Annotated in this window: 40 protein-coding genes and 1 CRISPR repeat array (1 of these 41 running past the window's edge); of the genes, 11 read left to right on the forward strand and 29 right to left on the reverse strand. The window is 69.6% G+C overall.

All coding sequences use genetic code 11. From position 1 onward, the window contains the following. On the reverse strand, window positions 1–393 hold a 393-nt coding region (locus KMW22_RS14860; RefSeq protein ID WP_235693009.1), incomplete at its 3' end, for a type I-E CRISPR-associated protein Cse1/CasA. Between the two features lie 167 nt (window positions 394–560). On the opposite strand from KMW22_RS14860, the gene KMW22_RS14865 reads away from it, so the two are divergent. Genes KMW22_RS14865 through cas3 form a run of 3 tightly spaced genes read left to right on the forward strand, consistent with a single transcriptional unit; the run spans window position 561 to window position 4,072 of the window. Then, window positions 561–812, forward strand: a complete 252-nt coding sequence (locus tag KMW22_RS14865) for a type II toxin-antitoxin system Phd/YefM family antitoxin (protein WP_221090838.1) — start codon at window positions 561–563, stop codon at window positions 810–812. An 11-nt stretch (window positions 813–823) separates the two neighbouring features. After that, a complete protein-coding gene (locus tag KMW22_RS14870; RefSeq protein WP_235693015.1) occupies window positions 824–1,231 on the forward strand; it encodes a PIN domain-containing protein in 408 nt (135 codons plus the stop codon). A 24-nt stretch (window positions 1,232–1,255) separates the two neighbouring features. Continuing rightward, window positions 1,256–4,072 (forward strand): CRISPR-associated helicase Cas3', encoded by a 2,817-nt coding sequence (gene cas3, locus KMW22_RS14875; RefSeq protein WP_221090840.1) that lies wholly within the window; start codon window positions 1,256–1,258, stop codon window positions 4,070–4,072. On the opposite strand, the gene KMW22_RS14880 is transcribed toward cas3, so the two are convergent. The 15 genes from KMW22_RS14880 to KMW22_RS14950 all read right to left on the reverse strand — a co-directional run bounded on the left by KMW22_RS14880 (window position 4,045) and on the right by KMW22_RS14950 (window position 26,111). Beyond that, window positions 4,045–5,064 (reverse strand): helix-turn-helix transcriptional regulator, encoded by a 1,020-nt coding sequence (locus KMW22_RS14880; RefSeq protein ID WP_221090841.1) that lies wholly within the window; start codon window positions 5,062–5,064, stop codon window positions 4,045–4,047. The two genes, cas3 and KMW22_RS14880, sit on opposite strands and share 28 nt — an antisense overlap. Window positions 5,065–5,117: 53 nt before the next feature. After that, window positions 5,118–6,815 carry a tetratricopeptide repeat protein gene (locus KMW22_RS14885; protein WP_235693010.1) on the reverse strand — a complete coding sequence of 566 codons (1,698 nt, stop codon included), beginning with the start codon at window positions 6,813–6,815 and terminating at the stop codon, window positions 5,118–5,120. A 79-nt stretch (window positions 6,816–6,894) separates the two neighbouring features. Further along, the gene (locus tag KMW22_RS14890; RefSeq protein WP_221090842.1) at window positions 6,895–7,041 is read right to left on the reverse strand and encodes a hypothetical protein; all 147 of its coding nucleotides are present in this window, start codon (window positions 7,039–7,041) and stop codon (window positions 6,895–6,897) included. Between the two features lie 364 nt (window positions 7,042–7,405). Continuing rightward, a CRISPR array of direct repeats spans window positions 7,406–10,850; the repeat unit is 29 nt; unit sequence GTTTTCCCCGTGTAGGCGGGGATGTTCCG. 232 nt (window positions 10,851–11,082) lie between these two features. Continuing rightward, the gene (locus KMW22_RS14895; protein ID WP_221090843.1) at window positions 11,083–12,159 is read right to left on the reverse strand and encodes a twin-arginine translocation signal domain-containing protein; all 1,077 of its coding nucleotides are present in this window, start codon (window positions 12,157–12,159) and stop codon (window positions 11,083–11,085) included. Between the two features lie 104 nt (window positions 12,160–12,263). Beyond that, window positions 12,264–12,779, reverse strand: coding sequence for a phage tail protein (locus tag KMW22_RS14900; protein ID WP_221090844.1), 516 nt, complete (start codon window positions 12,777–12,779; stop codon window positions 12,264–12,266). Between the two features lie 105 nt (window positions 12,780–12,884). Next, window positions 12,885–13,409 carry a phage tail protein gene (locus KMW22_RS14905; protein WP_221090845.1) on the reverse strand — a complete coding sequence of 175 codons (525 nt, stop codon included), beginning with the start codon at window positions 13,407–13,409 and terminating at the stop codon, window positions 12,885–12,887. A 148-nt stretch (window positions 13,410–13,557) separates the two neighbouring features. Further along, window positions 13,558–14,067 carry a phage tail protein gene (locus KMW22_RS14910; protein ID WP_221090846.1) on the reverse strand — a complete coding sequence of 170 codons (510 nt, stop codon included), beginning with the start codon at window positions 14,065–14,067 and terminating at the stop codon, window positions 13,558–13,560. 16 nt (window positions 14,068–14,083) lie between these two features. Further along, a complete protein-coding gene (locus tag KMW22_RS14915) occupies window positions 14,084–16,891 on the reverse strand; it encodes an autotransporter outer membrane beta-barrel domain-containing protein (protein ID WP_221090847.1) in 2,808 nt (935 codons plus the stop codon). An 11-nt stretch (window positions 16,892–16,902) separates the two neighbouring features. Continuing rightward, entirely contained in the window at window positions 16,903–17,916 is a 1,014-nt protein-coding gene (locus KMW22_RS14920; RefSeq protein ID WP_221090848.1) for a hypothetical protein, read from the reverse strand. Continuing rightward, a complete protein-coding gene (locus KMW22_RS14925; RefSeq protein ID WP_221090849.1) occupies window positions 17,906–18,085 on the reverse strand; it encodes a hypothetical protein in 180 nt (59 codons plus the stop codon). The genes KMW22_RS14920 and KMW22_RS14925 overlap by 11 nt, the downstream gene beginning before the upstream one ends. Window positions 18,086–18,228: 143 nt before the next feature. Then, entirely contained in the window at window positions 18,229–21,636 is a 3,408-nt protein-coding gene (locus KMW22_RS14930; protein WP_221090850.1) for an efflux RND transporter permease subunit, read from the reverse strand. Next, window positions 21,633–22,862: an efflux RND transporter periplasmic adaptor subunit gene (locus tag KMW22_RS14935; RefSeq protein WP_221090851.1), complete on the reverse strand. Its 1,230-nt coding sequence runs from the start codon at window positions 22,860–22,862 to the stop codon at window positions 21,633–21,635. The genes KMW22_RS14930 and KMW22_RS14935 overlap by 4 nt, the downstream gene beginning before the upstream one ends. Window position 22,863: 1 nt before the next feature. Continuing rightward, window positions 22,864–23,928, reverse strand: coding sequence for a TolC family protein (locus tag KMW22_RS14940; protein WP_221090852.1), 1,065 nt, complete (start codon window positions 23,926–23,928; stop codon window positions 22,864–22,866). After that, on the reverse strand, window positions 23,925–25,394 hold the full coding sequence (locus KMW22_RS14945) for a TolC family protein (protein WP_235693011.1): 1,470 nt from the start codon (window positions 25,392–25,394) through the stop codon (window positions 23,925–23,927). Before KMW22_RS14945 ends, KMW22_RS14940 begins: the two co-directional genes overlap by 4 nt. Before the next feature lie 123 nt (window positions 25,395–25,517). Beyond that, window positions 25,518–26,111: a TetR/AcrR family transcriptional regulator gene (locus KMW22_RS14950; RefSeq protein WP_221090853.1), complete on the reverse strand. Its 594-nt coding sequence runs from the start codon at window positions 26,109–26,111 to the stop codon at window positions 25,518–25,520. A 232-nt stretch (window positions 26,112–26,343) separates the two neighbouring features. Here KMW22_RS14950 and KMW22_RS14955 point away from each other — a divergent pair, with 232 nt between their 5' ends. Both KMW22_RS14955 and KMW22_RS14960 read left to right on the forward strand, forming a co-directional pair. Then, on the forward strand, window positions 26,344–27,606 hold the full coding sequence (locus tag KMW22_RS14955; protein ID WP_221090854.1) for a polysaccharide lyase domain-containing protein: 1,263 nt from the start codon (window positions 26,344–26,346) through the stop codon (window positions 27,604–27,606). Between the two features lie 4 nt (window positions 27,607–27,610). Beyond that, entirely contained in the window at window positions 27,611–28,501 is an 891-nt protein-coding gene (locus KMW22_RS14960; protein WP_407928452.1) for an alpha/beta fold hydrolase, read from the forward strand. 96 nt (window positions 28,502–28,597) lie between these two features. Here the strand turns inward: KMW22_RS14960 and KMW22_RS14965 are convergent, their stop codons facing one another. Next, window positions 28,598–29,107, reverse strand: a complete 510-nt coding sequence (locus KMW22_RS14965) for a DUF4142 domain-containing protein (protein ID WP_235693012.1) — start codon at window positions 29,105–29,107, stop codon at window positions 28,598–28,600. Between the two features lie 254 nt (window positions 29,108–29,361). On the opposite strand from KMW22_RS14965, the gene KMW22_RS14970 reads away from it, so the two are divergent. Beyond that, on the forward strand, window positions 29,362–29,649 hold the full coding sequence (locus KMW22_RS14970) for a PAAR domain-containing protein (RefSeq protein ID WP_107137390.1): 288 nt from the start codon (window positions 29,362–29,364) through the stop codon (window positions 29,647–29,649). A gap of 85 nt (window positions 29,650–29,734) precedes the next feature. On the opposite strand, the gene KMW22_RS14975 is transcribed toward KMW22_RS14970, so the two are convergent. Both KMW22_RS14975 and KMW22_RS14980 read right to left on the reverse strand, forming a co-directional pair. Then, window positions 29,735–30,595 carry an SDR family NAD(P)-dependent oxidoreductase gene (locus KMW22_RS14975; protein WP_221090857.1) on the reverse strand — a complete coding sequence of 287 codons (861 nt, stop codon included), beginning with the start codon at window positions 30,593–30,595 and terminating at the stop codon, window positions 29,735–29,737. Between the two features lie 126 nt (window positions 30,596–30,721). Further along, a complete protein-coding gene (locus tag KMW22_RS14980) occupies window positions 30,722–33,190 on the reverse strand; it encodes a putative bifunctional diguanylate cyclase/phosphodiesterase (RefSeq protein WP_221090858.1) in 2,469 nt (822 codons plus the stop codon). Between the two features lie 194 nt (window positions 33,191–33,384). Between KMW22_RS14980 and KMW22_RS14985 the strand changes: the two genes are divergently transcribed. After that, window positions 33,385–33,819: a universal stress protein gene (locus KMW22_RS14985; protein WP_221090859.1), complete on the forward strand. Its 435-nt coding sequence runs from the start codon at window positions 33,385–33,387 to the stop codon at window positions 33,817–33,819. Window positions 33,820–33,977: 158 nt separating this feature from the next. Here KMW22_RS14985 and KMW22_RS14990 read toward each other — a convergent pair whose 3' ends face one another. Beyond that, the gene (locus tag KMW22_RS14990; protein ID WP_221090860.1) at window positions 33,978–34,568 is read right to left on the reverse strand and encodes a TetR/AcrR family transcriptional regulator; all 591 of its coding nucleotides are present in this window, start codon (window positions 34,566–34,568) and stop codon (window positions 33,978–33,980) included. A 109-nt stretch (window positions 34,569–34,677) separates the two neighbouring features. Between KMW22_RS14990 and KMW22_RS14995 the strand changes: the two genes are divergently transcribed. Next, window positions 34,678–37,473, forward strand: coding sequence for a YhgE/Pip domain-containing protein (locus KMW22_RS14995; protein ID WP_221090861.1), 2,796 nt, complete (start codon window positions 34,678–34,680; stop codon window positions 37,471–37,473). Between the two features lie 662 nt (window positions 37,474–38,135). Here the strand turns inward: KMW22_RS14995 and KMW22_RS15000 are convergent. Together KMW22_RS15000 and KMW22_RS15005 are read right to left on the reverse strand one after the other, a co-directional pair. Continuing rightward, a complete protein-coding gene (locus tag KMW22_RS15000; protein ID WP_221090862.1) occupies window positions 38,136–39,152 on the reverse strand; it encodes a GGDEF domain-containing protein in 1,017 nt (338 codons plus the stop codon). Between the two features lie 269 nt (window positions 39,153–39,421). Further along, window positions 39,422–40,195, reverse strand: a complete 774-nt coding sequence (locus tag KMW22_RS15005) for a hypothetical protein (protein WP_221090863.1) — start codon at window positions 40,193–40,195, stop codon at window positions 39,422–39,424. 376 nt (window positions 40,196–40,571) lie between these two features. Between KMW22_RS15005 and KMW22_RS15010 the strand changes: the two genes are divergently transcribed. Further along, complete coding sequence (locus KMW22_RS15010; RefSeq protein WP_221090864.1) at window positions 40,572–43,553, forward strand: PAS domain-containing protein; 2,982 nt, start codon at window positions 40,572–40,574, stop codon at window positions 43,551–43,553. A 157-nt stretch (window positions 43,554–43,710) separates the two neighbouring features. Further along, window positions 43,711–44,349, forward strand: a complete 639-nt coding sequence (locus tag KMW22_RS15015; RefSeq protein ID WP_221090865.1) for a DUF2268 domain-containing putative Zn-dependent protease — start codon at window positions 43,711–43,713, stop codon at window positions 44,347–44,349. Window positions 44,350–44,431: 82 nt separating this feature from the next. Here the strand turns inward: KMW22_RS15015 and KMW22_RS15020 are convergent, their stop codons facing one another. Together KMW22_RS15020 and KMW22_RS15025 are read right to left on the reverse strand one after the other, a co-directional pair. Continuing rightward, complete coding sequence (locus KMW22_RS15020) at window positions 44,432–45,628, reverse strand: sensor histidine kinase (RefSeq protein ID WP_221090866.1); 1,197 nt, start codon at window positions 45,626–45,628, stop codon at window positions 44,432–44,434. Between the two features lie 637 nt (window positions 45,629–46,265). Continuing rightward, on the reverse strand, window positions 46,266–47,129 hold the full coding sequence (locus KMW22_RS15025; RefSeq protein WP_221090867.1) for a DNA repair protein: 864 nt from the start codon (window positions 47,127–47,129) through the stop codon (window positions 46,266–46,268). A 450-nt stretch (window positions 47,130–47,579) separates the two neighbouring features. Between KMW22_RS15025 and nagA the strand changes: the two genes are divergently transcribed. Further along, window positions 47,580–48,722 carry an N-acetylglucosamine-6-phosphate deacetylase gene (gene nagA / locus KMW22_RS15030; protein ID WP_221090868.1) on the forward strand — a complete coding sequence of 381 codons (1,143 nt, stop codon included), beginning with the start codon at window positions 47,580–47,582 and terminating at the stop codon, window positions 48,720–48,722. 67 nt (window positions 48,723–48,789) lie between these two features. Here the strand turns inward: nagA and KMW22_RS15035 are convergent, their stop codons facing one another. From KMW22_RS15035 to KMW22_RS15055, 5 genes are all read right to left on the reverse strand, one after another. Next, window positions 48,790–52,395 carry a PAS domain S-box protein gene (locus KMW22_RS15035; RefSeq protein WP_221090869.1) on the reverse strand — a complete coding sequence of 1,202 codons (3,606 nt, stop codon included), beginning with the start codon at window positions 52,393–52,395 and terminating at the stop codon, window positions 48,790–48,792. Window positions 52,396–52,564: 169 nt separating this feature from the next. Beyond that, entirely contained in the window at window positions 52,565–54,307 is a 1,743-nt protein-coding gene (locus tag KMW22_RS15040; protein ID WP_221090870.1) for an NAD-dependent malic enzyme, read from the reverse strand. Next, window positions 54,304–55,065, reverse strand: a complete 762-nt coding sequence (gene allE, locus KMW22_RS15045) for a (S)-ureidoglycine aminohydrolase (protein WP_221090871.1) — start codon at window positions 55,063–55,065, stop codon at window positions 54,304–54,306. The genes KMW22_RS15040 and allE overlap by 4 nt, the downstream gene beginning before the upstream one ends. Next, window positions 55,062–56,453 carry an allantoinase gene (locus tag KMW22_RS15050; protein ID WP_221090872.1) on the reverse strand — a complete coding sequence of 464 codons (1,392 nt, stop codon included), beginning with the start codon at window positions 56,451–56,453 and terminating at the stop codon, window positions 55,062–55,064. Before KMW22_RS15050 ends, allE begins: the two co-directional genes overlap by 4 nt. Beyond that, window positions 56,450–57,671 carry the 3' portion of an allantoate amidohydrolase gene (locus tag KMW22_RS15055; RefSeq protein ID WP_235693013.1) on the reverse strand. The gene runs 59 nt beyond the window's last position, so only the last 1,222 of its 1,281 coding nucleotides appear in the window; the start codon falls outside the window, past its right edge; its stop codon occupies window positions 56,450–56,452. Before KMW22_RS15055 ends, KMW22_RS15050 begins: the two co-directional genes overlap by 4 nt.

Consider the following 57,671-nt stretch of genomic DNA (forward strand, 5'->3'; position numbering starts at 1 on the left):
GTTTTGGTGGCTGCACACCTTCAAAACACCGCCTTTTCGCGTTCCCGTCGAGTCCCTTGACATGCTGGAGGGAGATGTGTTGTCTGGGACGGCAATTATGCGAAGTTGTCGGCTACTGAGGTTGTCCAGATAGTCGTGAATGGCCTGTGCCGGAAAGCCCCCGCTGTACCACTCCGCCGCCTGCGCTGCGTCTTTCGGACCCTGTAAAGCCCGGTGCAGCACGGCGAGGCACAGGCGATACAGGGCGACGGTAATCAGCGGCGAGGGATCGTCTATGCGCTCGAAGGTCTGCGCTTGCGTCAGCACCTCGCGCAACCCCACCTCGCGCACAGGCCCAACGGTCAGCGGACGAACGGGAATCCATCCTTCCTCCAGAAGCGAAAAGCCAGCCAAAATTGCACCTCCTTTAGGAAGTGTGAAGGAGAGGTGTCGCCAGGTTGTCGCATAAGGAGGGGCGTTTCCGAAGGGTGAAGAAAATTGAGTCCAGTGGCTTCAACTCCTGACCAAACAAATTGTGCTTCGGCTCAGCTCTGAGCTAACATTCTAGCTAAGGAGCAACCATGACCGTCTTCAACATGCACGATGCCAAAACGCAGCTCAGTAAGCTGGTGGACGCCGCCGAGCGTGGTGAAACGGTGGTCATCGCCCGGAATGGCAAGCCTGCCGTCCAGCTCACCGCCGTGGGCGCAGCTGGGCAACGGTGGTCCCCCGAAGCGCTGGCCTTTTTCGCGTCTGCCCCTTCCCCCGAACTGGCCGACTTCGAGATTCCAGAAGATGACTTGCTGCCCCTGCCCGAGCGGGACCTCTTCTGATTCGCTTCCTGCTGGACACTGACACCATCAGCCTCGCTGTGCGGGGAGAGGGAGCGGTTCGGAGCCACCTTGCTGCCACGCCCCTGGCCGAACTGGCGATCAGCAGCGTCACCCTCATGGAACTGGAGTTTGGCCTGAGCCTCAAACCTGCCCGCCGGGCCGCCGTGGAGGCCGCCCTGAACCTGTGGCTGCCGCAGGTGGCGGTGCTGGACTACGGGCCGCAAGATGCCCGCATCACAGCGCACATCCGCACCGCCCTCCGTCAACAGGGCACACCCATCGGTCCCTATGACTTGCTGAACGCGGGGCTGGCGCTGGCGCGCGGCCTCACGCTGGTCACGCACAACACGCGCGAGTACGAGCGGGTGGACGGCTTGCGCCTTGCAGACTGGATGGGTGGCAGCCCCGACACGATTTGACGCGCTGGCCTCTTACGCTGAGGCATGGACAGAGCGACGCAGCAAGCGTGGTACCTGTGGGCCAAGAGTGACCGCAACGAAAAGAAAACGCTGGAGGATGGCCGTTACCTGCCCGTCCTGACGCACCTGCTGGATGTGGCCGCGTGTACCTGGGAGATTCTGGAACTGGAGCCGCCGCACACGCTGGCCCTGCTTGCCGAGGATTATGGCCTGGACGTGGACACGGCCCGCCGCTGGGTCTGCGCCCTAGCTGGGCTGCATGACCTGGGCAAAGCCAGCCCCACCTTTCAGGCGCTGTGGGACATGGCAAAAAAGAGGCCGCTGGCTGGGGTAGAGCGGCTGGTGGCAGGCGCGGGAACGAACAAGGTTCCACACGGGGAAGTCTCGCAATTGTTACTCCCCTGTCTGTTGACCCTAGTGGGTTGGGAGGAACAGGCTGCTAATCGGGTAGCGGACGCGGTGGGTTGTCACCACGGACGCCGGATTGACAAGCACGTGGTGGAGAAAATTCAGGATGCGGAAGCGGGAAAGGGGGATTGGGGAGAAGCTCGCTTCATTTTGTTTGAGAAGGTGCTGGAAGCAGTTGGCCTTGACCCAGAGAGCCCACCCGTTCCCCCCCTCCCCGATCTCTCCGCCCCCGCCTATATGCGCCTCGCCGGGCTGACCAGCTTCGCCGACTGGGTGGGCAGCAGCTTCGAGGTACCTTCCGAGGTGGACCCGGTGCCCATCCAGGACCCGGCAGCCTACTTTGAGAAGGCGCGCGGCAAGGCGAGGACCAAGCTGGAGAGCATCGGCTGGACCCGGCGCGAGCCCTTGCAGCAAGAAGTTCAATCGCCCGCCGAGATGTTTGCATATATCCCCGGCTTTGCCCCCCGCGCCCTGCAAGAGCAACTGGCGGCCCTCCTGCCCAGTCTGAACGCGGAACCCACCCTGATCCTGGTGGAAGCGCCCATGGGCGAGGGCAAGACGGAGGCCGGGCTGCACGCGGCGACGTGGCTGCAAACCAAACTGGGGCACCGAGGGCTGTACGTCGCGCTGCCCACCCAGGCGACGGGGAACGCGATGTACACACGCTTTCGCCGCTTTCTGCACGAGGCGTCGCAGCGGGACATCGAGCCGGACCTGCAACTGATGCACGGGGGCGCGCTGCTCAACAAGGCCTATCAGGAGAACATCACGCGGACCCTCAACCCGGCCCGTGATCCTTCTACTGCCGACGAGGAGCGGCTCAACGTGCGCGCCGAGAGCTGGTTCAGCGCCCGCAAACGCGCGGGCCTGAGCGAATACGGCGTGGGCACGGTGGACCAGGCGCTGCTGGGGGTGCTGGGGGTGCCCCACCAGTTCGTGCGGCTGTGGGGCCTGGGCAACCGGGTGGTGCTGCTGGACGAGATTCACGCCTACGACACCTACACGGGCCACCTGATCCACGCCCTGCTGCGCTGGCTCAGGGCCCTGGGCAGCTCGGTCATCCTGATGAGCGCCACCCTGCCCGCAGCCAGCCGCCGCGAGTTGCTAGATGCCTGGGGCACGCGGGAGGAGGGCGAGGCGGCACCGTATCCCCGCCTGACCGTCGCCCAGAGTGGGGAAGCCAAGTCCCACCACATCGCCGGCAGCCGAACACAGACGCCCATCACCGTGCGGAGCCTGGGCGCTTCGGTGGAGGAGGTGGCACAAAAGGCGCTGGACCTCGCGGTGGGTGGGGGCTGCGTGGCCGTCATCGTCAACACCGTGCAGCGGGCGCAGGACGTGTTCAGCGTGATCCGTGAGCGCCATGTCGGAAACCTGAGGACCGTTCTGAACAAGGGCGCAAAAGACGACCTCTGCGCCATCCTCTTTCACGCCCGCTACCCGGCGGACGACCGTGACAAACGGGAAACGGCGGTGTTGAAGTTCCTTGGCCCACAGCCTTACGAGAACAAGGAACTGGGTGTGAAGGAGGCTGATTACCGTCCCCGCCGCCTGATTCTGATCGCCACGCAGGTGGCCGAGCAGAGCCTGGACTTCGACGCGGACGTGATGATCTCGGACTTGGCCCCCATAGACCTGCTGCTTCAGCGGGCGGGAAGGCTACATAGACACGCCAAGAACGGGGGGCGCAGGCACGGGCACACCACACCGAATCTGTGGGTAGCGGGGCTGGATACCTGGCCTGCCACCGCGATGGACACGCACAAGTGGCAATGGGTGTACGCACCCCACCTGCTTTACCGCACCTGGCTGAAGCTGAAGGACGGGTCGCAGATTGAACTTCCTGCCGATCTGGATGTACTTGTGCAGGACGTGTACGGGGAGAGCGAGTGGTTCACGCTGGAACAGGAGCAGCGGGCGCAACTGGACGCCGCAACGGCGAAGTTCCGGAACGAGACGGGCAACGACGCGCGCTTTGGAGACCTTGCCCATATCGGCAATCCGGAGGACTTCTTCAACAATGTTCCCACAGTGCGGCCCGAGCCGGACGGCGAGCCTACTCATGATGACGAATGGCCGCAGACCCGGCTGGGTGAGCAGAACATACGCCTGGTGCCCGTGCATCGGGTGCGTAGCGAGTATTTTCTGGACCCAGAGGGTAAAAAACCCGCACACACTGGCACATGGGTAGGCAAGCTGGACCGGGATCAGGCCACCACCATCTTCAAGCGCAGCCTGCGGGTATCGCGGCGGGAATTGGTGCATCTGGCCCCGCAACTCGCCCCAGGCCACACGAGTTGGTCAGACGATACCCTGCTGAGCGACTGCGTACCCCTGCCGCTGGTGAACGGCAAAGTAAGGGTAGGCAATTTGGACGTTGAGCTGGACCCAGAATTGGGACTGATCTACCGTTCTCTTTCTCCCGAGTCGTAGCGTCGGAGCGTTTCGCGCAGTTCCTGGAGCCAGTGGGCGCGTACGTGCGGGGGAGACAGCACTTCGGCGCGTGGGCCCCAGCTCAGCAAAAAAGGCATCAGTTCCAGGGGAAAACCTTTGGCGTCGGTGCCGGCGGTGAATTCCATGTCCACGAATCGGTCGCGGCCTACCTCCCGGGCATGGGGAAAACCGCCTTCCAGCACGCGGTAAGCGGCTTCGGGGGCAAAGCGGACGAGCACTTTAATGCTCTCGCCCCCGCCAATCACGCCCCAGGCGTCGCTCAGAAAGGCCGTGGGCTCAAAGTGCGGGTCAAAATCGTAAGTGTCGTGGGCGTGCAACTCCAGATTCTGCATGCGCGACAGTTTGAAGGTACGGATCTTGTCCCGGTGACGGCGCTCTAAACCAATGACGTACGGCGCCAGATTTGTTCGGCTGATCTCGATGAAATACACGCACAGCTCGTTGCCGCGTTCCAGCAGGCCGTTGGGCCGCTGATAGTCGAAGGTCAGCACCCGCCGGTCCACCCAGGCCTCGGCCACCCGCTCCATCTGCCGCTCGGCAAACTGCGCCGCGCCCGTGTCGCGCACGCTGGCATTCAGGGTGTTCCGAATGTGGTCGGGCAGGGCACGCGACAGGTAGTTCAGGGCCTGACGGTAGTGGTTGGCCAGGGCCGGCGCGTGGTGGTGCGCCAGGCGCAGTGCGGCGTAGGCCGCCAATGTTTCCGCCGGGCGCGGCAGGTCGGCCTTCAGGTGGATGAAGTACATTCCCCGCTCGTCTTTTTGCAGCCCTACCTGCATGGCTTCCAGCACTTCCATATCGCGCTGAATGCTGCGTTGCCCCACCTCCAGCTTGCGGGCCAGTTCGGCGGTGCTGTAGGGGCGGGTCTTGAGCAAGTCCTGCACCCGCACCAGCCGCTTCGCCTTGTCCCAGGTCTTGGCTTCCCGGCGGGCGCGGCGGGGGGGCGCTTCTGGCAGTGGGTCAGCGTCAGGCATGTGAGGCAGCGTAGTGGGGACCTGTCGCGGAGGTGTCGCTGCGCCGGCTGTGCCTAGTGATCCAGCCAATCATCTGAGTCTCCCAGAATCAACTGCTGTTCGCGCGCCGTGGCCCAGGGCAGGTGGATGCCGGTGCAGTAAGCGTCAATGGGCTCGCCCCGCTCCAGGGCGTCCAGCACGTCGGAAGTCCACCGCACCGTGTCGTCGAGGTGGTAGGCGCCGCCCCGGCTGACCACGCTGGCTTCCCACCCCAGGGCGCTGCGCAACTGGCGCATGACGGCCGACACCCGCTGGCCCTTGTGCCGCTCCGTGCGCGCGGCGTCGCCCTCGGGCCGCAGCACCTCCATCAGCGCCTCTGTGGTCAGGCGGCCGCCGGCCTCCACCAGCGCGCACAGGGCCACCAGCGGGCCTGGCGCCAGCGGCAGGGACCGGCCCCCGACCCGCACGTCCGGCACGCCCATCACGCGCAGGGTCACTTCCAACTGCGCGGCGCGCGGAAGGGGCTGGGGCCGCTCGGCTTCAGGCAGCAGGGTGAACAGGTCAGCAAAAGCGTGGGCTTCCTCCCGCATCCACAGGGGATCGCTGGGAAGCGATGTTAGGAGCGCGCGGGCGGCGTCTGGTTGCCCGGTGCGGCGCAACACCTCGGCCCGCACCAGGGCGGCCCGGCCCTGCTCCTCCTGACCCAGCGGCCCGGTCTGCGAGAGCAGCTCGTGAATGAGGGCGACGTCCAGATCAGCGTCCCGCTGAGGCCAGCTCACATGGGCCGCTGCCAGATCCACATTGACCCAGGACACGCCGGCCTCCCGGTCGGCAGTCACGGCCTGGGCTGCGCTCTGCAAGGGTTCCAGCGCCCGCGCCACCTGACCGGCCAGGCGCCAGGTGTGCCCCAGGCCTCGCAGGGCCTGGCGCAGATCGTCCTCGTCTTTGGCGGTGCGGGCGGCCCGCTCGTACAGCGACGCCGCGCGGGCCCATTCGCCAAAGGCCCGGCGGGCGGCGCCCTGGCCGGAAAGCGCCCGGCTCTCGTATGAGGTCCTCTGGCGACTGGCGCGGGCAGAGAACGCTTCTGCCTCTTCCAGCCGCGACAGGCGCAGGCAGACCGTGGCCATGTTGGTCAGCACCCAGGCATGCAGTTCCGGGGCGTGCTTGACCAGGGGCAGCGCCTCGCTGAACAGCTGCATGGCCTGGGCCTCCCGGCCCCGGTGGCTCAGGGCAGCGCCCAGGTCCATCAGTGTCAGCCCCCGGCGAACACCGCTCAGGTTCTTCAGGGCTTCCTGGGCCGCCGCTTCCCACCCGCGCTCCGCGCCCAGCATCAGTTGCGAGCGGGCCAGGGTCCGGTAGGCCAGGTAGCGCTCATAGGGAGAGAGCTCGGACTCCTGGGTCAGCGCCTGGGCGGCCGTCGCCTGCGCCTGTTCAAAGTGTTCCTGCCGGGCCAGCGCCCAGGCCCGGTACACCTGCATGAAGGGGGCCAGGGGCGCAGCCTGCGCGGCGCGGTTCACCCAGGCATCCAGGCGCTCGGGGGCGTCCGGCAGGTTGGCGGCGCAGCGCCACCGCCACCGCGTGGCCTCTGGTCCCAGGTCCCAGGCGGCGTCTGCCTGCTCCAGCAGCGCCAGCAGCTCGGCGAACTCGGTCGGCCCACGGGCCTCTTCCACGGCCTGCCGGAAGGTCAGGAGCAGGCCATTAACCGGCCCCGTCTGGATCAGGGCCTCAAGAGACTGCCGCCACGCGGGCCAGGGCAAGACGGAAGACCGCACCTGCACAGCTTAAAGCGCCCAGGAACAGACGAAGCAGGATGAGGTGGCCCCCCATCCTGCCTGATCTGGTGCGGTGTGCTTAACCGGCGGGCGTGCCTCCCTTGGTGTCGTCTCCGGCCGTCACCTGTCCCGCCTGGATTGACGACACCGTGGCAGCAGACAGTGCCGCGAACCCCAGACAAAAGACGACCAGCACCGAACGGAACGAAAAGGCAATTTTTGACATGGCAACCCCTGACATGGCCCCACTGGGGTCATGGATGGCGAAGGCGGCCGGGCAGCGGGAACGACGTACGCTCGCTTGCACCGCAGCCCGGCAAGCCGGGCGGAAAGTGTGGGCTCACCGCCACCTGATCAGGGGAGAAGGTGCCTGGGATGGACCTCTCTGGCGATAAATTCAGCTTGGAGGGGATAGGCGTCCAAACGTGACATCTGTCAAATGCGCCCGCGCGCCTTCCCTTGTTGGGGAGCTGGTGGATTTACGCTTTGAGACGGCTAAGGCCGGGGCGTATGAAAATGTAAGCTGTATCCGCTCGTGTGGGCGAGGGTTGGGGCTGGGTTTTGAGAGAAAACTGCTGGCCTTGCGAAGTGTTTTCCCCGTGTAGGCGGGGATGTTCCGAACAGGTTCACCGCGAGCTTGGGATTGGCGCCGTTTTCCCCGTGTAGGCGGGGATGTTCCGACCAGATCAACACCCGCCTCGCGTTTATGCTCGTTTTCCCCGTGTAGGCGGGGATGTTCCGCGCTGGACGCTGGCGGGCACCGGCCGCGTCTAGTTTTCCCCGTGTAGGCGGGGATGTTCCGCCGCAGGGGCCGGGCCCTGACGACGTGGCCCAGTTTTCCCCGTGTAGGCGGGGATGTTCCGCTGCGCCAGCTGCAGTTGCAGCAGGAAATGGCGTTTTCCCCGTGTAGGCGGGGATGTTCCTTAAACAATGCCGCCCTCAGCATGAATCCATTCGTTTTCCCCGTGTAGGCGGGGATGTTCCTGTGGAGCACACTTCCCGGCCGGATGCTGGCTGGTTTTCCCCGTGTAGGCGGGGATGTTCCGGCGTGTACGTCATCCGCCACCGAGACCGGGCCGTTTTCCCCGTGTAGGCGGGGATGTTCCGTCGCAATTACCATGATGGTGGTACTACGGTCAGTTTTCCCCGTGTAGGCGGGGATGTTCCGGACCGTGAACGCCTGGAACTGGCCTACAGCGCGTTTTCCCCGTGTAGGCGGGGATGTTCCGAGGCATGAACGCAAACGCGCCCCAGACCGAACGTTTTCCCCGTGTAGGCGGGGATGTTCCGAACCTGGGCTGGGAAGGGGGCGCGGAGATCGTGTTTTCCCCGTGTAGGCGGGGATGTTCCGCCGATGCGGCCCTGGGCGCCGTCGCGGTAGTCGTTTTCCCCGTGTAGGCGGGGATGTTCCGGTGGCCCGGCCTGCAGCTGCAGCACCAGGTGCGTTTTCCCCGTGTAGGCGGGGATGTTCCGAGGCGTACTGGTATCAGGACGGGTACGAGGACGTTTTCCCCGTGTAGGCGGGGATGTTCCGACCCAGAGATGCTGGACACCCTGACCACCACAGTTTTCCCCGTGTAGGCGGGGATGTTCCGGCAACACCCTGCACAGCGGCTATGACCTGACCGTTTTCCCCGTGTAGGCGGGGATGTTCCGTAGCTCGCCGCTCTGGGCGGGGCGCAGCGTGGGTTTTCCCCGTGTAGGCGGGGATGTTCCGCCGCTTGTGGGTCCGCTGCGCGCTGCGCATGGGTTTTCCCCGTGTAGGCGGGGATGTTCCCACATCCGCACCCAGGGCGCCACATCCGGCAACGTTTTCCCCGTGTAGGCGGGGATGTTCCGATGTTGCCGGTGCGGCCCCGGGGGCGGGCGTGGTTTTCCCCGTGTAGGCGGGGATGTTCCGGAGCTGAACGCCCTCAACCGCCAGCTGATGCGGTTTTCCCCGTGTAGGCGGGGATGTTCCGATGTTCTAGGCGCGGCTTTCGTTGCAGCAGGTGTTTTCCCCGTGTAGGCGGGGATGTTCCGCCCTGGCTCAGCAGCTGCCCGCCTTCGCCCTGGTTTTCCCCGTGTAGGCGGGGATGTTCCGCGTGTAATCATCTGGCGAGCCCCCAGGGGCCCGTTTTCCCCGTGTAGGCGGGGATGTTCCGACGCGGTGATCGGGCACGTGCGCTGGGTGACGGTTTTCCCCGTGTAGGCGGGGATGTTCCGGTGCTGGTGCCGGCGTTCAGGTCGTACTCGTCGTTTTCCCCGTGTAGGCGGGGATGTTCCGCTGATGGCCTTCGACCAGCGCAATGGCCTGGAGTTTTCCCCGTGTAGGCGGGGATGTTCCTTTGCCCAGGGGCAGGCCCACCGCGACGGAGAGGTTTTCCCCGTGTAGGCGGGGATGTTCCGACGGGTACGTGCCGCCCAGCACGCCCCAGCAAGTTTTCCCCGTGTAGGCGGGGATGTTCCGCACCGGACTACAACACCGAGCCCAGCATCACGGTTTTCCCCGTGTAGGCGGGGATGTTCCGGTCAGCGACCAACTGGCCAGCACCGTGGGCCTGTTTTCCCCGTGTAGGCGGGGATGTTCCGTCCGAGGCGTTGACCGGGACGTAGGCGGTCGTGTTTTCCCCGTGTAGGCGGGGATGTTCCGCCCCCCAGACCCGGCGCCTGGAGTGGGTGTACGTTTTCCCCGTGTAGGCGGGGATGTTCCGAACATCAGCTACTGGGAGGGCGAGCTGGCCCGGTTTTCCCCGTGTAGGCGGGGATGTTCCGAGCCAGATTGAAATTCCCGCCAAGGAAGGCGCGTTTTCCCCGTGTAGGCGGGGATGTTCCGTTGCGCGTGGGCGGGCAGCTGGGGTCCACGCGGTTTTCCCCGTGTAGGCGGGGATGTTCCGACGTGAACCCGGGGCGCGGACAGGCAGGGTGCGTTTTCCCCGTGTAGGCGGGGATGTTCCGCCCCGCAGGCCCCCGTGCTCGGCCAGGCGCTCGTTTTCCCCGTGTAGGCGGGGATGTTCCGTGGACTCGCCGGCCGAGGTGGTGCATCTGCGCGTTTTCCCCGTGTAGGCGGGGATGTTCCGAATCCATGTAGCGCCTTCATCGTGGCTGACAAGTTTTCCCCGTGTAGGCGGGGATGTTCCGGGAGGGCTGAGACATGGCCACACAGCAGGGCGGTTTTCCCCGTGTAGGCGGGGATGTTCCGCGCGGGAATCTGGCTAATCCGACCCAATGAACGTTTTCCCCGTGTAGGCGGGGATGTTCCGCTGATCGGCGGCCTCATCGAGCTGGCCCACCGGTTTTCCCCGTGTAGGCGGGGATGTTCCGCTGATCGGCGGCCTCATCGAGCTGGCCCACCGGTTTTCCCCGTGTAGGCGGGGATGTTCCGCCACCGGGCGTAGTGGTGTCAGGCGCGGTGTCGTTTTCCCCGTGTAGGCGGGGATGTTCCGGTAATGCCTTCGTGCTCGAACCCTTCCCCGCAGTTTTCCCCGTGTAGGCGGGGATGTTCCGAGGGGCAGAACCGGGCCTGGGACGCCGTAGACGTTTTCCCCGTGTAGGCGGGGATGTTCCGATCAAACTCGGTTTTGCCGGAAAGGCGGGCGAGTTTTCCCCGTGTAGGCGGGGATGTTCCGATCAAACTCGGTTTTGCCGGAAAGGCGGGCGAGTTTTCCCCGTGTAGGCGGGGATGTTCCGCAGAGCGGGTACGCCGGGTGCAGGAGGCCTACGTTTTCCCCGTGTAGGCGGGGATGTTCCGGTGCACCGCCTGCCCACGGGCTACAGCTTCAAGTTTTCCCCGTGTAGGCGGGGATGTTCCGCAACCTCTCCCCACCGCCCCCGCCCGCCCTGCGTTTTCCCCGTATAGGCGGGGATGTTCCGGCCGCCGCGCGCCTGTGCCGCCTGGGCTACCTGTTTTCCCCGTGTAGGCGGGGATGTTCCGGAACACTGCGAGAAGAATCTGGCTCGACTGCGGTTCTCCCCGTGTGGGCGGGGATGTTCCGCCGCGCTTGATGTAGCCCAGCGCCTTGTGGATGTTTTCCCCGTATAGGCGGAGATGTTCCGCCCCAGCCAGTACAGGGTCACGAGCTTCCAGGGTTTCCCCCGTGTGGCGGGGATGTTCTGATGAACCGCCCCGGCTTCGGCAGCGGGCGCGAGTTTTCCCTGTGTGGGCGGGAATGTTCCGAAACAGGCCGCTGCCCAGCGCCTGAGCCTGACGTTTCCCCCGTGTGGGTGGGGATGTTCCACCTTGTCAAAGCCGCCTTAGGATACCCCAGGGCGGCTTTGGGCTTCACGCTTAGCCCGGCGCGGCGGCGTGGGGAAAGGCGTACAGGTGCCCGCTGCGCAGCCCTGCGCCCAGCAGGTCGCCGGCGGGGGGGCGGTGGGCCAGCGGCTGTGGGGCCCGGCCCGGCGTGACCAGCGCCAGTGGGGCGCGCAGCAGCCCGTCGGGCGTCACGTGCAGGTCACCGCGCGTACCCCGGAACGCCGCACCGCCCAGAGCCGCCACCAGCCCCAGCGGCGTGACGGCCGGCAGGGCGGCGGCGGCCTGGGCCAGCCAATTCCCCACATCCTGGCCCAGGGCGGCGGCAGGGTGCAGGCCGTCTGCGGTCTGGGCGCGCACCTGCTCGGCGCCGTGGCCCAGGCTGCCCACACTCAGGCTCAGGCCCAGGGCCTGCGCGGCCCGGCGCACCAGGGCCGCGTGCGCCTGCGCCGAGTCCTGCAGGTGCAGGTGGCGGGCGCCGCGCGCCCGCGCCGCTTGCAGCTGGGCGCTCAGGGCCTGCGGGCCCAGGGGGGCACCCAGCACCGCGCTGCCCACCAGCCTTCCGCCGCGCGCCAGCCCCTGGCTGAAGGCAAACGGCAGGTCGTAGCCGCTGTCCAGCGGCGAGATCAGTAGAAAGGTGGGCCGGGCGCGGCGGGCCAGTTCGGCGCCCATCAGCCACTCGGCTTCCCAGGCGTGCAGGCTGGCCCCCAGCAGGCCTGCGCGCGCCGGCCAGCGGGTGGGCGCTGCGCCGGGGCCGGCCGCAATCACGGGCAGGCCCGGCGGCAGGGCCTCGCCCAGCAGTTCGGGCACGCCGTCGCCCAGGGTGATCAGGGCGTCAGGAGCAGCGGCCAGGGCCTGGGCCGCTGCGCGGCGCAGCTGGGCCGGGCCTGGGCCGCTGCGCGTGACCTGCAGGCTTGCCCCGGCAGCGTGGAGCGGGGGCTGCAGCCCGGCCAGAAAGGCCGCCGTGAAGCCCGGCAGGCTTTCGTGCACAGGCAACAACACGGCAAGGCGCAGGGGGCGTGGCCCCGGCAGGGCGGCGCGGCCTGTCCCCAGCAGGGCCGGCAGCACAGCCGCCGCTTTGAGCAAGCTGCGGCGCGAGGGGCCCGGGGTCACGAAGGCCCCGGGGAACAGCTTTGGGTGGTCTCGCTGGTCCCTGACCCGGTCAGGGGGCAGCAGGCGAGGGGGCCAGACAAACACACGGACATGAACTCCTCCTCTCAGGACCGCGCGGGGTAAATGCCCTGCAGCGCGATGATGAACGTGACTGCCAGGTAGGGCGGCAGGTTGTTGTGCGGCTGGTTGCCGCCGGCGGCGCCCACGCTCTGGGCACCCAGGGCCACGTTCGGGCTGCCGGGGCCGTAGGCGTTGTAGTTCACGCTGCGGGCCAGCGAGCGGTCCGTGGGCACGGCACTGGTCCCAGGAATGTCGAAGGCGCCCACCGCGTGGGTGTGGGGTGGCAGTTCGCTGCTCAGCAGGGTGACGGTGGCGGCGCCGCCCTGCTCGCCCTGGGTGCGGGGGGTCAGGCCAGGGCCGGCGCCGGGGGCCATCGGGCTGGCGGCCTGCAGGTTGGGCAGCGCAAAGGTGGTGCGCCCGTCGCCGCCGTACATGGTGCCCAGCAGCGAAAACAGCGCCGTGTTCTGCGCAATGGGCAGCAGCTGGCCGTTGCACAGAGCCCAGCCGCGCGGCGGAAAGTTGCCGGCGAACATCTGAATCTCTCCAATAAACGGTTCCATGTGGGCCTCGTGGCGGTGGGTGGGGGAAGGCAGAGGGGAACGAGAGGGCGTCCTACCCTTCAGCTGGGTCGTAGGCTGCAGCGCAAAGGGGCCCCCGCTGCACCCCTAGTTACGGGGTGGAAAAATGCCTTGCAGGGCAATAATGAAGTTCACGCACAGGTAGGGCGAGAGGTTCTGGTGGGGCTGCCCGCCGCCACTGGCGGCCAGCGAGGGCGCGGCCAATGTTTTGGGCCGCCGCCCGGTGCCCACGTACAGTTCGCCGCTTTCAGGCTGCGCGAGGTAGGCCCCGGCACTCACGCCGCCGCCCTGGGCAGCGGTCAGGGTGCTGGCCTGCAGCGGGTGCGGATGCGCCGGCATCTGCGCGGCGGTAAGGGTCACGGTTTCGGTGCCGGTCAGCTGCCCCAGGGTCAGGGAAGCCCCGCCCGGCGGGGTGCCCATGTGGACCGGCAGGCGCCCGCGCAGGTCCGGCAGCGCGAAGTTGGTCTGCCCGTCGCCGCCGTACGTGGTGCCGATCAGGGCAAACAGGGCGTCGTTCTCCGAGATGGGCAGCAGTTGCCCCTGGCACAGGGCCCAGCCCAGCGGCGCAAAGTTACCGCCAAACATCCGAATTTCACCCAGGTATGGGGTCACGAAAGCCTCCAGGGCAGGGCTGGGGGAGGGGAAGAGCAGGGGAAGGGTCAGCCCGGCCGGGTTGAAACAGGGCAGCGCCGTGCTGGCGGCGCAGGGGGGAGCGGAAAGGCGGGCGCGGGGCCCCGGGGGTGGGGGCACCCGGCGGGCCTCAGTTGCGCGACGGGAAAATGCCCACCAGTGCGATCACGAAGTTCAGGGTCGAGAGGGGCGGCAGGTTGTTGTGCGCCTGCCCGCCCCCAGCGCTGCCCACCGAGGTATTGGCCAGGGCGCTCAGGGGGCTGGAGGCGGCGGCGTACATGGGCGCGCTGGCCAGCAGGCCGCCCTCGGGCAGGCTGGTGCTGCCAGCAGCGGTGCTGGCGACCAGAGTGTGGCTGTGGGCCGGCATTTCGCCCAGGCTCAGGGTGTGGGCGACTTCGCCGCCCGCCTGGCCCAGGTTCAGGGTCAGGCTGCCCTGGGTGCCCCAGTGCATGGGGACGCGCCCGCGCAGGTCCGGCAAGGCGAAGTTGGTCTGCCCGTTGCCGCCGTAGGTGGTGCCCAGTATGGAAAACAGCGCCTGATTCTGGTTGATAGGCAGCAGTTGCCCGTCGCACGTGGCCCAGCCACGCGGCGCGAAAGGCAGGGCACAGATCTGAATGGTGCCGATGTACGGTTCGTCCATGGGGAGCCTCCGGGCCTCAGGGGTTGGGCGTCTCGCAGGGGCTGCCTACAGGGGTGCCTGTGGGGGTGCCCTGCACGACAATGCCCACCGTGGCGGGGTTGGCGTTGGCCAGGAAGCTCTGGGCACTGCCGCTGGAGAAGCCCTGAAGCTGCAGGGTGTTGGCGCCCACCTTCCAGACATACAGCCCTTCAATGCCGCTCACGCTGCGCAGGGCGTTGTTGCTGACGTTGGCGCACAGCTGCGCGCTGCTGGCGGCGCCATCGCCGCTTTGCAGCAGCGCGCCTTCCAGGGCTGTGCTGACCGACGTGTTCGTCTGGTTGCCGGTCATGGTGACATGCACGCGGGATCCGTTTTTCAGGGCCACGAAGCGCAGGCCGTGAAAGGCAAAGTTGCTCACCGTGTTGTTCACGGCGCTCACGCGTAGGGTCCCTGCCTCTGCCACGATGCCCGAGAGCCCGATAGAACTGCCACTGGCCACGTTCTGCAGGGTGACGGTGTTGCCGCTCAGCAGCCACTCGTCAGTCTGGGCGGTGGTGTGCGCGGTGTTGACGCTGAACCCGCCCGCCACAGAAGTTGTGTTGGTCACGGTGTTGTTGTTCAGGACCGTCCGCGAGGCGCTGCCCGCCGCGTGGTCCACCCGCACGGCCGCCAGCCCATTGTTGGCGAAGGTGCTGTTGCGCACCGTGAGCACAGCGCGCCCGGTTTCGGTGTTCTGGGTGCTCACCTCCACGCCCTCGGTGCCGTTGTTCTGCACGTTCAAGCGGTCCAGGGTGGCGGTCAGGGTCTGGTTCTCGGGCACGATGCGCAGCCCCTCGGCCACGGCCCCCTGCAGCGTGCCCCCGGAGCCGGCGGCGCCGCTGCCCGTGACGCTCAGGGTGCCGCCCACGCCGGTCAGCAGGCTGCCGGTGCCCGGCGAGGCACTGGAATTCAGCGCCGTGATGGTCGCGTTCAGGGTGCCGCCCGTGAGGTTCAGGGCCGGGCCCGCGCTGGCGCCCACCGTGCCGGCGGTCAGGGTGAAGGTGCCCAGGCCGCTGCTCAGGATGCCACCGGTGGTGCCGCTCACGCTCTGGGCCTGCACCGTGACCGTGCTGCCGGTGCTCAGGTTCAGGGCGGGGCCTGCCGTGGCCGTCAGGCTGCCCGCGTTCAGGTCCAGGGTGCCCAGGTTGCTGCCAGTTGCGGCGCTGCTCGTGCCACTGATGTTCAGGCCGCGCACCACGTTGTTCTGGGCCAGCGTGACCCCGGCGCCTGCGCTGTGGCCGATCACGGTAGGCTGCGCGCCGGCAGGTAGGTAAGTCACGCCGCCCACCGTCAGGGCCGCGCCCTCACCGATCAGGGTCTGATTGTTCTTCAGGGTCACGCCGCTGCTTTGCCCGCCTGTGGTGCCGGTGCCGCGCGCCACGTACAGCACGTCCCCCGCCGCCGAGGCTGTCTGGGCCGCCGCCAGGGTATTGAAAGGTGTGCCCTGGCGCCCGTCCCCGTTCGCGCCGCTGTTGTTCACGAACCACACCCGGCCGTTCACGTTCACGTCGGCGGTGGTGTCGGTGCTGCTGCAGCCCTGGTTGTCGGCCACGCGGTAGATCAGCTGGTCAGTTACGGCCGGCTGGCCGTCGCCCACCTTGGAGGTGAAGGTGAAGTTCCCCGCCGCCCCTACCGCCGCCGCGCCGCCCCGGCGGGTGCTGCTGCCACTGAAGCTGAGCGCCGCGCCCCCATAGGTGCTGTAGGCCCCCGCCAGCCCGCTGCCCGCCGGCACCGAGAGCTGCACGTGGCCGGGCACGGCGTACGCCAGCGCCACGTTTTTCAGGGCGATATTCCCGCCGATCTTGGCAAGGCGCGTGGTGTTCCCCGCCGTGGTGGCCGAGCCGATGAACTGGGTGACGCCCGTGTTCAGCGTGCTACCGCACAGCGTCATGACGGGGGTGCTGGCGCCCAGTGCCCCGGCCCGCGCGGCGGCGCCGCTGGATACGCCCTGCTCTTCCACGCTCTCGGTCACGCGGGTGCGGCTGTCGTCCATCACCGCAAAATTCATATTGAAGCGGAAGGGATCGTCGGCAGAGTTGGCCTGCAGCGGCAGTTTCACGGCAATGGTCACCACACCGTCAAACTGCCCGGCGGCGGGGTTGCCCGGCAGCAGGCGGCTGTTTGTCACCGTCTTGCGCCGCACCACGTAGCCATAGGGAAAGAGGCGCGTGGCCCCGGCGGGCGGCGGGCTCACCTCGTCCTCGGCGAACACCTGCAGGTCCTCGCTGCCAGCCTTGGGCAGCAGGCGGTCAGCGCCGCTGGTGCGGTCCAGGGTCATGGCATGGGTGGGCAGGATGCTCTGGGCCAGCCCTGGGCCCGCCGCGCTGCCGTCAAAGCGCTGCAGGGCGCTGATGGCCGTCTCGCCAATGGTGCTGCCGGTGCTGGCGGCCACCAGCGTGAGGTTCTGGCGCGCCGCCGGGTAGGGCGTGCCGCCTGCGGCGGCGTTGCGCACCCGGAATGAGGCGTACAGGTAGCGCATGCCGCCCGCGCCACGCGTGCCCACTGTGAACGAGCTGTTCGCCAGCGGCTCCAGCTGAATGCCGCCCACGTTGGTCAGGGCCTGGGGCACCAGTTCGGCCCTGAAGCCTTCCGGGTCATTCAGGCCAGAAAAGGCGATTTCCACGGTGCCCAGTGGGGTCAGGGCGGGGGCCGGGGCGGCGGGGGGTTCACTGGGAACCGGGTCGGTGCCGGGGGCGGGCGCCGCAGGTGGGGGGGCGGCCGGGGGCGCGGCCCCCTGGGGCGCCGCGCAGGCAGCCAGCAGCGCCAGCGACAGCAGCGTCACAGCCGAGAAATGCAGGGAACGCATGGAACCTCCGCTCAGGGGCACGAGTTGACGAGGTAGGTGGCGCCCGGGGCGCCGGCGGCGTCGGCAGTGCGCACCTGGCACACGCGGCGCGCGGGTAGGGTGCTCTCGGAGGCGTAGGCGCTGCCGGGCAGGATGTTCACGCCGGTCGCACCTGCGGCGGTGGCCCGGCCCAGCACCTGACTGTCGGGCAGGGCCTGCTCTTCCAGGGTCTGCGTGACCCGGGTGGCCGAATCGGTAACAACCAGAAAAGTCATGCGAAAGGCCCAGGGATCACGCGCGCTGCCCTGAGCAGGTGTCTGGGCGTTGTCGTTGGGCTGCAGGGGCAGCCGCACGCTGATCGCCACCCGGCCGTCGTACTGCCCGGGGGCCGGGTTGGCCGCCAGGGTGCGCCCGCCCGCCGGGGTGCGCACCACGTAGCCGTAAGGAAACACCGTGGTCACGCCCAGATCGCTGTAGCTGGCCACTGGCGCGCCGCCGCGCGTGAAGTTGCCCGGCAGCACCTCCGATTCCAGAAACACCTGCAGGTCCTCGCCGCCCGTCACGGGGCGCACCTGCTCGGCGGCGGGCTGGTAATCCAGGGCGTGGGTGGGCCGCACGCTGCGCGCCACCCCGGCGGGGGCGGGTGCGCCGCTGAACACCGTCATGGCGCGCAGGGCGGTGCTGTCCACGTTGTCACTGACCCCAGCGGCCAGCAGTGTCAGGTTGCTGCGCGCGCTGGGCGAAGGCGTGCCGCCACTGGCCGCGTTGCGCACCCGGAACGTGGCGGTGATATAGCGCGTGCCGCCGCTGCCGCGCACGCCCACATCCGTCACGCTGACACTCAGGGGCGAGAGTTCCAGGCCCGCGCTGCTTTCTTCCAGGGCCAGCGGGCGCACCTGCGAGTGGGCCTGCGTGCTGCCCAGGCCGTCGAAGCTGATTTCCAGCAGACCCAGCGGGGCCAGGGCGGGCGGCGCCGGCACCGGGCGGGGCGCGCAGCCTGCCAGCAGCAGGGCGGCGGCCAGGGCCCAGGCGGCTCTACCACTCATGGGAGCCCCCCAGCGCCGGGTCCGGGTTCAGGCCGCCCGGCAGCACCGGCACGGAAATCACCAGCGTCAGGGCCTGCCACGGTCCCAGCAGCTGCAATTCCGGCGGGGTATACGGCGGCGGAGCAGCCAGGAGCGGGCCTCCTGGGGGGGCTTCATCTTCTTTGTTCATTGCTCATTGTAGACATACACACGGTCAGAAAGGTAAGTGCCCCGCTCCGGAAGAGGGGGCAGGGCACTGGGGGGTGATGGTTGATGGATGAAAACAACAGACCGGCAACACTCAACCCTTGAGCAGAAGGGCAATAGGCGCGTTCAGTCGCCTGGCGTCAGGGCAGGCGTGACCGTCACGGGCGGGGCCAGGCGGCGGCGCTCGAACTGCCAGAACACGCTGGGCACCACGTAGAAGGTGAGGAGCGTGGAGGTGATCACCCCGCCCAGAATCACGATCCCCAGGCCCCGGCGGAATTCGGCGCCCTCACCCTGGCCCAGAATCAGCGGCACACTGATCACCAGCACCGTCAGGGTGGTCATCAGGATGGGGCGAAAGCGCAGCTCGGCGGCTTCAATCAGCGCCTCGCGCAGGGGCAGGGTGCGCACCCGCTCGGTCACAAATTCCAGGTACAGAATGGAATTCTTGGTGGACAGGCCCAGCAGGATCACCATGCCCAGCACCGTGATCACGTCCAGGTTCACGCCAAAGAAATTCAGGGTCCACAGCGCGCCCACGATGGCAATGGGCACCGGCAGCAGCAGGTACACCGGATACCGGAACGAGTTGAACTGGCTGCCCAGCACCAGATAGGTCAGCAGCACCGCCACCAGCATCAGAATGGGCCCGTAGAACACGAGGTCCCCGGTCAGGCCCGCGCTGCCAAACGCGCTGGCGTTGCCCAGCGTCACGCCGCCCGAGAGCAGCCCGGCCTTCTCCACGCGGCTCACCAGTTCCTGCTGGTAGGCGAAGGGGTTCGGCCCACCGTCCACGAGGTTGAGGTCCAGGGTCGCGGTGTAGGCCTTATTTAAGCGGCTCAGCGTGGCCGGGGCCTGCGCCAGCGCGAAGCCGCCCAGTTCGCCCAGGGTCAGGTTGGCGCCCAGGGCCTGCGAGTACACGGTCTGGCTCAGCAGGCTCTGTTCGCCGCTGATCAGGGCGGGGTCCAGCCGCACCACGATGTCCACGCTGCGGTCGCCGTCGCGCACCCGCCCGGCCACCGAGCCGTCGTTGTAGGTGCGCAGGGCCTGCGCCACGTCGCTGGCGCTCAGGCCGGTGCCGCTCAGGCGCGTGGGGTCCGGCACAAAGGTGCGCTCCTGGCGGGTGGCGCTCAGGCTGCTTTCCACCGTGCGCAGGTTGGGGTCCTGCGAGAGCAGGCGCACCACCTCGCGGTTGCGCTGCACCAGCAGGGCCTGGTTGGGGGCGGTAAGCGCCAGGGTGATGTCGGCGCTGCCGCCCGGGCCGCCCTGCTGCGAGGCCACCAGCACCTCGGTGCCGGGCACGCTGGCGGCCACCCGCTGCAGGTCGCGCAGGTAGCGCGCCACCAGGATTTCGATGCCAGGGCGCTCACTCTTGGGAATCAGGGTGACCGTCAGGCTGGCGGCGTTGGGGTTATTGCCCCCGGTCAGGCTGCCAGCGCCCACGCTGGTCTGCACGAGGCGCACTTCAGGGCGGGCCAGCAGGTTTTCTTCCACCTGCCGCGTGAGGCGGTTGGTGGTTTGCAGGTCGGTGCCGGTGGGCAGGTCCAGGTCCACGGTCAGCGAACCGCTGTCGGTCTGCGGGGTAAAGGCAAAGCCCACGCCGCGCAGGGCCAGCCCCGCGCTCAGCAGAAACAGCCCCGCCACCGCCATGACCGCCCAGGGCCGCCGCAGGGCGCCGCCCAGGCTGCGGGCATAGGCGCGCGCCGTGGCCTGCACGCCCCGGTTGGTGATCCCGTGCAGGGTGCCGGTCAGGGCCTCCAACACGGCGTACAGCACGGTCAGCAGGTACCGCACCACGGCCAGGCCCAGTGGGGCCAGCAGCACGGCCAGCCCCAGCGCGACGGGCAGGGCCAGCCCCGCCGCTTGCAGGCCGGCAGTCAGCGCCGCGCCGGCCAGGGCCAGCCCCAGCCAGCCGACCAGGGTTCGCACGCCCGCGAGGCTCTGGCGCAGCAGCAGCGGGAAGCGGCCCAGAATCCCGGGCACCTCGCGCCACGTCACCGGCTCTGGGTCCTGGGTGTAGGCCATGCGCACGGTGAGGAACAGCAGGCTTTCCAGCCATGACAGCGCGATGGCCGCTGCAATGCCCAGCCCAAACTGGCTGAAGAACTGGCCCAGGATGCCCGGCATGAAGCTCAGGGGCAGCAACACCGCCAGCAGCGAGAAGCTGGCCGCTGTGACCGCCGAGAAGACCTCCGAGCCGCCCAGCAGCACGCTGCGCACCGGGCTGTAGCCCAGGTCGCGGTAGCGCTGCACGTTCTCGGCCACCACAATCGAGTCGTCCACCACGATGCCAATGGCCACGATGATCGCCAGCAGCGAGATGATGTTGAAGGTAAAGCCCAGCAGGCTAAAGAGCAGCGGCGCCGCGCTGATGGAAATGGGAATGGCCAGCACCACCGCAAAGACCGTGTTCAGGCGGCCCAGGAACAGCAGGCAGATCACGCCCACCGCCCCCACGGCGATCAGGAATTCCTTGAAGGTGTCTTTCACCGTGGCGCGGGTTTCGCGCGTGGTGTCGCTGGCCAGGGTCAGGGCGTATCCCTTGGGCAGCGGCTGGGCTTCCATGGCCGCGCGCACCCGGTCGGTCACTGCCACCGAGTTCGTACCGCTGCCCTTGCGCACGCTGAGCAGCACCGCTGGCTGGCCGTTCACCCGGGCCAGCGAGGTGGGCTCGGCCGCTGTATCGCGCACCCGCGCCACGTCTCCTACCTGCACGCCGCTGTCCAGGGGAATGCGCGCCACCTCGGCCGCGCTGCGCGGGGTGTTGCGGGTGGAAAACTGTGTCTGGGTGCCGCCCTGGGCCACCGCCCCGGCGGGCAGGTCCAGCGCGCTGGCGCTGATCGCCCCGGTCACCCGCGCCGGGGTCAGGTTGTACGCCTGCAGCTGCGCTGGGTCCAGCAGCACCTGCACCTGCCGCTCCGGGCCGCCGGTCAGTGAAACGTCGGCCACGCCGTCAATGCGTTCCAGGCGCGGCACCAGCACGTCCTCGGCCAGGGCGGTGACTGCCGCCGGGGGCGCGCTGCCGCCCAGCAGGGCCAGGGTCAGGATGGGCGTGTCGTTGGGGTCGAACTTCTGCACCACCGGGGCTTCCGAGCCGTCCGGCAGCGCGGCGCGAATGGCCGCCACCGCCTGCGAGACGCTGTTGGCCGCGCTGTCCACATCCGTGTCGTCGGTAAAGGTGATCACCACCGCCGACTGGTTGGTGACCGAGGTGGTGTTGATGTCCACCACGCCCGCCAGGGTGCTCACCGCGTCTTCAATGCGGCGGCTGACCTCGCGGTCCACCTGATCGGGGTTGGCGCCGGGGTAGGCGGTGCTGACCGCCAGCACCGGCACCTCGAAGTTGGGCAGCAGTTCCACCCCCAGCCGGAAGGTGGCCACCAGCCCCGCCAGCACCAGCATCACGAAAATGCCGATGGAAAATACGTAGTTGCGCACGCTGAAGCGCACCAGCGGGTGCACCGCCGGTTCGGGGGTGCCGTCGGGCAGCTGCCCGGGCGGGGCGTTGAACTCAGCCGGCTCGTGCGTGCTCATGGCTGGGCCCCGCTGCGCGCCGTGACCCGGGTGCCGTCCTGCAGGCTGGCGGGCAGCGGCGAGATCACGGCCTGCCCGGCGTCCAGCCCCTGCACCGCCACCTGGGTGCCGCTCTCGGCCACCACGGTGACCGGGGTGCGCTGGGCCACGCCAGCGGCGGCCACGTACACCACGTTCTGCCCTTCTTCGGCCTGCACGGCGCTGCCCGGCACCAGCACGCCCTGGCCCAGGGTGACCCGGTAGCGCGCCTGGGCGGTGGCGCCCACGGGCAGGGCGTCTCCACCCTGCACCCGCGCCGTGACCGGCACGAGGCGGTTGCTGCCGGCAATGCCCGGGGTTTCCACCACGGTCGCCACGTAGTTCTGCCCGCCGTAGCCCAGGTTCAGGGCCGTGCCGGGGCGCAGGGTGGCGGCGTCGTCAGCCGGCACGCTGAACTGCGCGCGCAGGCTGCCGGGGTCCACCAGCCGGAACACGGGCGAACCCTGCGCCACGAACTCACCCACCTCCACGTCCAGCGTGGCCACTGTGCCCGCAAAGGGCGCGCGAACCGCCGTGCGGGCCAGATTTTCCTCGGCTTGCCGCACCCCGGTACGGGCCTGCTCCACCTGCACGCGCGCCAGCGGCACACTGCCCTGGGCGCTCTGGCCGTTCTGCGCGAGGTTGGTCCGCGCCTGGGCCAGCCCGCTTTCGGCCTGCGCCAGCCCCGAGCGCGCGGCCTGCAGGTCCGCCTGACTGATGCCGCCTAGGCCAAAGAGGCGCTCGGCGCTCTGGGCGTTGCTGCGGGCCTGGGCCAGCGTGGCCTCGGCCGCCTGCACCGAGGCGCGCAGGGCGGTGGCCGAGCCCTGGGTGGTGCGCTGGGTCTGGGCGAGGCTCAGCTGCGCCTGTTCCAGTTGCAGCCGGGCGTTGTCCAGCGCCTGCCGCTGCGGCAGGTCGTCCAGTTGCACCACCACCTCGCCGGCCTGCACCCGCTCGCCTTCCTGGGCCAGCACGGCCTTGACGGCGCCGCCCGCCTGCGCCGCCACCTGACTGTCACGCTGGGCCTGCAGGGTGGCCGCCGCGCTGCGCTGCGCGCTGAGGGTGCCGGTTTTGGCGGTAACAGTGCTGACCTGCAGGGCGGTGGTCTTGGCAGGCGGGGCGTCAATGTCGTTCTCGGCCTTGGTGCTGCCCGGGGCCGTGCAGGCCGCCAGCAGCAGCGGCAGCGTCAGGGCGAAGGAGCGGGCGCGCACCTCAGTTCACCAGCCCGGTCACGTCCACGCCGCTGGCCGTGCCCAGCCCCGCCAGGGCCCGCCACACGCCGCCCTGCGCCTGGGTCAGGCTGAATTCGGCCTGCGAGACCTGCAGCTGCGCCTGCTGCACCTCCACGGCGGCGGCGGTGCCGGCCTTCAGGCGGGCCTGCGCCTGGGTCAGGGCGGTGCGGGCATTCTGCAGGGCCTCGCGCGCCAGGGTCACGCGCTCCTGGGCGTCCTGGGCGGCGCGGTAGGCGTCGCGCACGCCGGTCTGGGCGGCGCGCAGGGCGTCGTCCAGGGTGCGCTGGGCGTTCTGGGCCGCCACCCGGGCGTCGTCCAGGGTGCGGGCCGGCGTGTAATCGTTGTCCGAGAGGCGCACCTGCAGCGCCGCCAGGGCCGCGCCGTTGGCCGCCTGCACCAGACTGGGCAGGCGTTTTTCCAGGCCCGCCTGCAACGCGGCGAGCGTCACGCTCAGCTTGGGGGCGGCGGGCGGCGCACTCAGCTTCAGGTCGCCCTGCAGGTTCAGGGTGCGGGCCAGCCCGGCCTCCAGCACTGGCAAGCTGGCCCGGGCGCTGGCGAGGTCCTGGCGGTCACTGTTCAGGGCGTTCTGCGCGCGGCTGACGTCCAGCGCGGTGGCCGTGCGCGCCGCAAGGCGGGCCTGGGCAATCTTCAGGTTGCGTTCGCTGAGGCCCACCTGTGCGCCAGCCAGCGTGACCCGCGCGGCGCCCTCGTAGGCGGACAGGTACCCGCTGATGGCCGCCTGCGCCGCGCCCAGCTTGGCGGCGTCCAGCGCGGCGGCCTGGGCCGCCACCTCCTGCTCGGCCTGGGTGAGGGTGGTGATCAGGCTGGTGGGGTCGGCGCGCACCGCACGCAGGTTGGCCTGGGCTTTTTGCAGGCTGGCGCGGGCGCTGGTCACGTCCACGCCCTGCGCCAGCGCGCGCGCCACCGCCGAGGGCAGCGTGAGGGACGTGGCGCCCTGGACTGTGGCGTTCTGGGCGTGGGCGCCGCCCAGGGTCAGCAGGAGGGGCAGCAGCAGGCGCAGGGCGGGCAGGGGGGAACGGGTCATGGTTGGCCTCCGGTGGGCAGGGGGGCGGGAAGGGTGGGCAGCAAGGGATCAAGGTCGGCAGTGGCCTGCGCCAGCGCGAGGCCCGCCAGGGCCACACTGTCCTGGGCGGCCTGCAGCGCCTGCCGGGCCTGCAGCAGGGTCAGGTCGGCCTGGGTCTGTTCCAGCGCGGTGCCCAGGCCCGCCTGCAGCCGGGCGCGGGCGTTCTGCACGCCCAGTTCGGCAGCCTGTACGCGGGTACGCGCCGCCTGCAGGCCCGCGCGTTCGTCGTCCAGGGCACTGAAGCGGGTGCGCACGTCCAGTTCGGCGGCCTGCCGGGCACTGGCAAGGCCCAGTTCAGCCTGTGCCGTGCCCAGTTCGGCCTGGGCCAGAGCAGCGTCCTGGGGGCGGCCCAGGAGGGGCAGCGAGGCATTGAGCGACAGGGCCACGCCACTGACCGCCGCGCCGGTGTCGCGCAGCGGCACGCTGGCCTGCACACCCAGCACCCCGGCTTTCAGGTTCAGGCTGGCCCCCACGGTCCGCCCGGGATTGCCCTGGGCGTCGGCCAACTGCCCGGCCCGCACGCTGGCGGTCACGTCGGGCAGCCGGGCATCCAGCCGCGCCGCCGAGAGTCCAGCCTGGGCATCGGCCAGCGCCGCCTGGGCACGGGCGACCTCGGGGCGCTGGCGCAGGGCGCGGGCCAGCAGGGTGTCCAGGTCGCCGGCCGGGGTCAGGTCGGGCAGCGGGGCGGTCAGCACGGTGGGGGCGACAGCCACCGGCGTGCCCAGCAGCCGGGTTAGGGCCTGGGCCGCCTGGGTCACCGCGCGGGCGGCCGTGTCCTGCCCGGCCACCGCTGATTCCAGGGCCGTGCGGCGCTCCAGCACCCCGGCCTCCGTCGCCAGGCCACCTGCGCGCTGGGCTTCGGTGACCGTCAGCAGGCGCTCGGCCAGGGCGCGCCCGGCCTGGGCCGCTTCCAGCCCGGCCTGGGCGCGGCGCAGGCCACCCAGCGCCTGAAACAGCGCCGCCGTCTGGGCCGCCCGCGCGGCGCGCAGGTCCAGGGCGGCAGCAATCAGGGCCCGCTCGGCGCTGCGCACGGCGGCCAGCGCGGGCGACCAGGGCAGCACGGCCACGCTGGCGCTCAGGGTGACGGTGGCTGCCCCCTTCCACTCGCCGCCGTCCCAGGGCACGCGGCTCAGCGAACTGTCGGCCTCGGCGGTCACGCTCAGGCCGGCGCGGGTGCGGGCGCTCTGCAGGGCCAGGACCGCCGCCTGGTAATTCAGGTCGGCGCCCCGCCAGCCTGGCGAGGCGCGCAGGGCCAGCAGCAGGTCGGGCAGGTTCAGGCCCGCCGGGGCCGTGGTGGCTGGGGCCGTGGTAGCTGGGGGAGACGTGGGCGGCGGTGGCGGCGCGCTCTGCGCCTGGGCGCCAGAAAGCAGCAGCGCGGCGCACAGGGCCAGCAGCGGCGCCTGGGAATGTGGAGAGGGAACAGGCATGAACACCTCGGGGGCAAGGAAGAGGGGCGGGAAAGCGGGAGCGGCTCTAGCGTGGCGGCGGGAAACGGCGGGCGTCATCCCCCCTTCGTCGTATTCGAGTCAGGACTCAGTTATGGGCAAAGCTCAGGGGGCGAGGCCCGGCCACAGCACATCCAGCAGGCCACGTACGAAGCGTCCGGCGTCGACAGGGGTGCGCCCAGGGGGCGGCATCACCTGCTCCTGGTGAATGAAATGCGTCAGGGCGCCCACCACCGTCAGGGCCGTGACCTCGGCGTCCAGCGGGCGCACGCGGCCCAGGGCCACCTCGCCCTGCAGGTAGCCTGTGATGGCCTGGGCGTCGGCGCGCATGGGGTCGTCCAGGCGCGCCAGCATGGGGTTGTGGCTGGGGTCATGGCCGCGCGAGAACACCACGCTCAGGCGGGGCACCAGGGCTTCGGCTTCGCGCAACATGCTCAGGGTGGCGCGTTCCAGGTTGCGCCGCACCTCGCCCTGGCCCACCGCCGACAGGAGCGCCGCGCGCCACTGGCCGTAATCGGTGAGGCCAATGGCGGCCGAGAAGAGGTCCTCCTTGGTGGGAAAGCGGTTGAAGAGGGTGCCCTCGGACACGCCCGCGCGGCGGGCAATCGCGGCGGTGGTGGCCGCAAAACCCTGTTCCAGAAAAACCTCCTGCGCCGCCGCCACAATCTGTTCATCGGTAATCTGCCGGGGGCGTGCCATAACTGAGTTATGACTCAGTTACTCGCCGCCCGTCTGTCGGAGAGTGCACAAAGAAGGGGGGAGGTGGGAAGGCAGGCCGCAAAAGGCAAGGGCCAGCGTCGCTAAAGAAACCCTCAACCCAGCCGTCAAACGAGGTTCTCTGGCCTCTGGAGCACCGTTTTCTCGCGTCTGCCCTGACCCTGGGGCTCAATCCTGTTTCCATGCTGACCCTCATTCATTTAGGGTGGGCCGCATGAGCGTCCCTCACCGCTTCAGCCCTGCTCGAACACCCGCCGTCACCCTGCTTGGCGCCGCCCTGCTGGCCCTCAGCGCCTGCGGCCAGAACCCGTCTCCGGCGGCCGACCAGCCGCGCCTGAGCCCCCAGGCCGCGCAGGTCTACCGGGTCTCGTGTACCGCCACCAGCGGGCCCCGCACCCTGGAGGACATCAACCGCCTGGCCCCGAACCTGAACCCGGGCGATCAGGTGCTGCTGCAGCGGGGCTGCACCTTCCCAGCCACCAGTTCCGTGGCCCTGCAGGTCAGCCGCTCGGGCACCAGCACGGCGCCCATCACCTTCGGGGCCTACGGCACGGGGGCGGCGCCAGTCATTCGCCAGAGCGGCCAGAATTCCACGGTGCAGATCCGGGGCTCGTGGCTGGTGTTTCAGGATATTGCCCTGGTGGCCGATCCGCTGCCCGCAGCCGGGGGCGGCGTGCGCTGCACCGCGCAGCCGGTGGGCTGGCTGGTGGGCTGGGAGGTCTGGGGTACCCGCAACACCCTCAACCGCGTCTCGGCGCGCGGCTACATGACGGGCGTGATGCTGGTGCGCGGCGACGGCACCCTGGGCTCTCACAGGGTGCTGAACAGCAGCTTTTTCAACAACTCGGTGATGGAGAGGAACACGCCCGGCGGCGACGACGATTCCGGCGCCTGGGGCGTGCTGGTGAACAGCAGCAACAACGAGATCGCGTCGAACCGCTTCACCGGCCACTCGGCCTGCAGCGAGGACTACGGGCGCGACGGCGCCAGCGTCGAGATTTACCAGTCCAGCAACAACTGGGTGCACCACAACGAAACCCACGAGGACGTGGCCTTTGTGGAGCTGGGCGGCACGCCGGACCTGCCCAGCCGCAACAACCGCATTGAGGACAATGTGTATATGCCGGTGCAGACGGGCGGCGCTTTCGTGACACTGCGCGGCGCGCGCAGCAGCTGGGGTGCCAACCCTGGCACCTCGGTGCGGCGCAACACCTCGTACCTGGCGGACCTGGGCATCACCTGCTCGGACGGCTGCTCGGCGCAGATTCTGGTGGCCGAGGACAACAAAATCTGGGAGCGGCAGACCTCCAGCGGCCTGAGCACCAAGACCTTCGCCTTCTGGGCCGACGCCCCCGTGTCAGAGCGGCGCAACACCTTCTGGCGCGACGATGGCCGCCCGGTCGCCAGCATCGACGGCGGCCAGCTGGACAGCACCGACCGCATCGCCCCCTTCACCCGCCCCACCGCCACCTTCTAGGCCTGTGGCGACCCAGCAGACCGAACAGGCCGAAGAGGCGGGCCTGGCCCACCACCACATCGTGGCCGGGGACGTGCGGCTGCATTACGTGGCGGCGGGCCCTGTGGACGGCCCGCCCGCCGTGTTGCTGCACGGGTTCCCCGAGTTCTGGCGCGCCTGGGAGCGGCAGATGGGCCCACTGGCCCGCGCGGGCTTCCGGGTGATCGTGCCGGACCTGCGGGGCTACAACCTCAGCGAGAAGCCGGCTGGCGTGGAGGCCTACGCGCTGCACACCCTGCAGCAGGACGTGGCCGGCCTGATCCGCGCCCTGGGCTACGAGCGGGCGCATGTGGTGGGCCACGACTGGGGCGGCATCATCGCCTGGGCGCTGGCCATCCGCCAGCCGGAGGTGGTGCGCAGGCTGGTGATTCTGAACGCGCCGCACCCAGGGGCTGCCCGCCGGGTGATGCGCAAGCCCGCGCAGTGGCGGCGGTCGTGGTACATCTTCCTCTTTCAGCTGCCCTGGCTGCCCGAGCGCCTGTTGGACCGCTTTGGTCAGTGGGCGCTGCAGGGCGTCAACCCGGCCGCCTACACCGACCGGGACCGCGAACTGTACCGGCAGGCGTGGCACCAGCCGGGCGCGGCGACCGCCATGATCAATTACTACCGGGCGTTGCGTCTGGCCGGGCGCGGCCACACCGGCTCACTGCAGGTGCGCGCGCCCACGCTGGTGCTGTGGGGGGACCGGGACGTGGCCCTGCTGCCCGAACTGGCCGACGGCCTGGAGCGCTGGGTGCCCGGGGTGCGCGTGGTGCATTTTCCCCACGCCAGCCACTGGCTGATGCGCGACGAACCGCTGCGGGTGAACAACCTGATCGCCGATTTCCTGGCAGAGGAAGCGGGGCAGAGGAGCTGAGGGGAATGGCCTTGCCTGGGTAGCGCGGCGCCGTGCTGCCCCAAAAAGAAGAGGCCCCCGGTCACTGGGGGCCTCTTTCCCATGTCACAGATTCGCTCAGGGCTGCGAAGGGCTGGCGGGTGAGCGCAGCAGCGCCTGGGCCTGATCCAGATGCTGCTGAATGATGGGCGCCTGGGCGTTCGCCATCGCCACCACTTCGGCGTCCTTGCCGGCCGTGCGCTCGTTCTGAATCAGGCTGAGGGTCATCTGGTGGGCCACCACCTGTTCCTGCAGGTACGCGGCGTCAAACGCGGCGGCATTCAGCCCGGAGAGCGCCGAAACCTTCAGCTGCAGTTCAGGGGGCAGGGCCGTGGGCAGCGGCACGCCCCGCGCGGCGGCCAGGGTGCTCACCTGATTCTGGGCGGCGGTGTGGTGGTTAATGAGCATCTGGGCGTAGGTCCGCACGGCGGCGGTGTTGCTCTTGGACAGGGCCACCTGCGACGACTGGATTTCAAACAGGTTGCTGCCGGTCATCGCCTGCAGAAACAGGCCGTCCACGGTGCTGGCGTTGGGCGGCGTCATCATGGCCGGCGCGCAGGCCGCAAGCAGGGCGGGCAGAAGAATCATCGGGGCTTTCGTTCGCATCACAACCTCCCAGGCCGCGCACGGGGCGCAGTCCTTCTGGCATGTACCGCTCAGGGGCAAGTGTGGTGCAGGGCGACGGCCCAGACCCGCCGGGTCCCATGAATGGCCCTGAAGCTGTTTCAAGGGTGGACTATAAAGGCCCTGCGCAAAGCCTTATTGGGGGCAGAGGGCGGGGCCGCGTCGCTTCAGCCACAACCCGGCTGGGCAGCCCTCAGGTAGCGGGGTACACTGCCTCCATGCCCCCTGCCGCGCGCGTTGGTGACAACCACACCTGCCCCCTGTACGACGGCAAATCGCCCCACGTGGGCGGGCCAGTCAACATGGGCAGCCCCACGGTCATGATTGGCCGCATGCCGGCCGCCCGCGTGGGCGACATGTGCGTGTGCTCTGGCCCGCCCGACACCATTGCCCGGGGCAGCGCCACCGTGTTCATCAACAAAAAGCCCGCCGCGCGCCTGGGCGACATGACGGCCCACGGCGGCGTGATCGTGGCGGGCGCGCCGACCGTGAACATCGGCGGCTGACGGAGTTCCTAGCCGGACACCGTTGCCTCAGCAGTTGGGCACCCCGCTTCGCACGCCGTGCTTTGCGCCCGGCAGTCAGGCGACGCTACTCGGCCCAATCGGCCCGCAGCGACGTGGGCTGCTTACCGTCAATGTCGGTGAAGCCGTACTCCTGACCAAGTTCTGCCGCCACCAGCACCTGCCCAGTCCTGCGGAACACCTCCGGGTCACTGGCCAGGGCCGCCACGGCGCGCCCAATAAAGTGCGGCGACTCGGAATTCGAGAGGTCAAACGAGCCTTCCGGGGCCAGCAGCACGCCTTCAGTGCGCACCAGCCCCGGGTACAGGCTGACGCTGGTAACCCCGTGGGGCCGCAGGTGGTTGGCCATGGCCAGGGCCATCTGGTCGGTGGCATTCTTGGCCAGAAAGTAGGGAATACCCTCGGTGTTCCGGTGGCGCTGCGCCGCAAAAAATGAGATGCCTACCAGCAGGCCCCGCGCCTTGATCAGCAGCGGGGCGGCCAGCTGGCTGGTGACATAGTGGGCCCGCACCCCGGCCCCAAACATGTCGTCCCAGACGGCGGTGGGCTGTTCCCAGAAGGGCGCGTTCCAGGCCTGCCCGCGTTCATCCCAGATGTGCAGGCCCTCGTAACCGCCCCAGACGTTGTTCACCAGCACATCCAACTGCCCGTGGTCGTGGCGAATGCGCTCAATCACCCCCCGGGTCTGGGCGTCGTCGGTGTGGTCGCACACCAGCGGAACAGCGGTGCCCCCCAGCGCGGTGAGGTCGCGGGCGGTGTCTTCCAGGCTGCCCGCCAGGAACGGCATGTGCCCCGAGCGGCCCGATCCGGTGCGGCCCGTCAGGTACACGGTGGCGCCCTGCTCGCCCAGCCCCAGGGCAATGCCCCGGCCAATCCCCCGCGACGCCCCGGTGACCAGGGCCACTTTGCCGTGCAGTGCTGGTGTCATGCGCCAGCATAGTCCCTGGGCCAGCGCGGGAGGAGGCCGCCTTCCTGGGGGCAGCCCGCGCCATCCTGCGGCCAAGCGGCGGCTCGGCCATGGCGCCCGCACGGCTGTCTTGGTCAGGCGCTTCTTTTATCTTTGCGTCGGCTCTTCATCCAGCGGGCTCTCGGGGGCGCCCTGCCAGTTCAGGTCCTCGGGGGGGCCGGGGCGACCCAGCAGAAAGCCCTGGGTGCGCTCCACGCCCAGGTCACGCACCTGCAGCAGCTGGGCGGGGGTTTCCACGCCTTCGGCCACCACGTCCAGCCCCAGGGCGTGCCCCAGCGCCACGATGGCCTGCACGATTCGGTAGGCCCCCGGCGAGTCCTCCAGCGCCTGCACGAAGGTGCGGTCCACCTTCAGGGTGGTCACCGGCAGGGTCATCAGGTAGTTCAGGGCCGAGTTGCCGGTGCCGAAATCGTCAATGCTCAGGCGCACGCCCATGGCGCGCAGTTCGGCCATGCGGCGCGACACGCCCTCTACATCGCGGATGATCGTGCGTTCGGTGAGTTCCAGTTCCAGGTCGCGGCCCTGCAGGCGCCAGCTCTGCAGCGCCCGGCGCACCACATCCACAAAGTCGTCCCGGACAAACTGCGCGGGCGAGACATTCACGCTGATGCGCTCTATGGGCCGCCCGGCCTCGCGCCACGCGGCCAGCTGGCGGCAGGCCTCGTTCAGCACGAAGGTGCCGATGGGAATGATCAGGCCCGTGTCCTCGGCCACCGGAATGAAGGTGGCGGGCGAGACATGGCCCAGCGCGGCGCTGTGCCAGCGCAGCAGGGCCTCGGCGCCGCGCACCTGCCCAGCCAGGTCGTGCAGCGGCTGGTACACCACCTGCAGCTCGCCGCGTTCCAGGGCGCCGCGCAGCCCCACCTCCATGCTGGAGCGGGCTGTGCCCGCCGCGTTCATTTCTGGGGCGTAGAAGGTCACGTTGTTCTTGCCGCCCTGCTTGGCGCGGTACATGGCGAGGTCGGCAAAGCGCTGCAGGTCCAGCGCGTCGGCGCCGTCGTCGGGGTACAGGCTGACACCAACCGAGCCCGTGACGTGGGCCTGGGCGCCCTCCAGGGGGATGGGCTGGCGCAGGCGGTCCAGAATCTTGGCGGCCACCAGCGCGGCGTCCTGGGCGCTGTGAATGCCCAGCAGCATCACCGTGAATTCGTCGCCGCCCAGCCGGGCCACGGTGTCGTTGCGGCGCACGCTGTCTTGCAGCCGCGCAGCCACCTCGCGCAGCAGTTCGTCGCCCGCCGCGTGGCCCAGGGTGTCGTTGACCGCCTTGAAGCCGTCCAGGTCAATAAACATGACGGCCACCTTGCGCCGCTCGCGCACGGCGGTGGCAATGCCGCGTTCCAGGCGGTCCTGAAACAGCGCGCGGTTGGGCAGGCCGGTCAGCACGTCGTGCTGCGCCTGGTGGGCCAGCCGGGCCTGACTGGCTTCCAGTTCGGCGGTGCGTTCGCGCACCTTGCGTTCCAGGTCATCGGTCAGCTCGCGCAGGGCGGCGTTGGCGCGGTTCAGTTCGGCGGTGCGGCGCTGCACCCGCCCTTCCAGCTCGCCGGACAGCTGGCGCAGCTGGGCGGTCAGGCGGGCGTTGTCCACAAAGGCCAGCACCTGCCGCACCACCACCAGCGCCGTGACCAGCAGCGTGCCCCACAGCACCCCGCGCGCCGCTGGGCCCGCCGCCCCGTGCGTGGCGATCAGCAGCGCAAAGGCCGCTGCCAGCGCCACGTAGGGCAGAAACAGCGCGGCGCGGTGCAGGGCCGCCAGCGGCGCAAACAGCGCGTGCTCCTGCGGCGGCCGGAACGACGCGGCGGCAAACAGGGTGGCCCCCAGCGCCCAGAAGACATCCGGCCACGAGCCTTCCTGGTAGGTGCCGGCCGCGCCCAGCACGACAAACGCCTGATCCGCCACGATCAGGGCCAGCAGGCCGGCCGCCAGCAGCGTTTCCCGGGGCCCCGGGCGGGCGCCGCCCCGCAGCGAGATCAGCAGCAGGATGCTCAGCAGCAGCAGGTCGCCCACGGGGTAGGTCAGCCCGATCACGGCGGCCACCGGTTGCCCGGCATACGCCTGCAACACGCCCCACAGCACGTACTGCCACGCGTACACCCCCACGGCGGCCATGATGATCGCCACGTCCACGCCCAGGCGCAGGGTGTCCCAGCGGGTCAGCGGCGGGTGCCGGAAGCGCAGAAAGCCCCAGGCATACAGCGCCAGGGCCAGCAGAAACCCGATGTCCGCCACCGAGGGAAACGGGGGGTCCTGGCGCACCAGCAGCAGGTAGGCGTAGAGCATCTGCCCCACGCCGAACGAGATCAGCCCCGCGCCCAGGATGCGCCACGCCGCCCGCTCGTCCCCGTGGCGCCGGGCGTTCCACAGGCAGGTGAGGCCCGCAAAGATGAAGGTGGGAATGTAGATCAGACTGCTGATCCACAGCCGGGTCACAGGGTCACCCTGGGGAAAGGCCACCCACAGGGCATGCAGCCCCAGCAGCAGCGCGCACAGGGCAAAGGTCACGCGCCCCGGGGCCGGGGGCAGAGGACGGCGGGGAGAAAGCGGCGGGGAAGACGACATGGGGGAACCTCGGGCACCAGGGCGGCGGGTGGGGGCCGGCAGAGCGGTGTTCGGGGCAAACAGAAGCGTTGAGAGCTCTACCTTACCTCAGCTGGGCGCCTCCCCCCGGGCCGGGCGGAGTGGGCCCCGGTAACGGCGCCGTAACAGGGCGGGCGCACGCTGCCCCTGACCACCGCTGTGGTCCCGGAGGACCCATGTTCAACCACCTCTTCGTGAGCACCGATGGCAGCGCCTGTGGCGACGCCGCGCTGCCCCTGGCCGCCGGACTGGCCGACACCTGCGGCGCCGCGCTGACCGTGGCCTACGTCGTGCCCAATGTTCAGACCGGGTACGACGGCCCGTATGTGCGCGACATCGAGCAGGATCTGGAGGCGGCCCGCCAGGAAGGCCGGGCTATTCTGCGCGCCGCTGCCGCGCGCCGGGCGGGCACCCAGACCCTGCTGCTGGACGGCCGCGCCAGTCCGGTGGCGACCTGCCTGCTGGAAGCTGCCCAGGCCCAGGGCGCCGACCTGATCGTGATGAGCACCCACGGCCGCAGCGGGCTGGGGCGATTGCTGCTGGGCAGCGTGGCCGAGCAGGTGGTGCGCCGCGCCGCCGTGCCTGTGCTGCTGGCGCGCGCCGGGGGCTGAGAGCGGAACTCAGGACGATGGAGGGAGAACTTCCATCGTCCTGAGGCGAACGAAGTGAGTGTCCGAAAAAGACAGCGGCGCCCACGGAATTGAAGGGCCGCTTTCTGGCCCCAGGGTGGAACTGGCAGCCGCTGTGAGCCCAGGGCCCGGCCCTCGTTTCAGCCCCTGGGCGCCCCAGCCGCCGCCAGCACGCCGCCGCGCACAAAGGCCCCCAGGGTGCGCGCCAGCGCCGCCGTGTCCAGGTCCGGGTCGCTGATGGCGCGGTAGGCCAGGGCGTCCAGCAGGGTGGTCACGATCAGCAGCAGCGTGGCGTCGCCGTGGCCGGGGGTGGCGGGGTCCAGCGGCAGGCGCCGGGCGACTTCCGAGAGAAAGTGGGTCTGCCGGGCGCGGAACGAGGGGCCGCCGCCACTGTGCAGCAGCGCCAGGGTGTCGCGCTCGGCCAGCAGAAACTCGAAGACCGGCTCAATCAGCCCTGGGCCCCCGGGGACCGGGCGGGGCAGGTGGGCCAGCAGCGGTTCCAGGCGGCCCAGCAACTGGTGCAGCCGCTCGTCCAGCAGGGCGTCCAGAATGCTTTCGGGCGAGGGAAAGTGGCTGTACACCGTGGCCCTTGAGGTGCCTAGCGCCGAGGCCAGATCGCCCATCCCCACCGCTTCAAAGCCCCGCTGCACAAAGAGCGCGGCGGCAGTGTCCAGAATCTGCTGGCGGCGGTCCGCCGAAGGCAGGCGCTTGCGGGAATCGGCGGGGGGCATAGGGGAAGTGTAGCGCATCCTGACAAAATGTTAGTTGACAGAGTGTTAGAAAACTGGGCATCATGGCGCGAACTGACAGAGTGTCAGATTCTCTTCTGCCGAGGATGCCATGACCCCAGCCCCATCTGACCCCACTGCCCCCAGCCGCAGCGTGCTGGCCGACTACCGCCGCCTGACCCCCAGCGAACGTGCGCTGTGGCGCTCCCCGCTGATGTGGGCCGCCGCCCTGGCCATTCTGTTCATCCCGCTGGTGTACGCCGGCACGTACCTCGCCAGCGTGTGGGACCCGTATGGCCGCCTGAACGAACTGCCGGTGGCGCTGGTGAACGTGGATCAGGGCACCACCCTGCGCGGCCAGCGCTATGCCCTGGGGACTGACGTGGTGCGCGAACTGCGCGAGGACCCGCCGGTCAAGCTGATCAGCTACCCCAGCGAGGCAGCGGCACAGGCGGCGGTGCGCCGGGGCGAGGTCTACTTTGCGCTGACCATTCCGCGCGACTTCAGCCAGAAGGCGGTGGCAGGCGACAGCCGCCAGCACGGCCAACTGCACCTGTACACCGCGCCGGGCATCAGCTATTTCGCCAGCCGGGTGGGCCGCACGGTAGCCCAGGAGATCACCACCAACCTGAACGAGACCCTGGGCGGCAACCGCTGGGAAGTGGTGCAGCGCTCGCTGAAGGACGTGCAGCAGGGCTTTGAGGACCTGCGGGTGGCCACCGGTAAGCTGCGCGACGGCGCCGGGCGCCTGGAAGCGGGTGCCGGCACACTGGCTGGCGGTGCCCAGACCCTGACTGGGGGCGTGCGTAGCGCCCAGCAGGGCGCACAGGCCCTGGCGGCCGGGGCCGGCGAGGTCTCTGGCGGCGTGACCCGCCTGACCACCGGCACCGCGAAGCTGGGCCAGGGCCTGCGGCAGCTGGAAGCGGCCGCCCCCGGGCGCGCGCAGTTGCAGCCCCTGCAGCAGGGCGCGGCGGCGCTGAGCGGCGGCACAGAGCGGCTGGCGGGCGGCCTGGCCGAACTGGGCAAAGGGGCCGGGGCCCTGAAGACGGGCGCCGGGCGGGTGGCCGACGGCGCCGGGCAGGTCCACGGCGGCGCGGCGGCGCTGGCCCAGAAACTGCCGGACCTCGCCACGGGCCTGGGCGCGCTGCACGAGGGGGCCCGGAAGCTGGACCAGGGCGCGGCCGGGCTGGCCCAGGGCACGGCGGGGTTGCACACCGGCGCGCAGACTCTGGCCGGGCAGTTGCCCACCCTGCGCGCGGGCCTGAGCGAACTGGCCGGCGGCGCAGATAGGTTGCAGGCGGGGGCCACCCGCCTGGGGGACGGCGCCGCCCAGGTGCAGACCGGCGCCCAGGCCCTGGCCGGGCAGCTGCCTGCCCTGGCCGAGGGCACGGCGGGACTGGCCAGCGGCGCCGAGACCCTGGCAACGGGGGCCGGCACGCTGGCCCAGGCCGCGCCCGCCGAACTGACGGCCGGCGCCCGGCAGCTGCAAACCGGAGCCACCACCCTGGCTGCCAGCGCCCACAAGGCTGCGGCGGGGGCAGGCGCAGCGTCCCAGGGCGCCCGCCAGCTGGCCGACGGTACCGGGGCCCTGAGCAGCGGCGCCGACAGCCTGAAGAGTGGCGCGGCGGCCCTGGCTGGCGGCCTGCGCGAGACCCAGACGCGCAGCGCGGCGGCCGTGCAAGGCGCCACCCAGCTGGCCGACGGCGCCGAGGCCGCCGCCCGTGGCGCCCAGACACTGCAGCAGGGCGCCGCCACCCTGAGCCAGAAGCTGGGCGAGGCCGCCACCGGGGCCGGCACCGCTGCCCAGGGCGCCCAGACGCTCGCCCGTGGCAGCGAGAGCCTGCAGAGCGGCGCGGCGCAGGTGCAAAGCGGCGCCGCCACCCTGGCCAGCAAGACCGCCGAGGCCGCCGCTGGCGCCCGCACCCTGGCCGACGGCGCCCAGAAGGTGCAGGGCGGCGTGGAGACCCTGGTGGCCGGCAACCTGAAACTGAAGGCGGCGCTGGGGACCGTCACCGAACAACTCCCTGCTCAGCAGGACCTGAACAAGCTGCGCGGCGGCGCGCAGACCCTGGCCCAGAAAACGGGCGAGCTGGCCGGCGGGCTGGGCCAGCTCTCGAATGGGGCCGGGCGGCTGAGCCAGGGGGCACAGGACCTGCAGGGGGGCGCCGCCCAGCTGCGCGAGGGGCTGGACGAGCTGCAGCGCCGCCTGCCCCGCCGCACCGAGACCCTGGCCGGCGACCCACAGGGCCTGGCCGCCAGCGCGGTGGTCGTGGAAACGGCGGCGGCGCAGGTGCCCAGCAACGGCGCGGCCTTTGCGCCCTACTTCATCGCCCTGGGGCTGTGGGTGGGGGCCACCATGACCACCTTCATCTTTCCGTACCTGCTGCTGCCCGAAAGCGGGCGCCGCACCGGGCAGCGGGCGCGCGTGCTGCGCAAGTTCACGGTGCCGGCTGGCTACGTGACCCTGCAGGCGCTGATCGTGGTGGGGGGCCTGGCGTGGCTGGGCGTGCCCTACGAGCACCCCGGGCTGGTCGTGCTGACCACTGTGCTCGCCAGCCTGACCTTCATGCTGCTGATTCTGGCGCTGAACCTGCTGCTGGGGGCGGCGGGGCGCCTGCTGGCGCTGGTGCTGCTGGTGGTGCAGCTGGGGGCCTCGGGCGGCAGCTATCCGGTGGAACTGGCCCCGGGTTTCTTCCGGGCCATTCACGCCGCCATGCCCGTGACCGATGTGGTGCAGGCGCTGCGTGCGGCCATGTTCGGGGCTTATGAGGGGCAGTACGCGGCCTTTGTGGGGCGCATTTTGCTTGTGGCGCTGCTGGGGCTGGGGGTGGCGTTGCTGGCGCGGTGGCGGTGGCATTTCACGGCGGATGATCAGTTTCGCTCGCCGATCGTTACGGATGTGGGGTGAGGTGGGGTTGGCCTTGAGGGTTGGGTGGTGGGCGATTTTTGGGGGTGGTGGGCGATGATGTTTGCCTACGTTGCCCCACCCCCCCAGCCCCCCTACCCCGGAGGGGCAGGGGGGAGCGGCGCTGCGCTGGCAAACGTTGACTGCCGTGGTAGGGCGGCCCGGCTTCGCCCCGCGTTGTACGCCGTGGCCCTTCTCCGCCCATCGTCGTACGCCCGCGCGCTGCGCGCACGACGGCTTCCGTTGCTCGCCCCGTAAAGGTGAAATGTGCGAACGCTTAAAACACGAGGTTCTACTTTTGAAAGGCAAAGGCGGCCGATGCCCCTGCTGCTCTTTAAAAGTAGAACCTTCTGGGCCGCACCAAGCCTTCTTGCCACTTCACCGCCCGGGTCCAGACGAGGCCGTCGTGCCCGAAGGGCGCGGGCCATTGCGCGTTACCAGCGGATGGCGTCGAGGCCAGACACGTTAACGAATGGAGCAAACCCGCCGACGTCAGTAAAAACTCTTGCCCAGTGCTAACGTCGCTCCCCCCTGCCCCTCCGGGGTAGGGGGGCTGGGGGGGTGGGGCAAGCGCGAGAACCCGTTCCTGCCCAACCCAACCTCAGCCGCGCCGCCAAACCCGGCCATTCACCCACAAAGCCCAGCGCGCCAAGCCGGCCCACCCCCTACCCCAGCGAAGCCGGCTGCTCCTCCCAAGGCCCACGCGTCCGGGGCCGACTCCGCGCCGGGTACTTGTGCCGTTTGTGGTGGTACATCCGGCCATCCGCCAGATTCAGCAGGCTGTCCGGGGCGGCGGTCTCGTTGCTGCAGGCCACGCCCACGCTGGCGCCCACCTGCGGAAAGCCCTCCTGGTGCACGTGGGCCGTGGCCGCCTCAATGGCGCGCTGCAGGGCCTCGGCGCCGCGCACGCTGCACAGGGCCACGTATTCGTCGCCGCCAATGCGGTACAGGCCGTGGCTGGCGGGCAGGTGGGCCTGCAGGCCCTGGGCAAACAGCTGCAGCACCCGGTCACCAGCCGCGTGGCCGCGCTCGTCGTTCACGGCTTTCAGGCCGTCCACGTCAATCAGGGCCAGGGTCAGGCCCTGGGGGTGGCGGGCCCAGGCGGCGCGCAGGGCTTCTTCAAAAGCGCGGCGGTTGCCCAGGCCGGTCAGGGGATCGCGCCGCGCCGCGCGGCCCAGTTGCTTGACCATCTGATCGGTGCAGCCCAGCAGCCAAGCCAGCAGGCTGCCCATCAGCAGCGCCACCAGCAAAAACCACGCCATGCCCAGCCAGTCCAGGGCGCTGCGCGGAAAGGCCAGCGCCGCCACCGCCGTGCCGTACAGCAGGAACAGCGCCACCCCCCGCACCGGGAACCACACCGCGCAAAACGCACTGAGCAGCATCAGCACCGCGCCGTAGCCGGTCACGCCCGGCAGAAAGGTGGACCCGAACCCGGGCGCCTGTAAAAACCACACCAGCCACAGCGGCGCCGCCAGCAGGAACAGGGCGCTGCCCCAGCCACACCAGCGGTGGTTCAGCCCGGCCGTGGCCACCAGCAGCAGCAAAAAGACACCGGCCTGCGGGGCATTCACATGCGAGCCGCCCAGGGCGCCCAGGCCCAGCGTCAACAGCGGCAGTGCGGTCAGCAGGGGACACAGGTAGCGCTGCAGGCGGCTGCGCGGCGAATGCAGGGGAAGCGACATGGTGGCCTCGGGCGACACGGAAGGGGCGGCCCCGCTCGGGGCATTCAGGCGGGCGGCAGACGGGACGGACAGCAAGCAAAGTGCAGGGTCCGCCCAGCCGGACAGGGCGCCGTGAGAGGCGTTTGGGGCCCGGCCGGGACCGTCCCCGGTGAGCCCCAGTGTGGCCGCCCAGCCTGATATGCATGTGGCGACAGGCCCAAGGCCGATTTTAGAAACCGGTCAGCTTGGCTCTAACAAAAGCTGACAGGAAGGTCAGATGAAGCCCCACTTCAGGCGGGCTGCAGCAGGAAGGGCAGCGGAGCGTGGCGCAGGTCGCTGCGGGTCAGGCTCAGGTGCAGTTGCTGGTAGGCAGTGGGGTGCCACTCGAAGTCGGCGGGGGGCAGCAGGTGGGTTTCGGGCATGTCGCCGTCCAGCACCGCGTCCAGCGCCTCGCTGCGCAGGGGCCACGCGCTCACCAGCAGCAGGGTGGGCAGGCTGTCGGGGCGCACCCCCTGGGCCTGCAGGGCCTCGTCACTCTGGGCCATCAGGCGCACGGTGCTGGCGGGTTCGTGATGGCGCAGGGCCGCCAGCCGCACCCCGCCGTAGAACACATAATGTTCCAGCGGCAGGCCAAACGGCTGGCGCAGCAGTTCGTGAAACCACAGCACCCGGCCGTCGGGGTGCCGGGCGCACAGCAGGGTCAGGTGCTCCACCTCGGTCTGCAGGGTCTGGCCCCGGGTCAGGGTAAAGCCGGCGTGGTTCAGGGCCGTGTGCAGGCCCAGGTGCTCGTCGGCGCTGAGGGTGGTGTGGTTTACCGTCTGGCGCAGCAGGTGGCGGTGGTCCGGCGTGAGCAGGTTAAAACTTCCGCCCCGCCCGAAGGCGCGCGGCCCGTGAATCACGAAGGTTTCGCGCCCGGCGGGGCCGGTTAAGGTAAACAGGTCCACGCGGCCCAGCGCGTCTGGGGCCTGCTGGGCGTGCAGGGGGCCGGCGGGGGTGCTCAGGGCGTAGGTGTCGCCGCAGGTCTGAAGGTCATTCAGCAGATGTCGAAAGGGGTTGTGGGGCATGGGCAGCTCCTGGGACAGCACAGACACAGACGGCGCAGAGGAAAAGGACGCGCCCCTGACCCGCAAAAAGGCAAACGGAGTCGTCACGGTGGTGAGAGGGTAAAGGCAGAGGTCTTGCAAGGATGTGGAAGGCCCCCAGATTAACGCCTGCTGGCCACGCAGGGCGAGCAGGGTTGAGGCTTGAGAGGGTGGAGGCAACCGCAGCTGGGCCGCTCCACAGGCCACCCCTCGGCCCTCGCTTGCCTGCGGCGCCCCAGTCAGCCCTCCCGTCAAGAGCTTTGGGTGCCGTCATGAGTGCTACACCAAAGACAGATGGAGATTCCTGAACGGCGAGTCAGCCCGCCGTCCTGTGGGCTTCTTTACAATGCCTCCATCCATGCCTGCCGCTTCTGCCTCTTCCACCGCGCCGTTCGACGTGCTGGTTCTCCTCGCGGCGGCCGATGAGTGGGGGGCGGTTCAGCTCGTGCTGGCCGCGCTGCCCACGCCGCTGCCAGTCGCCGTGTTGCTGGTGCAGCCTGGGGGTGGGCGGCCTGCCGGGGCCAGCGGCACCGACCTGCCTCTGCACGACGTGGCCAGCGGCACCCTGTTGCAGCCCGGCCTCGTGTACGTGGCGCCGCCACAGGCCACGCTGGACGTGCGCCCGGGCGGCCAGTGCGAGGTGACCCCCAGCCCCGGGGCGCCCCCCACCTGCCCGCTGGACCGGTTGCTGGGTTCGCTGGCCGTGGCCTACGGCGAGCGGGCGCTGCTGGCCATGCTCTCGGCGCCGGGGCCCGACGGGCTGCGGGGCGCGCGCGCCCTGCGGGGGGCCGGGGGCACGGTGCTGGTGCAGGCGCCCCTGGTCCCAGCGGGGCTGGCCCAGGCCCTGCTGGCGGCCCGCGCGGCGGATCTGGTGCAGGCGCCCTCGGCGCTGGCGACGGCCACGGCCCAGGTGCTGCGGGGCGAGTGGCCGCCTGAACGCCTGACCGCCCCGCCGGAAGCCGCCCAGGCCCTGGTCGAGTCCATGGACGAGGGCTTTTGCACCATTCAGGTGCTGTTTGACGAGGCCGGCGAGCCGACGGACTACCGCGTGCTGAGCATGAACCCGGCCTTCGTGGCCCAGACCGGGCTGGAGGGGGCCCAGGGGCGCAGTGTCCGCGAACTGGTGCCGGGCCTTGAACCGTTCTGGTTTCAGATGTACGGCGAGATCGCGCGCAGCGGCCAGCCCCGCCGCTTCGAGCATCAGGTGGCGGCGCTGACGCCCCCCCGGGAGTACGAGGTCTATGCCTTTCGCATTGGGGAGCCGCGCGAGCACCGGGTGGCGGTGCTGTTCCGGGACGTGTCGCTGCGCAAGGCGGCCGAACGCGACCTGAAACGCAGCAACCAGCTGCTGCAAACGGTCTTTGACAGCTCGCTGGAGTACATGCAACTGTTCCAGGCGGTGCGGAGCGCCCAGGGTGAGATCACGGATTTCGAGTGGCGGCTGACCAACCGGCTCTGGAATGAGCAGTGGGGCGAGATGGCGGGCAAGCGCCTGCTGACCGAGAACCCGGCCGTGGTCGAAACAGGACTGTTCGAAACCTTCAAGCGCGTCACTGAAACCGGCGTACCCGACACGCACGAGCACCATTACGCCCACGAGCAGTTTGACGGCTGGTTTCACCAGACCGCCGCCGGGGCCGAGGACGGTTTTCTGCTCTCCACCCTGGACGTCACCGAGCGGCGGCGGGCCGAGGAGGCCGCGCGCACCCAGCAGACGCGGCAGGCGTTTGTGCTGCAGCTCAGCGATAAGCTGCGGCCTCTGGCCGACCCGGTGCAGATTCAGCGCGAGGCATGCCGCCTGCTGGGCGAGGCGCTGGGGGTTGAGCGGGTATTTTACGCCTCGGTGCACAACGACGGTGACACCAGCGAGGTTCACGCCGAGTATGCCAATGGTGGCCTGCCCAGCGTCGTGGGCTGGTCCTCGCTGCAGGCTCTTGCCCCAGGGCTGGTGCCCGACTGGCAGGCGGGCCGCACCACCCGCACCAACGACATCCACACGGGCGACGTGAACAGGGGGTCGCTGTTCACGTCGGCGCCACGCGCGGCTCTGAACGTGCCGCTGGTCAAGGACGGCCGACTGGTGGCGCTGCTGGGCCTGCACCAGCGCGCGGCCCGCACTTGGACCGACGAGGACGTGGCCCTGGCCGAAGAAACCGCCGAGCGCACCTGGCAGGCCGCCGAACGCGCGCGCACCCAGGCCGCGCTGGTCGAATCCGAAAGCCGTCTGCGCGCGCTGATCGAGCATCTGCCGGGCGGCGCAGTGTTCGTGGTGGACCACGACCTGCGCTACCAGCTGGCCCAGGGCGAGGCGCTGGCCGCCGCCGGGTTCACGCCTGAAGATCTGGTGGGCCGCACGGTGGCCCAGGTGATGCCGCCCGAACAGGTGCCCGAGTACGAGGGGCTGTACCGCCGCGCCCTGGCCGGCGAGGGCTTCGAGTACGAGCACAACGCGCATGGCCGCAGCTTCATCACCCGGGGCGTGCCGCTGCGCCGCGCAGGCGGGGAGGTCACTTCGGTGCTGGCGATGTCCTACGACATCACCGACCGCAAGCGCGCCGAGCAGGAGGTGCAGGCCCTGAACGCCACCCTGGAAACCCAGGTGGCCGAGCGCACCCGCCGCCTGGCCGACCTGAACGCCGAACTGGGCAACGTGATTATCCGCACCGCCCACAACCTTGAAGCCCCCGCCCGGCGCCTGGGGCAACTGCTGGACCCAGGTGTGCTGCCGGCGCCCCAGGCCTTTGAGGGCCTGCCTCCGTACGACCCCGCCCTGCTGCAGGACGAGGTCACGCGCCTGAAGGGCGTGGCCCAGGACCTGCGCCAGCTTTCGCGCCTGGAAACCCGCCAGTTCACCCAGGAACTGCTGCCCCTGGGCGAACTGTTTGCCGAGGTGCGCGCCCAGGCCGCGCAGGCCAGCGGGCGCGACCTGACATGGTTTCTGGAGCCGTTGCCGATCGTGCGCGGCGACCGGGCGCTCTTGCGTCAGGCGCTGGACGTCCTGATGAATTTCACCCTCAGCCCCACCCGGGGCACGCGCTACGTGACCGTCAGCCGCCGCACCCTGGAAGGCGAGGAGCGGGTGCTGGTCGAGGACGACGGCCTGGGCCTCAGCGGCGAGGAGGCGGCCACCCTGTTTGATCTGGCCGTGCGCACCGATCAGAGCGTGCCCATCTTGGAGGGCAGCGGCCTGCTGCAGGTGCGGCGTATTCTGGCCCGCCACGGCGGCTGGGCCTGGGCCGAGGCGCGCAGCAGCGGCGGACTGGTGGTGCTGGCGTTTCCCCAGGACACTGCGGTGGGCGAACTTGAAGCCCTCTTGGGCGGCGAACCGCTGGAAAGCTGACGCCCGTGAGAGGGTGCCATGAGCAGCTTGGCATGGCTCAGAGGATGGTCGCGGAAAGCCGGTCGGGCCAGCGTCTTGGCGGTCAAGAGGTTCCGGCTCCCTCCCTTGCGGATATCAGGTGGACACCCCTCCAGGATTGTGTGACGCTGCTGCCCAGATGAAAGCCAACGTTTTCCATGTTCTGAATGCGGGCAAGCAGTTGCCAGAAGCGCTGGCTGAGCAGGTTGAAGCTGTGGCCCGCGCTGCCTTTGCCCGGCAGACCACCCGTCTGGGCTTGGACGGCGTGGACGCGGTCCTGTACACCAGCCCGTGGACCATTCCAGAGACAGGCATGGTGGGCACTGCGCCAGACGGGTACAGCGTTCACCTTGCCGTGACCCCACAGAGCCCGCAGTTTCTCGCTCACTGGCGCACCGAACTGCCGGCCACGCTGGCCCACGAACTTCACCACGCGAAACGCTGGCGGCATGCCGGCCTCGGCACGTTGCTGGAGGCCCTGGTGTTTGAAGGCCTTGCCCAGCACTACGAAGTCGAAGAACGTGGCGAGGTACCCCTGTACGCCCGGCCCACCGTGGCTCTGGACGAGCTCTGGGCCCGCGCCGAACAGCAGTTGGACGGACCGTATGACCATCAGGCGTGGTTCTTCGGTGACGCAAGCCACGAGCTGCCCCGCTGGGGAGGCTACGCGCTGGGTTTTGAGTTGGTCAGAAGGTTTCTTGAGCGACAGGGCGGGGACGCGGTGATTCACGCTTCGATATCAGCAGAAGCCTTCCGTTCTGCTTGGTCGGCTCATTGAACGAGGGCCAAACGACGTCCTGTCTCCCCTCCTGCAGCCCTGTGGTGGCGCCCGTTGCCCCAGCTCGCTTCAGGCCGCCCCATCAATCCGGCACAGGCGTTTTGGGCCACGCGAACCAGAAGGTCGCGCCCTGGTCCACCTTGCCCTCGCCCCAGGCGCGCCCCCCGAAGCGTTCGCACAGGCGCCGCACCACCGCCAGCCCCAGGCCCGTGCCCTCGTAAAGGTCCACTGGATGCAGCCGCCCGAACAGTTCGAAGGCTTTTTCCTTCTGGCGCATGTTGAAGCCCACGCCGTTGTCTTCCACCCCAACCCAGTGTTCCTTTTCGGTTTCCTGCACCAGCAGGCGCAGCCGGGCCTGAGGCCGCGTGCGGGTGAACTTCAGGGCGTTCGTCAGGTATTCGTGCAGGATGATCTGCAACACCTGATGGTCGCCCTGCACCACCGGCAGCGGCACCTGGGAAATCTGCACGTGGCGCCCGGCCAGCCCGGCTTCCAGATCCTTGAGGACCTCGCGCAGCACCCGGTTCAGGTCCAGGCTGCGCATACGGGCGCGAATGGTCCGGGCCTGCATGTAACTCTTGAGCGAGGTCAGCAGGCCCTGGGTTTCCTGCACGGCGGTCACCACGTGGCCCAGCGAGCGCTGGCGGTCTGCCGGGCACTCCTGGCGGTCCATCAGGCCCAGAAAGTTCTGCGCGCGCGTCAGCGTGGTGCTCAGCTGGTTTTCAGACACCGCCATGACCGTGCGGAACTCCTCGCCCAGTTGCCGGAAACGCGCGGTCTGCTGCCGCAGGTCCTGCTCTAACCCCTGCGTGGAGGCCAGCAGGGTGCGGTGCGCCGCCTTGAACGCCGTCACATCCGCCGCGCTGAGGTGGCACAGCGGCTCGTCGCCCCCCGCATGCAGGGCGGCCGACAGGGACAGGTCCAGCCGCTCCCCGCCCTCCAGGGCCACCTGCACCTCGGCGCGCTGCGGGCCCCGGCCGGCAAACACCGCGCCCAGCAGCGCCGCCAGAACCGAGCGGCTTTCCGGGGTTAGCGCGCCAGCCAGTGGGCGGCCCAGGGCCAGCGCGGGGTCAGTTCCCAGCAGGGCGGCCCCCAGCGCATTGATCTCCACCACGCGCCCCTGGGCATTGACCAGAAACGCCGCGTGCGGGGCGCTGTGGAACAGGGCTCTGGCCTGCGCCAGGGCCGACTGGAGGGCCTGAATCTGGGCTTCAAGCCCCTGCAACTGGGGGTCGGGGGCCGAAAGGGTGCGGGGCAGCGGGGACAAGTCGTGGGTCATGGCAGTACCTGAAGCGCCCGGGGGTGTGCGCCGGGGCACACCGCAAAAGAGGATGGGAAGAGAACGAAGCGGTCTGAAGAGGCGGGCGCCGGGTGTCGGAGGATCGCGGGCGGGGTCCGCTCGGGTGCGCAGACAGGCTGGGATGCGGGTTGCATGGAATTCCCCCGTATTGCCCACGCGGGCCGGACAGCCACGATTCGAGCTGGACTGTCCGCAATTGTCACTGATACGTCCACTCTGGCGCACCACCTGACGCTGGGCATGGCAGCAGCCTAAGGCCTGCCCCAGGAAAATGAATGGCTCTCCGAGAGAATGATGAAGGTCCCTTCAGGAAGGGTGGAGAATTGGGGGGGCCAGGGTGAGCCTGAGCGATTGGTTGGACCAGTAGCCGTTGAAGCGGTCTACCAGAGCCCCTCTGCAGCAGGGGAAGAAGCGGCAAATGGCGTGCAAAGAGGCGGCAGGCGACTTCGGCCATCGGAGGGAAAACGCGTGGCCGCCGCAGAGCGCAACCCAGAGGGCTTGTAGGACAATCCTACAAGCCCTCTGGGGCGCACGATGTCAATCTCCGCAAAAGACAGCGGTCTGGGCGGCGCTGCAGGGCTGCCGTTGAGCCCTAAAGGGAAACAGGCAGCGCCGGTCAGTTGCTCTTCAGGCCGTGGCGCAGCACCTCGGCCAGCTGGCGGGTGACCTGGCCCTGCAGGGCGTCAAGTTCCTCGGTGGCCTGGCGCACGGCGGTGCGGTATTCGTCGGCGTTGCGGGCCTGCGGGCCCTGCAGGGTATGCACGGTGGCCTGCACGGTGAAGTGCGCGTCGGGCAGGGCGGCCAGATTGGCGCGGGCGCTGGCGTGGCGGGCCCCCAGCAGCGCGCCCAGCATGCCGGCTTCTTCGCTGCGCTGCATCAGTTCGCGCTGAAAGGTGCGGTCCTTGATGCTGGTGATCACGTCCCAGGCCGCGTCGGACAGGGCGGCCTGCGGCGAAGCGGGGCGGGCCACCTCCACGAACAGGGTGTCGCCCGCGCGCCACGTGCGCGTAAAGGCCCCTGCGCGGGCCGGGGACCACTCGGTTTCAAAGTCGCGGGCGTCCTCGATCAGCACGCGCAGTCGGGCCAGGGGCGTGTCGCCGGGCACGCGGTGGCCGTCACCCAGCACGCCCCACAGACTCAGGCCGCGTTCGTCGGCAGCGCCCATGCTTTCCAGCGCGCGTGCCAGGGCTGCTGGCCCTTCGCTGACCAGGGCCACCGGGCGGCCCCCCTCTAGAATGGCGATGTCCTGGCCGCCTTCGGCGAGGCGGGCTTCAAAGCGCAGGTGGTGCAGCCCCAGGCCCCAGCGGCGCAGCGCCTGGACCAGAGCGCCCGTCAGCGCGGCGTTCATGGTGTCGGGGTCGGCGCCGCTGCCTTGCAGGGCACGCACGCCACTGTCCACGGCGGCGGTGGCCATCAGGGCATCAAAGGCCTCGAAGGGGGAGGTGGTCTGCCGCTCGTCTTTTGTTTTCACTCGTGCCATAGCCCCTCTATTCTGCCCTGAACAGAGCGTCTTGTGTGTCGGGTCGGCACCTTATGGGCGCTGGGTGCGGGCTGATACAGATTGCCGACTCTGCTCCGCAGGTCTACAAATCCCGTCAGTCGGGAAAATGTCGGAAGGGATGACGGCAGGTTTCGGACGTCGCCTGAGCCATGTCGCGGACCGTGTTCACGCGAGGCGAGTAGGCCATAGGAGAAACGTCGTCTGGAACGCCAAGGCTGCTCGCCCCCCTCTGCGGCGCAGCGCAAAGGTGGAGGAAAAAACGGCGTGTTCATTGGACTGAGCTCCACAGACTGGTGAACCTGTTCAGAGCGTTGATGAGGGCCTCCCTTACCCGGCACACCTCCACACAGGCGGACGGGCGCGCGGCCCCAGCTCAGGTAAGCTGCGGGGCACTGTGCGTCCTGCTGCCTGCCCGGAGTGTTCCCACCCATGACTACCACCCTCAGCGGCCAGTTGCTGCTGCCCAGCGGCCTGCAGAGCGGGCGCCTGACGGTGCAAGGGGACCGGATTGCGCACATAGAGCCTTTGCCCAGCGCCGACCCCTCGGTCCTGATTCTGCCCGGCTTCGTGGACACGCACGTGCACGGGGGCGCGGGGGGCGACACGATGGACGGCCCAGAGGGCATTCGCACCCTGGCGCGGCTGCACGCCCGGCACGGCACCACCACGCTGCTGCCCACCACGATCACCAACCCCTGGCCAGAGGTGCTGCGCGCGCTGCGGGCCGTGGCGCAGGTGGCCCAGGAGGGTGGGGTCCCGGGCGGCGCCGACCTGCCCGGCGCGCACCTGGAAGGCCCCTTTATCAGCCCCGGGCGGCTGGGCGCCCAGCCGCCCTGCGCCGTGGACCCCACCCCCGAGCGCGTGGCTGAGGTGCTGGCCACCGGCGCCGTGCGCGCCGTGACCCTGGCCCCGGAGCTGCCGGGCGCCCTGGACGCCGCGCGCACCTTTGCCCGGGCGGGCGTGCGCGTGGGCATCGGCCACACCCGCGCCGACGCCGAGACCGTGCAGGCCGCCCTGGCGGCAGTCCACGAGGCCGGCGGCCAGAGCTGCGCCACCCACCTCTTTAACGCGATGGGCGGCATTGAGGGCCGTGTGCCTGGTCCCCCCGGCGCCCTGATCGCCGACCCCCACGCCACCCTGGAAGTCATTCTGGACGGCCTGCACGTGCACCCCACCTCGTTTCTGCTGGCCCGCGCAGCGGCGCCCGGGCGGGTCATGCTGATTACGGATGCCATGCGCGCCGCTGGCCTGGGCGACGGCCCCAGCGAACTGGGCGGGCAGCCCGTGACGGTGAAGGGCGGCAAAGCCACCCTGGCCGACGGCACCCTGGCCGGCAGCGTGCTCACCCTGGACGTGGCCCTGCGCCGCGCTGCCGCCCTGGGCGTGCCTCTGCCCGAACTGAGCCGCATGCTGAGCCTCGTGCCCGCCCGCTCGGTGGGCCTGCATGACCGGGGCGAACTGCGCGAGGGCCTGCGCGCCGATCTGGCCGTGCTGACCCCGGAGTTCCAGGTTCAGGCAACGTACGTGGCCGGGGAGCAGGTGTGCGTTCCCCCGTCCTCGCCACTGACATGAACTGAGGCTTGGCCAGCCGCGACTGCGTCCGAAGCCCAGCCCGTAAGGCGTCTGCCCCCAACAGTCGTCAGGTGGCGAGCACCACGCGGTCACGGCCCTCCTTCTTGGCGCGGTACAGGGCGAAATCGGCGGCGCGGATCAAGTCCATCAGCTGCTCGCCGTGCACTGGGTAAGCGGCGACCCCCAGAGAAGCCGTCACGGTGCCCAGCACCTGGCCCCGGCTGATCACCTGCATCACCCTGACCTTATTCCGGATCTGTTCAGCACGGGCGCTGGCCTGCTCCGCATTGGCCCCCGGCAGCAAGAGGGCGAATTCCTCGCCGCCATAGCGGCACACCACGTCCTCGCCGCGCACGCTTCCCTGCAGCACCTCGCCCAGGGATTTGAGCAGCAGGTCGCCCGCTTCATGCCCGTACAGGTCATTGAACTTTTTGAAATGGTCAACGTCCAGCATGACCACACCGATCGGCTGACGGTTGCGCTGCGCGCGGCGCAACTCGCGCTCGAACGTTTCTTCCAGGTAGCGCCGGTTAAACAGCCCGGTCAGGACATCGCGGATGGACTGCTGGCGCAGCGTCTCCCGCAGACGCAGGTTGACGATGGCCAGCGCCACCGTTTCGGCAATCGTCTGCGCCAGCCGCCGCTGGTGGGCAGAAGGCGGCGCCGGCATCTGGTGGAAATGCAGCAGCCCCACCGTTTCCCCCTGTGCCAGGAGCGGCACGCACAGCGCCGCGCCTTCCTCCTCAAGGTGACGGCAGCGGAGGTGGCCGCCCTCCTCAGAGACAAAGGCCCGGCCGCGGCGCAGCGCCCAGCAGTCCGTGGGCGCAAAGACCGGTGATTGGCTGACAGGACCGTTCCAGGAAATCATTTCCTCCAGGACATTCTTGGAAGGCCCAAAGGAGTAGAGCGTGCCCGGCAGCCTGGGGAACAGCTGGGCTGTATGGCCTGCCACCACGGCCTGCGCCTCTTCCAGATTTAACGAGGCCTGGAGGAGTTCGCTCATCTCGCCCAGAATCTGCGTCTCGTGATTGCGCTGTTCCAGCTGCTGCACCTGGGCCTGCAACTGCTGACTGATGCCCTGCAGCGCCGCCGTCCGTTCTTCCACCCGCTGCTCCAGGTCCTGGCGGGCGGCCCGCAGTTCGGCCTCGGTGGCCTTCATGGCGCTGATGTCCTCTAGGACCGAGATGAAGTACTTGGGGGCCCCCAGTTCCGTGCGCACCAGAGAAACGGTCAGGTTGACCCAGACCTCGGAGCGGTCTTTGCGGAGATAGCGCTTCTGAATGGTGTAGGTCGGAATCTGCCCGCTCAGCAGCCGCTGCACCTGCAGAATGTCGAGTTCAAGATCATCCGGGTGGGTGATCTGCTGAAAGGACAGCGCCAGCAGCTCTTCTTCCGGGTACCCCACGATTTCACAGGTCTTGTCATTGACACTCAGCCAGCGGCCTTCCAGGGAGACGTGGGCAATCCCCACCGCCGCCTGACTGAAGGTGGCCCGGAACCGCTCCTCACTCTCGCGCAGCGTCTGCTCGGCCTGCAACTGCGTGGTGACGTCACGGATCACGGCCGTGAAGAGGCGCTGGTTTTCCACGACCACCTGCGAGATGGTGGCTTCCACCAGAAATTCCGAACCGTCGCCGCGCAGCGCGGGGAGCGCTCGTCGGGCGCCGTGCATGCTTCTGGACGTGACGCCCGTTTGCCCGAACGCCCGCATGTGGTCGTGGTGCCGGGCCCGGTAGGCCCCCGGAATGAACTGGTCGAGGGTCTGCCCCAGAACCTCTGCGGCGGGCACCGCGAAGACCCGCTCTGCGGCTGCATTAAACAGCAGGATGCGGCGGTCCTCATCCGTGGTAATCACGGCATCTGAAACCGTGCTGATGATGCCGGAGAGCCGCGCCTCACTGTCTGTGGCCGCCTGGTAGGCCTGAATGTGGTCCAGGGCCCGTGCACACTGGTGCGCGAAGGTGGTGATGTACTCCTGATCGCTGGCGGTGAACGCCTGCTCGTCCGCGAAACTCAGGACCAGCCCCCCCAGGGCGTGACCGCCCACCACCAGCGGCACAGCCGCCAGCCGCTCGTGGGTGTGCTCCAGCACGCGGGCCACCAGCGGGTACTGGGCGCTGAGCTCCTGCCCTGTGAGGTACAGGGGACGCAGCGTCCGCACGGCGTCGGCAACTGGAATATGGGCGTCCAGCGGGAATGTCCGGAACTGTTCCAGGATGGACGGCGCGTAGCCCTGAGAGCCCACGGTTTCAAAGTGCCCGTCCCGGACCCGCAGCACCGTGCCCGCGTAGGCCCCCAAGCCCGTGCGCGCATGGTGCAGGATCAGGTCCGCCGCTTCCTCCTCGGTGTGCGCCTCGCTGAGCCGCGCGGTCATCGCATGCAGGGTGGCGGCGCGGTGCTGGGCTTCGCGCTCCTGGGTGATGTCGCGGTGAAACCCAATCCATTCCCGGATGTGGCCGTCCGCTTCCAGAACCGGTACCGCATTGACCCGCACGACACGGTATTGGCCCTGGTGGTGGCGCAGGCGATATTCGATCTGATAGGGCGCGCGCTCCTTTACGCCCTTGACGCACGCGTTCTGCGCGATGTGGCGGTCATCGGGATGAATGGCCTGCACCCAGCCCATGCCCCGGTACTCCTCCCACGTCTGCCCGGTGAACTGCGCCCATTGAGGCTGCGGCTCCACGAAGTGTGCATGGCCGTCCCGGGTCCAGACAATGCTGGTGGTGGCCGTGACCAGGGACTGAAAGCGTTCAGTCATCTGCCGCGTTTCCACCTGCGCCTGCACGCGCTGCAGCGTCAGCGCGCACTGATCTGCGAGGTGTTGGAGGAACTGCAGGTCCTCAGGATCGTTAGGCGGCTCCTCCTGGAAGGTAAACACCAGGACCCCCGTGACTTCAAGATCCGTCTTCAGGGGCATGACGACCACAGCGGCCCCCGGATAGGCCTGCGGCAGCAGCGCCTCTGGATAGCGCTCGGCCAGTTCAGCCGCGCTGACCAGGGAGGCCTCCCCGGTTCGCAGGACATCGGCCACTGGCAGATCGGCAGTCAGGGGAATGGTGCCCACCTGCGCCAGGGCGTCACCCAGGGCGCCGTTGGCACTCAGGGGCATCAGCTGATCACCCTGCCTCACAAAGACGAGGCCCGCGTGCGCGTCAAGCATGGTGAGGCCCTCGTGCAAGATGGCCTGGGCCACCTCTGCCGGGGTGATGGCCCGCGCCATGGCGGCCATGCCCGCGCTCAGGTGGGCCGCCCGCTGGGCCGCCCGTTGCAGCCGCCGCTCATTGTGGCGCTGCGCGCTCAGGTCACGCAGATAGGCTGTGAAGAAGGTGCCGGTGCTAATGGATACGGCGTGTACGGTCAGCTCACAGGGAAAGGTATGCCCGTCTTTGTGCAACGCCTCGAGTTCCAGGCGCTGGTTCAGGACGTGGGGTACGCCGGTCTGCAGATACCGCTCACGGCCGCGCTCGTGGGCCTCTCGGTACCTGGGGGGCACAATCAAGGCCGACAGATTGCGCCCCCTGGCTTCTGCGGCGGTGTACCCAAAGGTCCGCTCGGCCGCTGGGTTCCAGTCCACCACGAGCCCACGTTCATCAATGGTGATGACACTGTCCAGGGCGGCGGTCAGTGTGGCCGCCCGCAGCAACTGAACATCCTGCTCGCTCTGGATCATCGCCTTTCCACCTTGCTGACCACTCAGCATAGGGACCGGACATCACAGATGTATGACGGAGCCCCCAATGATCCCTGGTGCCTTTTCACATAGGCAGGGCGGGCGCGCCTGGTCATGGCTCAGGCCTGGCTGGGCAGGGGCCGCCCGTTCCCAGGCGTCTGGGTGCCACTCAGCCGTCTGCCGTCTCGGCGTCCAGCCGGAACGGCAGGTATTCGGGGCGCCAGAAGGCGCGCTGCACGGTGTCCAGCAGCGCCTCGTCACTCAGGCCGCGCAGGCTGAACTCGGTGGCCACGCCGTCGAGCAGGGCCTGACGGATGACGGCGGCGGCCACCTGCACGCTCGCGGCGCCCAGTTCAGACACCGGCGGGTAGATGCGCTCTGGCCAGTGGGCGGCGGTATAGGCTGCCAGCGCGGCGGCGGCGCTGGCGACCATCTCGTCGGTGATCTCGCGCACGCGGGCCAGCACCGCGCCAAAGCCCAGCCCAGGGAAGATAAAGGCGTTGTTGCCCTGACCAATTTCGTGCGTGACCCCGTCCAGCGTGACTGGCGCAAACGGACTGCCGGTGGCCACCATGGCCTGCCCGCCGGTCCAGCGCAGCAGGTCTTCGGGCAGGGCCTCGCTGTGGGCGGTGGGGTTGGACAGCGGGAAAATCAGCGGGCGCGGCGTGTTGGCCTGCGCCGCGCGCACCACCCCCTCGCCAAAGATGCCCGCCTGCCCCGACAGGCCCAGCAGCACGGTGGCTCCCGCTTCGCGGACCACACTTTCCAGGTCCAGCCCGGCCCACCCCGCCACCTGTTCCTTCGGGGTGGCCAGGGCCTGTTTGTAGGCCTCCATGGGCCGGTCGTCCACCAGCAGCCCGCGTGAGTCCAGCACGTACACGCGCCGGGCGATCTCCGCCGGGCTCAGCCCCTCGCGCCGCAGGCCCTCGCGCATGGCGGTGGCCACCCCGGCGCCCCCGGCCCCTGCCCCGTGCACCACGATCACCTGATCAGACAGGCGCTCGCCCTTGACCCGGCACGCACTGAGCACCCCGGCCAGCACCACGGCGCCTGTGCCCTGGATATCGTCGTTGAAGCTGGGCACCACCCGCCGGTAACGGGCCAGCACCTCAAAGGCCGCGTCCTTGGCAAAGTCCTCCCACTGGATAATCGCCTTGGGGTAGCGCTCCAGCGTGGCTTCCACGAAGCGGTCCAGGAAACTCAGGTAGGCGTCGCCGGTCAGGCGCTCGTGTTTGACGCCCAGGTAGCCGGGGTCCTCGCGCAGGTCCGCTCTGCCCGTGCCCACGTCCAGTTCCACCGGCAGGGTCTTGTCGGGGCCCACGCCGCCCGCCACCGTGTACAGCGAGAGCTTGCCAATGCTGATCGCCATGCCGCCAAAGCCCTGGTCCCCAATGCCCAGAATCGCGCTGGAGTCGGTCGCCACGATAATCCGCACGTCGTTCAGCGGCACGTTGGCCAGGGCCTGCGCCGCGCGGTCAATGGTGCGGGTGCTCAGGGTCAGGCCGCGCGGGTAGCGGTAGATGCGGCTGAATTCCTGCACGGCCAGTCCCACGGTGGGCGTGTACACCACCGGCAGCATCTCCTCGACATGGCGGGAGAGCAGCGCGTAGAACAGCACCTCGTTGCGGTCCTGCAGGTTGCGCAGAAACACATGTTTGTCCAGGGGCTCCGGGATAGCGCGGTACTCGGCATACTGCCGCTCGACCAGTTCGTCCAGTGTGTCGATCTGTGGGGCCAGCAGGCCGTCCAGGCCCAGGGCCCGGCGCTCGGCCTCGGTAAAGGCCGTGCCCTTGTTCAGCAGCGGAAAGCGCAGCAGCGAAAAGCCCCGCACCAGGGGCCGCAGGTACAGCTGGCCCTCCGGGTCGCGGCGCACGTCGTAGTGGTCGGTCAGCGGCAGGGGGGGACGGGTCACGGGCGGGCCTCCAGGGTCAGGGGATGGCGGTTCATGTCCTTGTAAAGCAGATATTTGGTCCAGTCGCGCCCCAGCGCGCCGTACCACTGCGGGCAGTGCGCGCCCATCCAGATCACGTCGCCGGCCTGCACCGGGTGGTAGTGGTCCTGCAGCTTGTACAGCCCCTCGCCGGACAGCATCAGCAGGCCGTGTTCCATGTAGTGCATCTCGGTGTAGGGCAGCGTGGCCCCCGGCGCAAAGGACATGGTGCTCATCATGAAATCGAAGCGGGGGTCATCGGGCAGCAGCTTGCGCGCAATCAGGCGCTCGTCGCCCTCAAAGGGCGCGCCCGGGTTGTCCTGCTCATTGCCCCAGCACACCGGCGGCGGCGGGGTACCGGGGGCTGGCTCGTAGGGCTTTTCAAACACGGCCACGCGGCTGGGCGTCTGGGCGCGCAGCGTGTGTGCCGCGCCCGCCGGCAAGAACACATGGTCCGACGGGCCCAGGGTGCGCGTCTCGCCCTCCACCTGCACGTCCAGGTTCCCCTCTAAGACAAACACGAAGCGCTGAAAGCCGTGCTCGCTCTCCCGGGCCTGGGCGCCCGCCGGCAGCTCGGCGGTGTACTGCATGAAACGCGCCCCCAGGCCCATCACCGGGGCAATGTGCAGGGTGACCGCGCAGCCCGGCCACTCGGCCAGGGCGGTGCGCACGAAGGTGTCGGGGGTCAGGACCGCGTGTGAAGGGTGCAGGGCCGAGCGGGTCACGCCAAGGTGCTTCATGGGCCTCCAGCGGGGGTGAGAGAGGGGGCGGGGTCCAGTGGGGCTGGGGTCAGCAGCTGCCCGCGCCCGTCGCCAAACCACGCCCCCTGGTCGGTGAGGCGGTAGACGGGCTGGCCGCGCAGATAGGTGGCCTGCACGCGGCCCCGGAAACGCTCGCCCCGGTAGGGGTTGCCCCTGTGGCGGTCGTGCAGGTCGGTCAAGGTAAAGGGCTCGTCCAGTCGCACCAGCGCAAAGTCGGCGTCGTGGCCCACCCGCAGGGCGCCCTTGCGCGCCAGTCCAAAGCGCCGCGCTGGGTGCAGGGCACTGACCGCCGCCAGCAGGGCCAGCGGTACGTCCCGGCGCCAGTGGCCGTCCTCAAGCAGCACGTTCAGGGTGGACTGCGCCCCACTGATGCCGCCCCACAGGGCGAAAAAGTCGTCGCCCGTCTTCAGGTCCGGGGGGGCCGGCGAGTGATCCGAGCCCACGGTGTCAATCTGCCCGGCCTTCAGGGCGGCCCACAGGGCTTCTCGCTCGCTGGCCGGGCGCAGCGGCGGCGCGCACTTGAGCAGCGGTCCGGCGCGCTCCACGTCTTCGTCCGTGAAGTGCAGGTAGTGCGGGCAGGTTTCGGCCGTCACGTCCACGCCCCGGGCACGCGCCTCGGCGGCCAGCAGCGCGGCGCGCGCCGTGCTGAGGTGCACCAGATGCAGCGCCGCGCCCGTTTCCTCGGCAAACAGCAGCGCGCGCGACACCGCCTCGGCCTCGGTGATCGGCGGGCGCGAGGCGAGGTAATCGCGCGCGCCGTGGTGGCCCGCCGCCTGCGCGGCCTGGGCCAGTGCGCGGGTGAGGGGATCACTCTCGGCGTGGGTGGCGACCACCCGGCCCAGGCGCTTGGCCGCGCGCATGCCCTCGTACAGCGTGGCGTCGTCCGCGGCCGGGAACTCGTCCAGGCCGCTGTGGCTCATGAACGCCTTGAAGCCCACCACGCCGCACGCAGCCAGATCATCCAGTTCGCTCAGGTTCAGCGGGGTCAGGCCCCCCCACAGGCCAAAATCCAGCCGCGAGTGCGCCTCGCCCGCCGCCCGCTTGGCCTGGAAGGCCGCGCGGTTCAGCACCGGCGGGCTGGAATTGAGCGGCATGTCCAGAAAGCTGGTGGCCCCGCCCGCCGCCAGCGCCCGGGTGCCGGTGTCAAAGCCTTCCCAGTGGGTGCGTCCGGGTTCGTTCAGGTGCACGTGGGCGTCCACCACCCCGGGAAAGACGTGCAGGCCCCGGGCATCCACCTCCTGGCGTGCCGGGGCGTAAACCTCCAGCGCCAGACTCACGATCTGGCCGTCCCGCACCCCCAGGTCGGCCGGCATGGGGCCGCTGGGCGTGACCAGGGTGCCGCCCCGAATCAGCAGGTCCAGGCTCATGCGCCGTGCTCCCCGGCCCCATGCTGCCCGGCCAGCGCCAGCACCGCGCGCACCGCCACGCGCAGGGCGGCGTCCACGTCCTCTAGGTTCACCGTTTCGTCCGGGTGGTGGCTCAGGGCATTCGGTGAGCGCAGAAACAGCATGGCGGCGGGCATCCGCGTGGCCAGCACCATCGCGTCGTGGCCCGCGCCGCTGGGCAGGTCCGGGGCGTTCAGGCCCTCGGCCGCCGCCGCGCGCTGTAGGGCGGCGCGCAGGCCGGGGTTCATAGGCACGGCGGGCTGGGTCATGGTTTCGGTGACGGTCAGGGTTACGCCACGTTCGGCGGCCAGGGCGTGGGCCTGGGCCAGCAGGGTTTTCAGGGCCTCCTGGCGCGCGGCGTCCTGCTCATGGCGGATATCCAGGGTGGCGTGCGTTGCTCCCGGAATCACGTTGATGGCGCCGGGGTGGGCGCTCAGCATCCCTACGGTGGCCACCAGCCCCGGCGTAGCGCGCGCCAGCTCCTCGGCGGCCACCACGAAGCGCGCGGCGGCGGCCAGGGCGTCTCTGCGGTGCGCCATCGGTGTGGTGCCCGCGTGCGCGGCCTGCCCGGCGAAGTCCAGCCGCAGGCGGTTTTGCCCGGCAATCGCCGTGACCACCCCCAGCGGCGCGCCCGCCGCCTGCAGCACCGGCCCCTGCTCAATGTGCAGTTCCAGGAAGCCCAGGGCCGGCCCGCGCACTTCGGCCTCTGGCAGCTCGGCAGGGGTCAGGCCGTACGCCTCCAGGGCCCCGCGCACGCTGATCCCCTGCGCGTCCTGGCGGTCCAGCAGGTCATCCAGGGTGCCCACCAGGGCCCGGCTGCCAATGAATGGCACGCCGAAGCGCACCCCTTCTTCTTCGCTAAAGGCCAGCAGTTCCAGGGCAAAGGGCAGCGGCGTGCCGCGCAGGGCCTCGGCCACCGCGTAGGCCAGGGTCACGCCCAGCACGCCGTCGTAGGCGCCGGCATTCGGCACGGTGTCCACATGCGAGCCCAGGTACAGGGTGGGCGACTCCGGGGTGGGCCCTTCGCGGCGCGCGCGCAGGTTGCCGGCGGCGTCCAGGCGCACGTTCAGGCCCAGGTCGTGGGCCCAGGCGCTCAAGTACGCCGTGACCTCGCGGCTCTGGGGACACAGAAAGGTGCGGGTGATCTCGCCGGGGGTTTCGGTGAAGCGGGCCAGTTCGGCGCAGGCCGCCAGCGCCCGG

Origin of the sequence: Deinococcus aquaedulcis (assembly GCF_019693445.1) — a bacterium.
Lineage (GTDB): Bacteria > Deinococcota > Deinococci > Deinococcales > Deinococcaceae > Deinococcus > Deinococcus aquaedulcis.

Coding starts and splice junctions, on each gene's coding strand:
- KMW22_RS14865 (WP_221090838.1), top strand. CDS start 561: ATGACCGTCTTCAACATGCACGATGCCAAAACGCAGCTCAGTAAGCTG.
- cas3 (WP_221090840.1), top strand. CDS start 1,256: ATGGACAGAGCGACGCAGCAAGCGTGGTACCTGTGGGCCAAGAGTGAC.
- KMW22_RS14880 (WP_221090841.1), bottom strand. CDS start 5,064: ATGCCTGACGCTGACCCACTGCCAGAAGCGCCCCCCCGCCGCGCCCGC.
- KMW22_RS14890 (WP_221090842.1), bottom strand. CDS start 7,041: ATGTCAAAAATTGCCTTTTCGTTCCGTTCGGTGCTGGTCGTCTTTTGT.
- KMW22_RS14900 (WP_221090844.1), bottom strand. CDS start 12,779: ATGGAACCGTTTATTGGAGAGATTCAGATGTTCGCCGGCAACTTTCCG.
- KMW22_RS14910 (WP_221090846.1), bottom strand. CDS start 14,067: ATGGACGAACCGTACATCGGCACCATTCAGATCTGTGCCCTGCCTTTC.
- KMW22_RS14915 (WP_221090847.1), bottom strand. CDS start 16,891: ATGCGTTCCCTGCATTTCTCGGCTGTGACGCTGCTGTCGCTGGCGCTG.
- KMW22_RS14920 (WP_221090848.1), bottom strand. CDS start 17,916: ATGAGTGGTAGAGCCGCCTGGGCCCTGGCCGCCGCCCTGCTGCTGGCA.
- KMW22_RS14925 (WP_221090849.1), bottom strand. CDS start 18,085: ATGAACAAAGAAGATGAAGCCCCCCCAGGAGGCCCGCTCCTGGCTGCT.
- KMW22_RS14930 (WP_221090850.1), bottom strand. CDS start 21,636: ATGAGCACGCACGAGCCGGCTGAGTTCAACGCCCCGCCCGGGCAGCTG.
- KMW22_RS14940 (WP_221090852.1), bottom strand. CDS start 23,928: ATGACCCGTTCCCCCCTGCCCGCCCTGCGCCTGCTGCTGCCCCTCCTG.
- KMW22_RS14945 (WP_235693011.1), bottom strand. CDS start 25,394: ATGCCTGTTCCCTCTCCACATTCCCAGGCGCCGCTGCTGGCCCTGTGC.
- KMW22_RS14950 (WP_221090853.1), bottom strand. CDS start 26,111: ATGGCACGCCCCCGGCAGATTACCGATGAACAGATTGTGGCGGCGGCG.
- KMW22_RS14955 (WP_221090854.1), top strand. CDS start 26,344: ATGAGCGTCCCTCACCGCTTCAGCCCTGCTCGAACACCCGCCGTCACC.
- KMW22_RS14965 (WP_235693012.1), bottom strand. CDS start 29,107: ATGATTCTTCTGCCCGCCCTGCTTGCGGCCTGCGCGCCGGCCATGATG.
- KMW22_RS14970 (WP_107137390.1), top strand. CDS start 29,362: ATGCCCCCTGCCGCGCGCGTTGGTGACAACCACACCTGCCCCCTGTAC.
- KMW22_RS14975 (WP_221090857.1), bottom strand. CDS start 30,595: ATGACACCAGCACTGCACGGCAAAGTGGCCCTGGTCACCGGGGCGTCG.
- KMW22_RS14980 (WP_221090858.1), bottom strand. CDS start 33,190: ATGTCGTCTTCCCCGCCGCTTTCTCCCCGCCGTCCTCTGCCCCCGGCC.
- KMW22_RS14985 (WP_221090859.1), top strand. CDS start 33,385: ATGTTCAACCACCTCTTCGTGAGCACCGATGGCAGCGCCTGTGGCGAC.
- KMW22_RS14990 (WP_221090860.1), bottom strand. CDS start 34,568: ATGCCCCCCGCCGATTCCCGCAAGCGCCTGCCTTCGGCGGACCGCCGC.
- KMW22_RS14995 (WP_221090861.1), top strand. CDS start 34,678: ATGACCCCAGCCCCATCTGACCCCACTGCCCCCAGCCGCAGCGTGCTG.
- KMW22_RS15000 (WP_221090862.1), bottom strand. CDS start 39,152: ATGTCGCTTCCCCTGCATTCGCCGCGCAGCCGCCTGCAGCGCTACCTG.
- KMW22_RS15005 (WP_221090863.1), bottom strand. CDS start 40,195: ATGCCCCACAACCCCTTTCGACATCTGCTGAATGACCTTCAGACCTGC.
- KMW22_RS15010 (WP_221090864.1), top strand. CDS start 40,572: ATGCCTGCCGCTTCTGCCTCTTCCACCGCGCCGTTCGACGTGCTGGTT.
- KMW22_RS15015 (WP_221090865.1), top strand. CDS start 43,711: ATGAAAGCCAACGTTTTCCATGTTCTGAATGCGGGCAAGCAGTTGCCA.
- KMW22_RS15020 (WP_221090866.1), bottom strand. CDS start 45,628: ATGACCCACGACTTGTCCCCGCTGCCCCGCACCCTTTCGGCCCCCGAC.
- KMW22_RS15025 (WP_221090867.1), bottom strand. CDS start 47,129: ATGGCACGAGTGAAAACAAAAGACGAGCGGCAGACCACCTCCCCCTTC.
- nagA (WP_221090868.1), top strand. CDS start 47,580: ATGACTACCACCCTCAGCGGCCAGTTGCTGCTGCCCAGCGGCCTGCAG.
- KMW22_RS15035 (WP_221090869.1), bottom strand. CDS start 52,395: ATGATCCAGAGCGAGCAGGATGTTCAGTTGCTGCGGGCGGCCACACTG.
- allE (WP_221090871.1), bottom strand. CDS start 55,065: ATGAAGCACCTTGGCGTGACCCGCTCGGCCCTGCACCCTTCACACGCG.
- KMW22_RS15050 (WP_221090872.1), bottom strand. CDS start 56,453: ATGAGCCTGGACCTGCTGATTCGGGGCGGCACCCTGGTCACGCCCAGC.